42 protein-coding genes and 1 other RNA gene (2 of these 43 running past the window's edge) are annotated in these 57,671 nt (G+C 61.8%); 17 read left to right on the top strand and 26 right to left on the bottom strand.

The window, feature by feature from the left end:
• The 9 genes from ACSAMM_RS02340 to ACSAMM_RS02300 form a co-directional block, all read right to left on the bottom strand.
• On the bottom strand, nt 1–1,728 hold the 5' portion of the coding sequence (locus tag ACSAMM_RS02340; protein ID WP_457789492.1) for an extracellular solute-binding protein. It extends 1,233 nt beyond the left edge of the window; the window shows 1,728 of its 2,961 coding nt (coding positions 1–1,728); the start codon lies at nt 1,726–1,728; the stop codon falls past the left edge of the window.
• 179 nt (nt 1,729–1,907) lie between these two features.
• Entirely contained in the window at nt 1,908–3,320 is a 1,413-nt protein-coding gene (locus ACSAMM_RS02335; protein WP_457789490.1) for an ABC transporter substrate-binding protein, read from the bottom strand.
• 82 nt (nt 3,321–3,402) lie between these two features.
• On the bottom strand, nt 3,403–4,305 hold the full coding sequence (locus ACSAMM_RS02330; protein ID WP_178722665.1) for a helix-turn-helix domain-containing protein: 903 nt from the start codon (nt 4,303–4,305) through the stop codon (nt 3,403–3,405).
• A 730-nt stretch (nt 4,306–5,035) separates the two neighbouring features.
• Nucleotides 5,036–6,073 (bottom strand): substrate-binding domain-containing protein, encoded by a 1,038-nt coding sequence (locus ACSAMM_RS02325; RefSeq protein WP_178722663.1) that lies wholly within the window; start codon nt 6,071–6,073, stop codon nt 5,036–5,038.
• A gap of 138 nt (nt 6,074–6,211) precedes the next feature.
• Nucleotides 6,212–7,219 (bottom strand): hypothetical protein, encoded by a 1,008-nt coding sequence (locus ACSAMM_RS02320; RefSeq protein WP_457789489.1) that lies wholly within the window; start codon nt 7,217–7,219, stop codon nt 6,212–6,214.
• A 47-nt stretch (nt 7,220–7,266) separates the two neighbouring features.
• A complete protein-coding gene (locus tag ACSAMM_RS02315) occupies nt 7,267–8,559 on the bottom strand; it encodes a hypothetical protein (protein ID WP_457789487.1) in 1,293 nt (430 codons plus the stop codon).
• Nucleotides 8,560–8,604: 45 nt separating this feature from the next.
• Nucleotides 8,605–9,864, bottom strand: a complete 1,260-nt coding sequence (locus ACSAMM_RS02310; RefSeq protein ID WP_457789486.1) for a hypothetical protein — start codon at nt 9,862–9,864, stop codon at nt 8,605–8,607.
• The gene (locus ACSAMM_RS02305; protein WP_457789484.1) at nt 9,861–11,663 is read right to left on the bottom strand and encodes a family 20 glycosylhydrolase; all 1,803 of its coding nucleotides are present in this window, start codon (nt 11,661–11,663) and stop codon (nt 9,861–9,863) included. Before ACSAMM_RS02305 ends, ACSAMM_RS02310 begins: the two co-directional genes overlap by 4 nt.
• Nucleotides 11,664–11,856: 193 nt before the next feature.
• The gene (locus ACSAMM_RS02300; protein ID WP_178725844.1) at nt 11,857–12,186 is read right to left on the bottom strand and encodes a helix-turn-helix domain-containing protein; all 330 of its coding nucleotides are present in this window, start codon (nt 12,184–12,186) and stop codon (nt 11,857–11,859) included.
• A 256-nt stretch (nt 12,187–12,442) separates the two neighbouring features.
• Between ACSAMM_RS02300 and ACSAMM_RS02295 the strand changes: the two genes are divergently transcribed.
• The gene (locus tag ACSAMM_RS02295; RefSeq protein ID WP_457789482.1) at nt 12,443–12,844 is read left to right on the top strand and encodes a hypothetical protein; all 402 of its coding nucleotides are present in this window, start codon (nt 12,443–12,445) and stop codon (nt 12,842–12,844) included.
• Nucleotides 12,845–12,896: 52 nt separating this feature from the next.
• On the opposite strand, the gene ACSAMM_RS02290 is transcribed toward ACSAMM_RS02295, so the two are convergent.
• Entirely contained in the window at nt 12,897–14,450 is a 1,554-nt protein-coding gene (locus tag ACSAMM_RS02290) for a phosphodiester glycosidase family protein (RefSeq protein ID WP_457789480.1), read from the bottom strand.
• A 164-nt stretch (nt 14,451–14,614) separates the two neighbouring features.
• On the opposite strand from ACSAMM_RS02290, the gene ACSAMM_RS02285 reads away from it, so the two are divergent.
• Nucleotides 14,615–15,409 carry an alpha/beta hydrolase gene (locus tag ACSAMM_RS02285; RefSeq protein WP_457789478.1) on the top strand — a complete coding sequence of 265 codons (795 nt, stop codon included), beginning with the start codon at nt 14,615–14,617 and terminating at the stop codon, nt 15,407–15,409.
• 115 nt (nt 15,410–15,524) lie between these two features.
• Here the strand turns inward: ACSAMM_RS02285 and ACSAMM_RS02280 are convergent, their stop codons facing one another.
• Nucleotides 15,525–16,286 (bottom strand): DeoR family transcriptional regulator, encoded by a 762-nt coding sequence (locus tag ACSAMM_RS02280; RefSeq protein WP_178723742.1) that lies wholly within the window; start codon nt 16,284–16,286, stop codon nt 15,525–15,527.
• 145 nt (nt 16,287–16,431) lie between these two features.
• Between ACSAMM_RS02280 and ACSAMM_RS02275 the strand changes: the two genes are divergently transcribed.
• The 3 genes from ACSAMM_RS02275 (at nt 16,432) to ACSAMM_RS02265 (ending at nt 19,582) form a co-directional block, all read left to right on the top strand.
• On the top strand, nt 16,432–17,667 hold the full coding sequence (locus tag ACSAMM_RS02275; protein WP_178723739.1) for an MFS transporter: 1,236 nt from the start codon (nt 16,432–16,434) through the stop codon (nt 17,665–17,667).
• Between the two features lie 189 nt (nt 17,668–17,856).
• Nucleotides 17,857–18,747, top strand: a complete 891-nt coding sequence (locus tag ACSAMM_RS02270; protein WP_457789476.1) for a tocopherol cyclase family protein — start codon at nt 17,857–17,859, stop codon at nt 18,745–18,747.
• Between the two features lie 13 nt (nt 18,748–18,760).
• Entirely contained in the window at nt 18,761–19,582 is an 822-nt protein-coding gene (locus tag ACSAMM_RS02265; RefSeq protein ID WP_457789474.1) for an MYG1 family protein, read from the top strand.
• 53 nt (nt 19,583–19,635) lie between these two features.
• Here ACSAMM_RS02265 and ACSAMM_RS02260 read toward each other — a convergent pair whose 3' ends face one another.
• The 5 genes from ACSAMM_RS02260 to ACSAMM_RS02240 form a co-directional block, all read right to left on the bottom strand.
• Nucleotides 19,636–20,829, bottom strand: a complete 1,194-nt coding sequence (locus ACSAMM_RS02260) for an anaerobic nitric oxide reductase flavorubredoxin (RefSeq protein WP_178723730.1) — start codon at nt 20,827–20,829, stop codon at nt 19,636–19,638.
• Nucleotides 20,830–21,055: 226 nt separating this feature from the next.
• Complete coding sequence (locus ACSAMM_RS02255) at nt 21,056–21,868, bottom strand: hypothetical protein (RefSeq protein WP_457789473.1); 813 nt, start codon at nt 21,866–21,868, stop codon at nt 21,056–21,058.
• A gap of 140 nt (nt 21,869–22,008) precedes the next feature.
• Nucleotides 22,009–24,486 carry an ATP-dependent helicase gene (locus tag ACSAMM_RS02250; RefSeq protein ID WP_457789471.1) on the bottom strand — a complete coding sequence of 826 codons (2,478 nt, stop codon included), beginning with the start codon at nt 24,484–24,486 and terminating at the stop codon, nt 22,009–22,011.
• Nucleotides 24,487–24,575: 89 nt separating this feature from the next.
• Entirely contained in the window at nt 24,576–25,796 is a 1,221-nt protein-coding gene (locus tag ACSAMM_RS02245; protein ID WP_178723751.1) for a sodium ion-translocating decarboxylase subunit beta, read from the bottom strand.
• Between the two features lie 168 nt (nt 25,797–25,964).
• On the bottom strand, nt 25,965–26,363 hold the full coding sequence (locus ACSAMM_RS02240; RefSeq protein WP_178723726.1) for an OadG family transporter subunit: 399 nt from the start codon (nt 26,361–26,363) through the stop codon (nt 25,965–25,967).
• A 314-nt stretch (nt 26,364–26,677) separates the two neighbouring features.
• Here ACSAMM_RS02240 and ACSAMM_RS02235 point away from each other — a divergent pair, with 314 nt between their 5' ends.
• Nucleotides 26,678–27,889 carry a cofactor-independent phosphoglycerate mutase gene (locus ACSAMM_RS02235; protein WP_457789469.1) on the top strand — a complete coding sequence of 404 codons (1,212 nt, stop codon included), beginning with the start codon at nt 26,678–26,680 and terminating at the stop codon, nt 27,887–27,889.
• A gap of 208 nt (nt 27,890–28,097) precedes the next feature.
• Here ACSAMM_RS02235 and ACSAMM_RS02230 read toward each other — a convergent pair whose 3' ends face one another.
• The 3 genes from ACSAMM_RS02230 to ACSAMM_RS02220 form a co-directional block, all read right to left on the bottom strand.
• Nucleotides 28,098–28,742 carry a signal peptidase I gene (locus tag ACSAMM_RS02230; protein WP_457789467.1) on the bottom strand — a complete coding sequence of 215 codons (645 nt, stop codon included), beginning with the start codon at nt 28,740–28,742 and terminating at the stop codon, nt 28,098–28,100.
• Nucleotides 28,743–28,875: 133 nt separating this feature from the next.
• Nucleotides 28,876–30,111, bottom strand: coding sequence for a sensor histidine kinase (locus tag ACSAMM_RS02225; RefSeq protein ID WP_457789465.1), 1,236 nt, complete (start codon nt 30,109–30,111; stop codon nt 28,876–28,878).
• 12 nt (nt 30,112–30,123) lie between these two features.
• Nucleotides 30,124–30,792, bottom strand: a complete 669-nt coding sequence (locus tag ACSAMM_RS02220; protein ID WP_178725455.1) for a response regulator — start codon at nt 30,790–30,792, stop codon at nt 30,124–30,126.
• A 458-nt stretch (nt 30,793–31,250) separates the two neighbouring features.
• Here ACSAMM_RS02220 and ACSAMM_RS02215 point away from each other — a divergent pair, with 458 nt between their 5' ends.
• From ACSAMM_RS02215 to ACSAMM_RS02205, 3 genes are read left to right on the top strand one after another with little or no spacing between them, the layout of a single operon-like run.
• Nucleotides 31,251–32,000, top strand: a complete 750-nt coding sequence (locus tag ACSAMM_RS02215; RefSeq protein WP_457789463.1) for a VTC domain-containing protein — start codon at nt 31,251–31,253, stop codon at nt 31,998–32,000.
• On the top strand, nt 31,993–32,673 hold the full coding sequence (locus ACSAMM_RS02210) for a DUF4956 domain-containing protein (RefSeq protein WP_178725745.1): 681 nt from the start codon (nt 31,993–31,995) through the stop codon (nt 32,671–32,673). Before ACSAMM_RS02215 ends, ACSAMM_RS02210 begins: the two co-directional genes overlap by 8 nt.
• Nucleotides 32,674–32,688: 15 nt before the next feature.
• The gene (locus ACSAMM_RS02205; protein ID WP_457789461.1) at nt 32,689–34,659 is read left to right on the top strand and encodes a carbohydrate-binding domain-containing protein; all 1,971 of its coding nucleotides are present in this window, start codon (nt 32,689–32,691) and stop codon (nt 34,657–34,659) included.
• Between the two features lie 50 nt (nt 34,660–34,709).
• Here ACSAMM_RS02205 and ACSAMM_RS02200 read toward each other — a convergent pair whose 3' ends face one another.
• The 7 genes from ACSAMM_RS02200 to ACSAMM_RS02170 all read right to left on the bottom strand — a co-directional run bounded on the left by ACSAMM_RS02200 (nt 34,710) and on the right by ACSAMM_RS02170 (nt 42,061).
• Nucleotides 34,710–35,867 (bottom strand): GGDEF domain-containing protein, encoded by a 1,158-nt coding sequence (locus ACSAMM_RS02200; protein ID WP_457789459.1) that lies wholly within the window; start codon nt 35,865–35,867, stop codon nt 34,710–34,712.
• A gap of 304 nt (nt 35,868–36,171) precedes the next feature.
• Nucleotides 36,172–37,041, bottom strand: coding sequence for a hypothetical protein (locus ACSAMM_RS02195; protein ID WP_457789457.1), 870 nt, complete (start codon nt 37,039–37,041; stop codon nt 36,172–36,174).
• 151 nt (nt 37,042–37,192) lie between these two features.
• On the bottom strand, nt 37,193–38,158 hold the full coding sequence (locus ACSAMM_RS02190; protein WP_457789456.1) for a Gfo/Idh/MocA family protein: 966 nt from the start codon (nt 38,156–38,158) through the stop codon (nt 37,193–37,195).
• 63 nt (nt 38,159–38,221) lie between these two features.
• Nucleotides 38,222–38,559, bottom strand: an RNA gene (gene rnpB, locus ACSAMM_RS02185) — RNase P RNA component class A.
• A gap of 97 nt (nt 38,560–38,656) precedes the next feature.
• Nucleotides 38,657–39,091, bottom strand: coding sequence for a GNAT family N-acetyltransferase (locus ACSAMM_RS02180; RefSeq protein ID WP_178725754.1), 435 nt, complete (start codon nt 39,089–39,091; stop codon nt 38,657–38,659).
• 134 nt (nt 39,092–39,225) lie between these two features.
• Complete coding sequence (locus ACSAMM_RS02175; RefSeq protein WP_178725756.1) at nt 39,226–40,245, bottom strand: substrate-binding domain-containing protein; 1,020 nt, start codon at nt 40,243–40,245, stop codon at nt 39,226–39,228.
• 172 nt (nt 40,246–40,417) lie between these two features.
• The gene (locus ACSAMM_RS02170; protein WP_457789454.1) at nt 40,418–42,061 is read right to left on the bottom strand and encodes an ABC transporter substrate-binding protein; all 1,644 of its coding nucleotides are present in this window, start codon (nt 42,059–42,061) and stop codon (nt 40,418–40,420) included.
• Nucleotides 42,062–42,535: 474 nt separating this feature from the next.
• Here ACSAMM_RS02170 and ACSAMM_RS02165 point away from each other — a divergent pair, with 474 nt between their 5' ends.
• The 8 genes from ACSAMM_RS02165 to ACSAMM_RS02130 form a co-directional block, all read left to right on the top strand.
• Nucleotides 42,536–45,544, top strand: a complete 3,009-nt coding sequence (locus tag ACSAMM_RS02165; protein ID WP_457789452.1) for a hypothetical protein — start codon at nt 42,536–42,538, stop codon at nt 45,542–45,544.
• A gap of 79 nt (nt 45,545–45,623) precedes the next feature.
• Nucleotides 45,624–47,015: an alpha-amylase family glycosyl hydrolase gene (locus ACSAMM_RS02160; protein ID WP_178725762.1), complete on the top strand. Its 1,392-nt coding sequence runs from the start codon at nt 45,624–45,626 to the stop codon at nt 47,013–47,015.
• Between the two features lie 60 nt (nt 47,016–47,075).
• Entirely contained in the window at nt 47,076–48,830 is a 1,755-nt protein-coding gene (locus ACSAMM_RS02155; RefSeq protein WP_457789450.1) for a hypothetical protein, read from the top strand.
• Between the two features lie 35 nt (nt 48,831–48,865).
• Nucleotides 48,866–51,757 (top strand): extracellular solute-binding protein, encoded by a 2,892-nt coding sequence (locus ACSAMM_RS02150; RefSeq protein WP_457789448.1) that lies wholly within the window; start codon nt 48,866–48,868, stop codon nt 51,755–51,757.
• 49 nt (nt 51,758–51,806) lie between these two features.
• Nucleotides 51,807–52,718 carry an ABC transporter permease subunit gene (locus ACSAMM_RS02145; RefSeq protein ID WP_178725768.1) on the top strand — a complete coding sequence of 304 codons (912 nt, stop codon included), beginning with the start codon at nt 51,807–51,809 and terminating at the stop codon, nt 52,716–52,718.
• Nucleotides 52,719–52,775: 57 nt separating this feature from the next.
• A complete protein-coding gene (locus ACSAMM_RS02140; RefSeq protein WP_178725770.1) occupies nt 52,776–53,648 on the top strand; it encodes an ABC transporter permease subunit in 873 nt (290 codons plus the stop codon).
• A 44-nt stretch (nt 53,649–53,692) separates the two neighbouring features.
• Entirely contained in the window at nt 53,693–55,750 is a 2,058-nt protein-coding gene (locus tag ACSAMM_RS02135) for a YIP1 family protein (protein WP_178725772.1), read from the top strand.
• A 13-nt stretch (nt 55,751–55,763) separates the two neighbouring features.
• Nucleotides 55,764–57,671, top strand: partial view of a DUF5696 domain-containing protein gene (locus ACSAMM_RS02130; RefSeq protein WP_457789446.1) — the 5' portion only. Its footprint extends 666 nt past the window's final position; the window shows 1,908 of its 2,574 coding nt (coding positions 1–1,908); its start codon is at nt 55,764–55,766; the stop codon falls past the right edge of the window.

The following is a 57,671-nucleotide window of genomic DNA, read 5'->3' as shown; positions in this document are numbered from 1 at the left end:
CCGGCCGGTGGTGGACCACACCGTCAGCTGGGTGTCGGTGGCTCCGCCGGTGCCGGACAGGGAGTTGTAGTCCTCCACAAAGGACGCCGCGAACATCTGGAACATGTACCCCGCCATTTGAAAGAAGTTGGCATCCGCCTTGGGCAGGGGCTCGCTGGGGGCTGCGATGGTCACCGTGTCCACGTCCAGCGGCAGGCTCTTGGCATCCAGCATCCAGGTGTTGAGGGCGGCGATGTTGTCCTTGAAATACCGCAGCCGCTTGGAGATTTCCCGGGGATCCTTATGGAACTCCCGCAGCTGGGTCGCCATTTTCCGCAGGCTGGCCAGCTCGCTGCCGGAGAAGCCGGCGATTTCCTGGATGTCGCTGGCAATGGCCTCCAGCTTCTCCGCCTGCGTCAGCATCTGCTCGATGGTGTCGGGAATCTGCTTATCCAGGTTGTAATCGCGCATGGTGTCGGGGGTGGAGCCGATGATCATCAGCAGCTCCCGATAAATGTCGTTGAGCACCGAGACCGATTCCTGGGTGCGGCCCAAGGTGTCGCCGAAATCGCCCAAGGTCACGGTCATGGACATCGTGTAGGTCTTGCCCGCCTCAAAGTAGAACTTGCAGGCCTCGTCCCCCGCCGACACGGTGTAGATAATCCAGCCGTTGTGGTAGGTAAAGCGCAGGTCCTGGGCCTCCGCGAAGGGGATTTCCCCGTTGATTTTCAGGGTACGGGTGGCGTAAAAGCCCCGCTTGTAGTTCTGCCGGGTGCGCAGCCGGATTTCATACAGTCCCGTCTGGGTGGGGGTGAACTCCCAGGCGATTTCCTTGCCGGGGCTGGACCAGGTGTTGCCGCCGATGTTGTTCAGGCTGATTTTCGCCCCCTTGAAGGGGGTGGTGGCGGGCGATACCCGGTCGGAGGCCGCCACAATGGTGGCGTCGTTCTTCCACGCCGGCAGCTCTGCCTGTATCAGCGGCAGAGAAACGGTGGCGTCCTTCGCCCCCGCGTGCTGCGCCTTGTACTGGGCGTAGGTGGGCAGCTCGGTGGCCGGCTGCAAGGTAATGGAGCGGATATGTACGCTCTCGCGGGAAGCATACAGGGTCAGCGTGTTTTCTGCCTCGATGGGGAACAGCAGGGCCCGGGTGTGAAAGCCGGAGCTGTCCTCCGCCGTATAAGTCAGCCAATCCCGTTCCTCTTTGGTGATTTCCTCCTGGGAGGGCCGGATATCGTTGCCGTTGAGATCCGTCTCAATTTTTCCACCCTTGTCCCGCCAGCGGCGGGTGAGCACCAGGCTGCCCGCCTCCTGGAAGGGCAGCTTGCCGCCCAGGCGGACGCCCAGCTCCACATCCCGGGAGCGGCCCGCCACCGGGTCGTATTCAATGACCAGATTATACAGCCCCGGCTGTCCCTGGAAGGCTACCGTCAGGCTGCCCTCCTCGTCCAGCAGGACGCTGTCCGTCCCGGCCGTGAATTTGCCCTCTCCCGCCGCCAGCATGCCGCTGTCCAGGCGGATGGCCTGCCCGGCGGCCGGGGCGGCGTTTTCATCCGTGATGTTGTGGTCTTTGAGAAACGCCGTATAGGTGGGGGCCGCGGCGATTTCCTCGCCGGTCACCTCGGCGTTGTCGCCGGCCGGGGCGGTCTCCCCGCGCCCGGCGGTCTCTTGCGCCGCGGCGGAGAAAGCCGTTCCCGTCAAGGAGAGCAGCAGCGCGGCGCTGAGCAGCAGGGTCAACATTTTACGCGGCATATCGGAACCGTGCCTTTCCGCGGTTTTCCTTCCGACCATCCAACTCGTTTCTAGTAATCGCTTACTTTCAGAGGTCGCTGGCCGCAAGGAAAACCGCCAAAATTGTTTCCCGGAGCAAAACGCCGCCCTCCGCCGTTTGGAGGAGGGCGGCGTACCTGTCCGGACTATAAGCTGTCGGGCTATTTTTGCTCGTTGAGTACCGCTGTGTAGGAGCTGTCGTCAATCACGGCCTGATACCGGTTCTTGGCTTCGGAGAGAATCGACTGGGGGGTGCCGGCGTTGTCCATGAAGCTGCCGGCCAGTTCCATCATGGCCTCCCGCAGACCCACGCGGCACACGCCGTTGGATTTGATCTTGTTGTTGAACATCAGGTCGGTGTACACCTCCACCGACGCCTCGTCGGGGAACAGGGACTCGCCGGTGTTGCGCACCCGCTCCTCCTTGGTGTAGCCGTCGTCGGAGGGATCCATCAGGTCGCGGTAAACCAACAGCGCGGCCTGGGCCTTCTCATTGCTGATGGAGGCGGGGATGAAGTAGGAGTTACCGCCGTAGCTCTCGTCCACAAAGCCGGTGGAATCCGGGCCCTGGGGGAAGTAGGTCAGGCCGTAATCCTCGTTGGTGCCATTTTCGGTCATGACGTCGCGGATGTACTCGATAACCCATTCTTCTGCTCGGAACAGCCCCACCTTACCGTTGGCGAAAGCGTCCACGGTGACCTTCCAGTCGCCGCCGGCCGGCCGCAGATAGATGGTCTTGTCGGTGTTGAGCATCTTGTTAAAGACTTCCAGCCCCGCCAGAGATTTCGGGGAATCCATGGTGAACTTGGGCGGGTTGGAGCTGTAGTCGATGAGATCCGCGCCGTTGTTGACGGCGAAGGCGGTCATCAGCCAGTAGGAATCCATGGTGGACAGGCCCCACTGCACCGTGTTGCCCGACGCGTCCAGCTTGGTCAGCTTGCGGGCGTACTCTTCCAGCGTGGCGTAATCCCACTTGCCGCCGCCCTTAATCAGCTCGTTGGGATCTTTCAGCCCGGCCTCCTTGAGCAGCCGCTTGTTGTACAGCATGCCGGACTGGATGGTGTTGGCCTTCTTGGAGAAGCCGTAGATCGTATTGCCATAGGTGGTTTCGTCCACGATGAAGTCGTTCCAGGTGCCGTCCTTAAAGTCGATACCCACGGATTTGGCCACCGCGCCCGCGTCCTTGACGGCGCCTGCCTTAATCCAGTCGGTGATCATCCAGGGGAAGGAGTACATGATGTCGCCGTAGGGCTCGCCGCTCATGATGACGCTCGCCATGTTGTCCCAATAGGGGCCGGAATCGATCTTGACCCATTCGAAATCGACGTGGTATTTCTGCTTAACCTTATCGATTTTGGCAATGAGCGCGTCGGTAGCCGCGTCCTTGCCGGGGGTCAAATCCTTGCCCCATGTGTCGGCGAAGGTGATTTTCATGCCGCCGAAGTCGTAGCTCTGCTCCTCCTTCGAGGGGGTGCTGGATCCGCCCTTGTTGTTGTCGCCGCAGGACGCCGCCATGGCGGTGAGAAACAGCGCCGAGGCAGTGGCCGCGAGTATACGGGTGATAGCCAGTTTCATTTCGTTTTCCTCCAGTTCTGTATAGATAAGTCGAAGGGTTCCCTTTGTATGCGCCAGGCAGTTTGAAACCGCCGCATGGGACTTAATCGTCTGCGGGTTTATCGGCCTTATCCGGCCCGCCGCATTCCTTGCGGTAACGGGAGGGGGACATCCCCATGCCGTTGTTGAAAGCCTTAATGAAGTTGGAAATGCTGAAGAAGCCGCATTCCTCCGCGATGTCGATGATTTTCTTGTCCGTGTTCTGCAGCAGGTCGGCGGCGTTCTGCAGCCGGATGCGGGCGAGGTACTCCATGGGCGGAATCCCGTAAGTCTCGCGGAAGACCGAGCTGAAATTCGGTACGCTCATGTTGGCCTCCCGGGCCAAATCCGCCAAGGTGATTTTCTGATCGTAATGCTGGTAAGTGTAGTTGACCGCCGGAGCCAGCCGTTCCTTGTTCCGGGTCTCCCGGATAGAACCCAGGGTGTCGCCCCGCCGTTCGGTCTCCCGCTTGAGCTGGGCCGCCAGCTGCCACAGCATAGCCACCGCCATGATCGGCGAACTGGTCTCCCCTGCCTCGGCCGCCCGCCAGATGGTGTCCACCGTGGCCATGACCTCGCCGTAGCAGGCGTCCTTTTCGGTAATCAGCTCACACCCGCGGGCCAGGGCCTGCATGGGGGCCAGAGCCTCCCGCCCAAGGGTGTAGGCGTAGGAGCTGCTGAACAGCCGCCGGTCGAAGACGATGAGGTTGGCCAGAATATTTTCCGAGGCGGTGAATGTGTAGCTCTCTCCACTGCCCAGAAGCAGCAGGCTGCCGCTGTTCACCTCGGTGGAGATGCTGCCCAGCGCGATATGGCCGCTGCCCCGCTGGACGCGGCAGATGGCCAGGATATTTTCCGGTTTATTCTCCGCTGCGATGCGGGCGTAATCCGAGAAGGAGAGCGGCATGGAGCCGCCGCAGGCGATGGATATGCATTTTGTGAACACCACCATGCCGTTTACATCCACTTTCGATCACCTCCGGTTGCGCTTAAACGCTGGCCCCTTTTGTACAAACCACGGGTCTGGGGTCTCCATTATAATGTATAAAAGTTACGATATGTCCTGGCAAATCTATACAAAGAGAAGAAAATGGTTCCTGAAGCCTTCAGAAATCGTTTTCTGCCTTGCTATTAAAAATTTTTCCAGTCGCTTCTGACCTGTTCGGCACGTCTGTTTTGTCCCAATTTTTCTTACATATTGGTCCGTCTCGGCGTTTCGTTCGGCTTTTGGATGAAGGTTCCGGAAAATGATAGTAAACGTTTTCTGTTTCCCATGAAAAAGGTAGGAATACGGTGGAACGTACTCCTTTTTACCCTCCCTTTGAGGGGATCTGGTCATATTACACATTTATTATAGCGAATCCGTCCGGTTTTTGCTTAGCATATCTTATGAAAAACTTCTATTATTCAGTGACACCGCCTGATTTTGTCGAAATTTTTCAAACATTTCCGCACGGTTTTGGGCCGGAGGGGGGTGGCGTTCGCAGGAAACCGCGCCGGTTTCGCACATTTTCGCACCGAAAGAGCCGCCGGGCGGCCGCCCCTCCCCCGCCCGCGGCGATCCGGAAGCGGATGCCGGCCTTCCCCGCATGACGATGCGTGGCGCGGGGAAGGCGTTCGGAGGGCCGGCGGCGGATCGGGGCACGAGTGGTTCAAAGTCAGGGGCGGCGACGGCTCAGGATTCGGGCGGAGCGGAATCAGGGGCGGCGGGCGACCGATTCCCGTTCCACCAGCTTGGGCTTGAAGCGGACGGTCTCCAGGGGAGCCGCCGGATCGGCGAAGCTTTTGGTCAGCAGCTCGATGGCCTTCGCGCCGATCTCCCGGGTACACTGATCGACGGTGGTCAACGCGGGGGTGATCATCTCGGACAGGGCCAGGTTGTCAAACCCAAGCACCGACACGTCCTGGGGCACCCGGATGCCCCGGCGCTGGAGGGCGCGGATGGCCCCGAGAGCCATCATGTCATTGATGCAGAATATCGCTGTGGGAGGGGTATCCAGCTGCATCAGCTTTTCGGCCAGGCGGCTGCCGATGTTGAACTCGTAGACATTCTCGTCATCCCGCTCATAGTCGGAAATCCGCAGATGATCGGCGTCCAGCTCGATGCCGCTCTCCTTGAGGCCCGCGAGAAAGCCGTCCAGCCGCTGGCGGCGGCTGGCGTAGGTCAGGGGCGGGCTGATGAAGGCGATATCCCGGTGGCCCATGCCCACCAGATACCGGGCGGCCATATAACCGCCGCCGTAATAGTTGAAGCAGACCCGGTGGGTGGGGGTGTGCAGGGGCTGCTCGATGGCCACCACCGTCACATCGTCGGTATTGACCTCCTCAATCCAGGAGGTGTCGTCGCTGACGGTGGAGATGATGATGCCCTTGACCTGCTTCTGCAGCAGGGAGAGAAACTGCTTTTTCTCATATTCCGGGTTTCGGTAGGAATTGCAGAGCAGCACGTTATAGCCGCTGTGAATCAGGGAGTCGTTGATACCCGCGATGAGGCCGGGGTAATAGAAATTGGAGATGTTGGGGATGATCACCCCCACCTCGTCGGTCCGGTTGGATTTGAGATACCGGCCCAGCATATTGGGCTTATATTTCAGCTCCCTGACGGAGGCCTGCACCCTGGTGCGCAGCTCGGCGCTCACCGGATAATCCACATTGTTGACGATGCGGGACACCGTCGCCACCGACACGCCGCAGTGCTTGGCCACGTCATAGATGGTCACCTTTTTCTCCGCCATGCTCCTCTCCCTTTCTTTGGTTTCTAGTTTCTTCCAGTCAGTAACCCATCTATGCAGGAGAACAGCAACCGTTTACTGTTCCCGGGGAATCCAGCCCCGCTCTCGTGGGAGCGGGGCTGCCGTACGCGGGCGGGGCGATCAGTCCTTGAGGGAATACCAGACGGAGGCCTGATGCACGGCGAGACCGAAGTTCCCGTCGGGAATGGATTCCTTCAGGGACGCGTGCACCTTGGCCATTTCCTCCACCATGACGGCCTTGCCCTCTTCCATGAAGGAGACCTGATCCCCTTCGGAGGATTTGGTTTCCACGCCGAGGATCACCTTATGCCCGTACTGCTTGGCAAACGCGATTTCCTCCTTGGCCACGTCCAGGATTTTGGCCGCGGTGTCCCGGTAGGACATGATGGCGATGGTATCGCAGGTCTTGGCCATCAGCTCGGCCAGGACGACGTCCTTGCCCTCCCCGTCCTTGACCACGTCGGTCATCCAGAAGGGAATGTCCCATTCCAGCAGGGTGCCGGCGGCCTTGGCGGCGGGGGCGGCTTTTTTCAGGGTGAAATCGGCAAAGAGCTGCATGACCTTGGCCCGGCCCTCTTCCCCGGTCTTGAAATCGGGGTGCTGGTGCGGCTCCACGTCCAGATGCATGGAATAGAATTTCTCATCCTCCGCGGCGGCGGCCTGGTAGGCCTTGAACTTTTCCACATAGGCCTCGAAGCCGGTGCTGTCGGGATTGATCCAGGCATAGTCGCCGGTGAGGGCGGCCACCCGCATCCCCATCTGCCCCGCCTTCTTGACAAAGGCCCGCACGTCGGCAAAGGTGGCCTTGGCATTGGACGCCTCGGACATGCCGTCGATACACAGGTAGATCTCGCTGACCGCGTTCTCCTGCAGGAATTTCAGCTGGGCGTCGGCGGACTTGACGGTGGCCACCTGCCACCACCAGACGCCCAGGGTATCCGTATCCCCCTGCTTCCGGAAATCGACGGTGGTGTTCTTCGCCGGGGCGGCCGTGGTGGCCGGGGCGGAGGAAGGCGCCTGCGAGGCGGCGCCGGAGGAAGCCCCCTCCCCGGAGGCGCAGCCTCCCAACAGAGCGGCGCAGGCTATGGCGGCGCCGGCCAGGGCGGACGCCAGACGAATGCTTTTCATAAAAAACCCATTCCTTTCCATCTACCCCCGCGATAGGCGGCGGCTCCTTATTTCGTCATCAGCTCGTACCAGGAATAGACGTGATGGATGGCGCCGCCCAGCTTGTTGTAGCCGGTGCCGTCCAGCTTCTGGCGCAGGACGCCCTGCTCGGTTACCAGCTTATCCTTGCCGGAGTAGTAGTAGGTGATGTTGGTGGGGGTGATTTTGATGGTCTCGGTGCCGGCGATGAGGCGGCAGTTGTTCTTTTTCGCGTAAGCCAGCTCCACGTTGGTGGCCCGGTCGAACTGGCCGGCGCCGGTGTTGTAGTAGGACATGATGCCCAGGGCGTGGCATTTCTTGGTCATGAGGTCGAGGATGTTCACCGTGGCGCCCGACTCATCAGTCACCTTGTCCGCCTCGGTAAACCAGGACCAGACGTCGTATTCCAGCTGCACGCCGATGGCGTCGCACTGTTTGCGGGCTTCCACCACCATGTCGGCCATCCACTGGGTGTATTTGGCCCGGTTGTTATCCCACTTGCTGCCCATGGTATGGGGCTCCACGTCCAGGTGGATGGCGTAAAACTTTTCATCCTTGGCGGCCCGGCTCTGATACCCGGCGATCTTCTCGGCAAAGGCCTTGATTTGATAATTCTTCTTGTCCGGGTCGATCCAGCGCAGGACGCTGTCCCCCGAAGCGCCGGTGAGAGCGGCCACCCGGATGTTGTACTTGGCGCACTTCTTGACGAAGCCGCGCACGTACCGCTCGCTGACCAGGCCGGCGGCCTTGTCGTCGTCGGTCAGGCCGCCCTGGGCCTCTTCCTCATCCCAAGGCATCATGGCGCTGACATCCAGGTAGATTTCCGTCACCTTATTGGCGATGAGCATATCGAGGACCATGTCCACCGACACGCCGTCTATCGGCTCGACAATCCCTTTGAGGGTCCACCACCAGGCGCCCAGGGTAGTGGCGTCCCCATCCTTGCGGAAGTTGACCACCGGGCCCTTGTACAGGCTGCCGGGCTTGAAGTCCGCGCTGCCCACCTGGGCGGCGCCGGGATTTTTGGACGGGGTTTTGGCGGTGGTCGTGGTGGGAGTGGGCTTGGCGGTGGTTTTGGCGGCGGTGGTTTTTCCGCCGGCCGGTTGTGTGGTGGCTGTGGTGCTCATATGGCTATCCTCCGTGTTTTCAGTACTGGCAGCGCCGTCTCCGGACGCATCCGGTGCGGAGGACGAAGCGCTCTGGGACGAGCTGCTCTCCGGGATCGACGACGAAGGGGCGGGCTCCCGGCTGCAGCCCGCGGCGGCCAGCGCCAGCAGCAGAGCCAGAACGGCCGCCAACGCGCGGCGACAGGGCTTTCTCATCGATATTCACATTCCTTTCGCTAACGGTTTCATCTGGCGGACGGGTCAGTTCTTCAGACTGTACCAGCGGTCGATCTGATGAACCGCCAGGCCGAAATTCCGGTTGGGGAGATTGCTCAGCAGCTTGGCGTTGAGCTTGGTCAGCTCGGACACCATGACGGTTTTGCCTTCCTCCATATAGGAGACGGCGTCGCCTTCCTTGGAATAGGTTTCGGCCCCGAGGATGACCTTATGGCCGTATTTCTTGGCGTAGGCGATCTCCTCCTTAGAGACATCCCACATGGCGGCGGCGGTGTCCCGGTAGGACATGACAGCGATGGTGTCGCATTCCCGCGCCATCAGCTCGGCCAAGACGATGGAGGCCCCGCTGCCGTCCTTGACCACATCGGTCATCCAGAAGGGAATATCCCACTCCAGCAGGGTGCCGGCGGCCTTGGCGGCGGGCACCGCCTTTTGGAGGGTGAAATCCGCGAACAGCTGCATCACCTTGGCGCGCCCGTCGGCGCCGGTTTTGAAGTCCGGGTGCTGGTGCGGCTCCACGTCCAGATGCATGGCGTAGAACCGCTCCTCCTTGGAGGCGGCCTTCTGGTAGGCGCCAAACTTATCCACATAGGTCTGGAAGCCGGTGTTTCCGGGATTGATCCAGCGATAGTCCCCGGTGAGGGCGGCCACCCGGATGCCTTTGGCGGCGGCCTTTTTGACAAAAGCGCGCACGTCGGCGAAGGTGGCCTTGGCATTGGCGGCTTCCGACATTCCGTCGATGCACAGATAAATCTCGCTCACCCGGTTTTTCTGGCAGAAGTCGAGATAGGTGTCGGCCTTGGCGGTCTTCACCTGGCTGACGTTCCACCACCAGACGCCCAGGGTATTGGCGTCGCCCGGCTGACGGAAGGCCATGGTGGCGCCGTCGGGAGCCGTGGTGGCCCGGGAGGTGGTGGTCGTGGTCACGGGGGTGGAGGAAGAGGCCGCGCCCGAGGAGGAATTGTTCGGACGGGTGGACGCCGTCGAGGCCCCGCCCCCCGCGGTGGATCCGCCGGGCTTGGAGGAAGCGCCGCCGGTCGGGCGGGTGTCGTCCGTCTGCGCGGAGGAGGAAGCGGACGAAGCATCGGACGCGTCCTCGCCGGAGGCGTCGGGAACCGTGCTTTCCGGAGCGGAGGATTCCGCGGATCCGGAGGCTTCGCCGGAGGACAGGGGGGCGCTGGGCTCCTCCCGGCCGCCGCAGCCAGCGAGCAGCACCATGCCGCCGAGAACCAGGGCGGCCAACAGGCCGACAGCCCGGGATGCGTAGGGGGTATGCATGATCATGACTCATCCTTTCCGTCGAGAAAGGCCCGGAACAGGGCCTCGTCCGCGTCGAAGCGGGAGCGGACAAACACGTCCGCGTCGTCCTTGGTGTAATGGGTTTCCACAATCCGGCGCACCTGGGGCTTCAGCAGCTCCCGCAGGGCGGCGACCTCGGCCGCCCGGTTGCGCACGATGGTCTTTTCCGCGTCGGTGACGGGCATGCGCAGCTTATACAGTTCCCGGCCGATGGTCAGGGCTTTCAGCCGGTAGACGCTGGTAAGCTCCATGACGCGGAGGGCCTCGGCCTCATACCGATGGCGCTTGGCCAGGCGGCTGACCCGCTCGATGCGGGCGTAGCGGTCGGCGGCGGGGCCGTGGAAAAGGGCTTCTTCCGCCACCCCGAAAAAGGCGGCGGCGAAGCGGGTATCGAACCCGTCCCGGACGGCCTGCCGGTTCCACAGTTTTTCGGCGGCGAACAGGACGGGATACCACACGGTGTCGAAAAAAGGGTGAGGCGGAGCGATGGTGCCGCTGTAGTTCGACCAGACGGTCATGCAGAAGCCGTCCAGCCCTTCCTCGGCGCAGACGCGGCCCCACATGTCCACGTTGCCCAGGCGCAGCTCATACCAGGGCATATCCAGGTACTGGGGTTCTGGCCCCTCGCCGCACTTGGCGGCGGCGGCGCCCAGAACGGTGAACCCGGCCTGTTTGAACCGGCGGGCCAGCTTGACGGCCAGGGCGTAGTTGCTCTCGTAATACAGCCAAATCATGACCACCACCCGCTTGTCCAGCAGCTCGAGCTCCTCGTCGGAGAAGCTGCGGAGCATATCGTCCCAGACGATGGGGGTTTTCCCCGCGGCCAGGGCCCGGGCGGCCAGGCGGTTGATGTGGCCCAGATACAGGCGGTTCTTGCCGTTCTCCCCATACCGGGCCAGGCAGTCGGGGCAGCTGAGCAGGTTCCAGGCCTCGTCGCAGCCAAGGTGAACGTACCGGCTGGCGGGATGGGCGGCCATGACCTCGTCGAGCAGGGTCTCCACCACGGAACAGGCTTCGTCGCTGCTCGCGCAGATTTCATCGATATGGTTATAGTGCTTGAAGCCGGTGGGGCCGAAGCTGTAGGGCAGGGGCGTCTCGGGGAACTCCCGCATCTCCCGCAGATGGTGATACCGGGGGAGCTTGAGCATATATTCCAGATGGCCGATGGTCTGCTGCAGGGGGATTAACTCGATATGTAAGGCGGCGGCCCGCTCCTGAATCCGCCGCAAATCGGCGGGGGTGAAATGGGCGGGGTCGGCAATATCGGGATAGGCCTCGAAGGGGAAACGGTTCTCATATTCCAGCAGGAAGGTATTGAACCGGGCGGCGGACAGCTCCTCCAGAATGGCCAGCATCCGCGAAACGCTGGGAAAGCCGTACCGCATATCCATATGAAACGCCCGGAAGGCGGCGTCAGGGTAATCGATTACTGTGCCGCAGAAGGATCCATCGTCGGCCAGGGTTTGTTCATAGGCGTGCAGGCCGTAGAGAACGCCCCGGGGGTGGGCCGACAGCACGCAGACCAGACCTTCGTCCGCCGAGAGGAAAAAGCCCTCTTCCCGGCCGGGCCGGCGCAGGACAGCGGGCAGATCGGGCAGGGTGGCGTCCGCCTGCGCGGCGATCACGGCGTAATACAGGCCGTCCGCCTGCACGGACAGGGCGCCCAGGCTCCGGAGGGCCAGGCGTTCCTCGGCGAAGGGGCCGGCGTTGGTGGCGGTAAAGCCCCGGGCGGGTGAAACGCCGGGGACGGTATGCATTTCCTTGGGAGCGGGAAGCAAAGGCATGGGACCTCCATCCTTTCATGGGGTTACTCTATTCTTATCATAACAGGCGGAATGGGGCGGGTCTTTGCAAATTTTATGGAAACTTACCACTATTCAAGACGTCCCGCGCCATTTCCTGGAGAATAAAAGCCCGCCGCAGCGGAAGCTGCGGCGGGCTTACTGGCTGGCCGGCACAGCCGGCGAGCGAAGGGTTTCAATTATCTTTCAGGGAAGAGATGACGCTATCGAAAATATCCAGCGCCTGCTTTCTGCGCGGCGCGTCGAGAGCGTCCAGCCTCCTGAGAACGTCGTTGCTTTTGGATTCGTAGCCGACAAGCAGACTGTCCTGCAGGACATCATCGGCGGAGGCGGACAATGTGTTGAGAATTTGCACGAAGGTCTCGAGCTTGGGGACTTTATCGCCGCTTTCGATATCCGCCAGATACCTCGTGCTGATACCGATTCTTTCCGCACACTCTTTCAGGCTCCAGCCACAGGACGCTCTATAGGATCGCAGTTTCTTTCCCAGGCGTTTGCAGTTCACCGGAATCGCCACCTATCTCGGGGTATTTTCTACGGATAGCATACCAGTTATTCAAGTCCGGAGAAATGCTCTATTCGTAGAAAAATCCCCACATAGTGGGTTGACCGTCGTGAAAATATAGGGTACTATTTGAGCCAGAAAAGAAAAAAGCCACTACGGCCATGAGGCGGCGGTGGATTTCGGCATCCATTGGCTTTACATTTACTGGAAATTATGGTATGGTATAGTTGGATGATAATAAAAGAGGTGAACCTGTATGAAGAAATTCCTTTGTATAGTATGCTCCCTGCTTTTTCTCTGCTTCTGCCCTATCCGGGCGCTGCCTGTAGACGCCGCGCGCGCAGTCTATGCGCCGACCGACCTAAAAATCGACCAGACGACGAGCGGCGGTACGCTGACAGTGACCGGCTCGTGCACAGCGAGGCCGGACTTCACCGCCAGGCTTGAGCTGACTTTGCAGGTTTATCAGGAGGATGGCGGCTGGGCCAATGTCCACACCCGAGCCCAATGGGAACTCCACGACGGACGGCATACGGCGACCATCCGGTCGCTCTATCCCATAGACAGCCGGACGTACCGCATCATGCTGACGGCGACGACCATCGACGATCAGCACCGCGCATTAGGAGAAAGAACCGTGTACGCGGCGGTAAATTGAACAAACCCCCGGTACCTGAACTGCAGGAACCGGGGGTTTCTCTTTAAGGCCGTCAGCGGCGCTGGAACACGCCCTTCTTCCAAAGCACCAGACCGGCACCTCCGGCCGCGGCCAGGGCGGCCACCGTGATAAGCGGGCCTATCCACCAGCGGGTGGACACCGGGCCGCCCCCGGTATCCTGCCAGCTGGGCAGGGCGGTGGTGGTCGTGGGCGGCAGGGTCGTGGTCGTGGGCGGCTGCGTCGTGGTGGTGGTCGTGGTCGTCGTCGTGGTCGTCGTCGTGGTCGTCGTCGTAGTCGTCGTGGTTGTTGCGGTGGTGGTCGTGGTTGTGGTGGTCGCGGCGGTGGTTGTGGTGGTAGTCGTCGTGGTGGTGGGGACATAGCGGCTGTTGCGTACCAGGAGAAGGCCGTTGGCCACTTTGCGCAGGGAGCCGGCGGAGGGGACGTTGCGCACCTTGAGGCCGTCCTCCGGCAGCTTCACCACCATGGTGGAGGAGGCGCCGCCGTCCAGATTGATGGCGGCCACACAGCCGGCGTCCAGCATCAGCTGCCCGAGATTCTTGCCGTTGACCCCTTCGCTGACATCGTTCTGCCGGCCGTCCACCGTCATCCAGACGATGCTGTTATCGGCCCGGAAGCCCATGGCGGTGCGGGGGTTGCGATTGCGGTACAGGCTGTCGTCCGGCAGGGCGGCCAGCTGGCCGTCCTGGGCCAGGATGGCGCTTCCGCCGAAGGAAAAGGCCACGTTGGCCCAGCGCTCGTCCTGAAAGGCGAAGTCGAGGGAGACGGTGTCCCCCACCTTCAGCCCCGCCAAGGGGGCCTTGGCCTTGTCGGTGGCGGAGAGCACCACGGTGCCGGCCTTCAGGGGGGCATTGCCGGCCGTGGTCACCGCCGTGACCTTGCCGGTCATGGCGCCGCCGGGGCGGATGGTGTCGTCCTTCACCTCCAGGCTGACCTCCAGGCCGCCGTCGGTATGGGTGGAGGTATCATACAAATCCGTGTAGAGGACGAAATCGTCGGGGCTGCTGTTCGCGGCGGCGGGGGCCCGCAGGCGGTTGATATGCTGAATAACCGTAGCCTGTTCCCCGATGGTGCAGGTGGCCTGGAAGGTGGGGGTGGGGGCCACAAAGCAGGTATTGTCCTTATTGATCGCCATGACGACCTGTTCGCTGCCGTTCAGGGGGCTGCCGGGGACGGGCGGGCTGACGTACAGTTCCCCATCCTGCATGAGGAAGCTGAAGGGAATGCCGCCGTAAGAGGCACCCAGCTTGAAAAAGCTGCCGTTGATGGCGGCCAGAACGTCGCCATTGGCATCGGCTTGCTTGGCCATATCCAGCACGTTTTGATTGCCGCGGATCTTGCCGTTGGACAGCCCTAGGCGCATATCGACCGGCCCGCCCAGGGGAAAGGAGATGGTATGGACCTTCTGGGGCCCCTGGCCGGTCTTGACGTCCTGATACTGATAGGTGACGCCGGGAGCCAGGCTGGAGGCCTTTTGGGAGACCACGGAGGTAATAACCGCCGCGCTGACAGAGGCGGTGAGGGCGAGAGCGAGGAGAGCGGCGGCAGCCGAACGGGGGCCGGCGGCGCGGGTGGCAAAACGAGGCATGGCGATCCATCACATTCCTTTCGAGGGGCTGGAGACACAGGCAGAATGCCGGGCGGAACCGCGGCCTTCCTGCAAGCTACATATTTATAGGGACAGGGGGATTGCACTTTCCCCGGCGGCATGGTAAACTGGCTGCTGTACAATAACAACTGGGAGGGATATCGATGCAGCATCAAGTCCTAGACATCCGGGCGGGCGCCGCCGGGACGACCGCCAAGCTCTATACTTACATCCGGGATGAGTCGCCCGAAATGGAGGCGCACCGACGGCCTGCAGTGGTCATTTGTCCGGGCGGCGGGTATGGCATGACTTCCGACCGGGAGGCGGAGCCGGTGGCGCTGAAATTTCTGGAAAAGGGGTTTCAATGCTTTGTTCTGCGCTATTCGGTGGAGCCGGTGCGGTTCCCTGCGGCGCTTCTTCAGTTGGCGACGGCGGTGGCCATGGTGCGCAGCCGCGCCGACAAATGGCATGTGAACGCCGACAAAATCGCGGTCTGCGGCTTTTCGGCGGGGGGACATCTGGCGGCCAGCCTGGGCGTGTTCTGGAACCGGGAGTTCGTCAACGGGCCGCTGGGGCTGACGCCGGGAGACGCGAAGCCGAACGGGATGATTCTCGGCTATCCGGTCATCACCTCCGGCGAGTTCGCTCACCGGGGCTCCTTCATCAATCTGCTGGGAGACCGGTATGAGGAAGATCGCGCGCTGACATCCTTGGAAAACCAGGTTTCGGCAGACACGCCGCCCACCTTCCTCTGGCACACCTGGGACGACGCGTGTGTGCCGGTGGAGAATTCCCTGCTGCTGGCGACGGCGCTGCGGAAAAACGGGGTGCCGACCGAGCTGCACATCCTGCCCAGCGGGCCCCACGGGTTATCCTTGGCCACGGCGGAGACCGGCGTGGTGCAGGAGGCCTGCGCAGGCTGGCCGGACTGGGCCGCCCGATGGCTTTGGGATTTATAAGAGGCGGGCTTTCAACGTCCAGTATACCATGGCACCGGGCAAAACACCAGACGAAAAGGCGGCGGCAGAAAATCTGCCGCCGTCTAATTTTTATGCGCAAACTTGTATGGATAGACTAAATCCCGGCGATCAGGAATTCGCAGTCATCCCGGTGAGCGGCGGCCTCCAGGGCGGGCGGCGGAGCGGCGTCGGTGAGCACGTAGGACACCTCCCCAAAGCCGGCCAGCCGGTATTTGAAGGGACGGCCGAATTTCGAGGCGTCGCATAAAGCCAGGGTAGAGCCGGCGTTGCGGATCATAGCCTGCTTGACGTAGGCCTGCTGGAGGCTGGCCTCATACAGGCCGTCCCCGTCCATGCCGCAGCAGGAGAGCAGGCAGAGATCCAGCCGCAGCCGGCGCACAAAATCGACCGCCGGCTCCCCAACGAAGGAGCCGGTGTCATCCCGCCAATAGCCGCCGGTGAAGAACAAGCCGATATGGGGCATGCGGGTGACGGCCTGGGCGGTTTCCAGGCCATTGGTCACCACGGTCAGGTGCTGGAAGGGGCGGAGGAGGGGGCAAACCTGCCGCACGGTGGTGCTCGCGTCGAGGAACAGGGCCATGCCGTCGGAGACGAAGTCGGCGGCCAGGGCGGCGATGCGCCGCTTTTCCTCCACCCTCTCGCCGGCGCGCAGCAGGTGGTGCCGCTCCTTGCTGGAGGTGACGAGCAGTTCCACCCGGCCGCGGCCGCGCTGCACAAGGCCCATCTCCTCCAGCTCCAGCACGTCGCGGCGGATGGTGGATCGGCTGTAGTGCAGGGCGGCGCCCAGCTCGTCGAGGGAAGCGCTTTTATAGCGGGTGAGCCAGTCGAGGATTTGCTGCCGGCGATCGTTCGGCATGGGGACGCCTCCATTCGTTCAAAATATTTGAACAATTCACATTTAGTATAGCAAATATTTGAACGAATTTCAATAAATTGTTCACCTCTTGTTTTCCGGCGCGGCGCTGTCTATACTGAAAGCCGCAAGGGAGGGGACGGCGGATATGCGGCTGCGCGCGCTGCGGGAAACGCCCGCTTATATGCGGCTGTTTCTCATGGGATGGACCGTGTATTTTATCAATTATTTCGGCCGGTACAATTACGCGGCGGCCATGGTGGTCATCGGGCAAGCGGAGGGGCTTCGGACCGATCAGCTGGGGCTTATCGCCTCCACCTTGTTCGTCTCCTACGGGCTTGGACAGCTGTTCAGCGGGTGGCTGGGCGACCGGCTGAACCCCAAGGCGCTTATCGCGGCGGGCATGCTGGGGTCGGCGGGAAGCAACCTGCTGATGGGGCTGGCCGGCAGCGTGGGGCTGATGCAGGCGGCGTGGTGCCTCAACGGGCTGTTCTGCGCGCTGATTTGGGCGCCGATGATCCGGCTGATGACGCTGTGCATGCCGCCGGAACGGCTGCGCAAAGCGATACTGTCTTTCCATTACGCCACGTCGCTGGGAACCACGGGTACCTATCTGCTCATTCCCCTGCTGGTAACTCACTTCCCCTGGCGGGTATCTTTTCTGGTGCCGGCGGCGCTGACGCTGCTGACGGGGCTGGGATGGATCGCCGTGGGGGCGACCACACGGGGCTGTTACCAAACGCCGGAAAAGGTGGAAACGAAAAACACCGTCAAAGCAACCGAAAGCTTCCGGGCGTTGTATTTGGTCTCCGGTCTGCCTCTGCTGCTGGCTATCATCCTGTTCATGGGACTGCTCAAGGACGGCATCATGACCTGGGTGCCGCAGGAGATGACCGATACGTTCCAAATCGATGCGGCGCTGTCGATCTTTCTGACAGCCATCCTTCCGCTGGTGAATCTGGCGGGACTGTGGTTGATCCAAAAGCTGAGCAAGCGTCCGGGAAGCGACGACGTGCGCACCTCTTTCCTGCTGTTCGGCGCGGCGGGCACGGGCATGCTGCTGCTGGTGGCGGTCGGGAGGCTCCACCCGCTGCTGACCGTGCTGCTGTTCTCGGCGGTCAGCCTGTGCGTTTCCGGAATCAACACGGTGCTCATCAGCCTGGTGCCGCTGCAGTTCGCCAAGGCAGGACGTTCGTCCACGGTGGCGGGACTGACCAACGCGTTCACCTATCTGGGCAGCGCGCTGTCCGGCTGGGGGCTGGGACTGGCGGCCGGGCAGTGGGGCTGGAACGCGGTCAACTGGCTGCTGTTCGGGCTGTGCGCCGCCGGGATGGGGCTGTGCCTGGCGGTGCGGCCGCTGTGGCGGCGGTTTTTAGGACTGTAGAGAACCCCTCGGCGGAACCGCGGTTCCCGCCGAGGGGTTTCTTGTGTTTTTATTAAGAAGCGGACAAGGGGGTTGCGGCGGGAGGGGAAATCTGGTATTCTTACCCATACTATAGGGGATTTCTACGCGGCGGCCGCATAATGGGCGGGCGGACGCCGCACACTACCAGAAAAGACGGGGGGACGGATTATGAGCTTTTATCACGGACAGCATCGCGAGCGCTCCTATTTCGAGGGCTGGTATTTCAAGCAGCAGGCAAACGGGCGGACGCTGGCCGTCATCCCGGGGATCAGCATGGCGGCGGACGGGAGCAAAACGGCGTTCATTCAGGTGATCACGGAGTCCGCCTCCCATTTCGTCGCGTATCCCTTCTCCGCCTTCGAGGCGAGGCGGTCGCCGCTCGGGGTGCGTATCGGCCAATCGGTCTTCACCGCCGAGGGGCTGTTCCTGGACATTCGGGAGCCGGATCTGACACTGCGGGGCAAGCTGCATTACGGGGAGCTGACGCCGCTGGAATCGGACATCATGGGGCCGTTCCGCAGCATGCCACTGATGGAATGCCGCCACCGGGTGATCAGCATGCGCCACACGGTGCAGGGGCGGCTGAACTATCAGGGGGAAACCCTCGTCTTCGACGGGGGCGTCGGCTACATGGAGATGGACTGGGGCACCTCCTTCCCCCGCTCGTATCTCTGGACCCAGTGCAGCGCGCCGGAGGAGGACTGCTCGGTGATGGTATCCATCGCGGACGTGCCCTTCCTGGGACGGAGCTTCCGGGGCTGCATCGCGGCGGTGCGATACCAGGGGCGGGAAATCCGGCTGGCCACCTATCACGGGGTGAAAATCCGGCGATACAGTGGCAACGGGCTCATTCTCCAGCAGGGCAAGCACTGCCTCAAGGTGGAAGCGGATCCGGATAAGGCGCAGGATCTCAAGGCGCCGAGCGGCGGGCACATGTCCCGGGTGATCCGGGAAAGCGCGGCCTGCCCGGCCCGCTACCGCCTATATGAAGATTACCGGCTGCTCTTTGATCTGCGGGCACAGGACGCCAGCTTTGAAGCAGTCGATTACGACGAATAAGGGGACGAAACCGATGAGGGATATACCAGCCGCCGCCATGACCCATGGCGGCAAATTCCATGCCGACGACGTGTTTTCCGCCGCGCTGCTGCGCCTGCTGCGGCCGGATATCCGGATTCATCGGGGATTCCAGGTGCCGGAGGCGTTCGAGGGGCTGGTGTTCGACATCGGGCTCGGCCCCTTCGACCATCATCAGCAGGACGCGCCGGTGCGGGAAAACGGCGTGCCCTACGCGGCCTTCGGGCTGCTGTGGCGGGAGTTTGGCGCCCGCCTTCTGCCGGCGGAGGAGGCGGCGCGGTTCGACGCCTCCTTTATCCAGCCGCTGGATGAGGACGACAACACCGGCTGCGGCAACACGCTGGCGGGGGTGATCGGCGCGTTCAACCCCACCTGGGATTCCCCAGCCGCTCCTGACGACTGTTTTGAGGAGGCGGAAAGGGTGGCCCGGCTCCTCTTGCAGAAAAAGCTGGAGAGCATCCGGGGGATCGGGCGGGCCAGGGCACTGGTGGAAGAGGCGCTGACCCATATGGAGGACGGGGTGGTGATTCTGCCCCGGTTCGCCCCCTGGAAAAGCGTGCTCATCCCCTCCCCGGCCCGCTTCGTGGTCTATCCCTCCCAGCGGGGCGGCTACAGCGCCCAGGTGGTGCCGGCCGACGAGGAAACGGGGGCGGCCAAGCAGCCGTTTCCCGCCGCCTGGGCGGGACAGACGCCGGAGGCGCTGGCGGACATGACCGGCATCGCCGGGCTGCGTTTTTGCCACAACGGGCGGTTTCTCATTGCGGCGGACACCCTGGAGGAAGCGGTGCGGGCCTGCCGGCTGGCGGATGGAAAATAGCCAAAGGGGATGGCGCCTGGCGCCATCCCCTTTTTGTTTAAACCAGCGGCGGTTCAGCGGAATTTCTCCGCCAGCTCGCGGCCGTAGGCCTTATAGTCCTCCAGCATGGCCTCATCGGGCTCCCAGGAGGCGCGTTTGCCCTCGCTGACCACCTCGAAGCCGGAGGCCGCCAGCTCCTCGCTTATCAGCTTCACGGCCTCGCCGCTCCAGCCGTAGCTGCCGAAGGCGGCCGCCTTTTTCTTCTTGAACTTGGCGCCCTTCATCAACTCCAGAATGCCGGCGATGGCGTACAGATAGCCGTTGTTGACTGTGGGGGATCCCACCACCACCGCCTTGGACTGGAAGACCTCGGCGATGATGTCTGTCTTGTCCGACTTGGAGGCGTTGAACAGCTTGACCGTCACGCCCGGGTCGGCCTCCCGCAGGCCAGCGGCGATGGCCTGCGCCATGTGGCGGGTGGCCTCCCACATGGTGTCGTACACAATCGACACCTGGTTATCCTGGTAATCGGCCGCCCATTCCAGATATTTCTCCACAATCTGGGCGGGATCGTTGCGCCAGATGACGCCGTGGCTGGTGCAGATCATATCCAGCGGCAGGTTCATGGCCTGAATCTCCCGGATTTTGCGCGCGACCATCATGCTGAAAGGGCAGAGGATATTGGCGTAGTATTTGCGGGCCTCCGCCATCAGCTCGCTCGGATCCACCATATCGTTGTACAGGGATTCGGTGGCGTAGTGCTGGCCGAAGCCGTCGTTGCTGAACAGGATGTTTTCCCCGCTCATGTAGGTGAACATGGTATCCGGCCAGTGCAGCATGGGGGCCTCGATAAAGGTCAGGGTGACCGTGCCCAGATCCAGGGTATCCCCCGTTTTCACCGGGATGAAGTTCCAGTTCTCGTGATACTGCCCGGTCAGGGACTTGACGCCGTTGGCGGTGCAGTAAATCGGGGTATCGGGGATCTCCTTCATCAGCAGGGGCAGGGCGCCGCTGTGATCCACTTCCCCGTGGTTGACGATGATCGCGTCGATTTGGCTGAGCTCCACCTCCTGCTTGAGGTTTTGGACAAATTCCTTGTCGTAGGGCTTCCAGACGGTATCCACCAGCACCGTCTTCTCGGTATCCCGAATCAGGTAGGAATTATAGGACGAACCATGATGGGTGGAATACTCGTCCCCATGGAACTTTTTCAGCTCCCAGTCCACCTTACCGACCCAGGTCACTTTCTCCGTCAATGTCTTTCCCATAGCGTATCTCTCCGTTTCGGCTGTAGTATGTCCTTGTTTGTGAATAGTATAACACATTTCTCAGGAAAAATCATCCCCTGAAGCTTAAATTATACCAATTCAGTATACTTTACAAGAGAGCCGCGTATCTTCGACATAAATTTTGTGATTTACCCGGTCGGCATAGACACCCGTAAGGAATAAAGAAAGGCCCGGCTTTTGCCGGGCCTTTCCTGGATAGACGGGACTATTTCTTTTCGCAGCAGCCGCCGCGGCCGTCCTCTGTGGGCGGGAAGAACTCGTTGACCGGGAAGCACATTTTCTTGAAGAGGTCGCAGGGATTGTCGGTGGTGGGGCAGCATTCCTTGCAGGGCATGCAGTAGTCGTACACCGGCACCAGCATCTGGACGTTGCGCACAAGCTGCACGATGGTGAAGATGCCCAGGGTCACGAGGACGATTTTGTTGTCCTCATCGTCGCAGAACCCGCCGCCGTACCGGTTGCAGATGCATTCCGGGATGTTGCAGCAGCAGCCGCAGCAGCAGCAATCGCACTTGCAGCGGTCGCAGGGCTCGATGAGGCGGGCGCTCAGGATGACGGGATCCGCCACCTGGACGGTGCAGCGAGGCGCGTTGCGTCCGGGCATATCCTGCGGGTCGCAGGAATTGTCGCGGAACTCGCTGCTGAATACCCGCACATTGCCCTCGCTGCCGTAGAGGATGACCTTTTTCTGGAACATGCCGACGCCGCAGACGGTGGAGCAGGGCATGCCGTGGCCGGCATACACCTCGACCTCCACCTCGAAGAAGAAGGTCAGGTCGCAGGAATAGTACCCGCGGTTGAAGGGCAGGGCCTCCACGTCTATGTAGGTGGTGATGACCTCCGCCCGACGGGCGCGGATGCTCGCCGCATGGTCGACGACCATCTGATCCCGCTCGGTGAAATAGACGCGCATATCTTCGATGCAGTCTTTATCCGAGCAGGAATCGTACACGCGGCCGGCGTCCACGCAGACGGCTTCTTTACAGCCGTTGTCATGGATGAACTTGTTGTCTGCCATGAAAAAATCCCCCTGTACTGTTATTAAAGAGATTCCGGCCTGGGCAGGGGCGCCGCTGTATGTATGTCCCCGCGCAGCGCAGAGCCGGTCAACACTTCAATACCATAGTATGTCAGAGGGATTTTTTGGTTACGGTTAAATCATTCGGCCAGGGGCTTCAAACGGGCGAAATTGGCCATAATTTTTTTAGTTCCCGCCTGTTCGAAGGCGATGGCCAGCAGGCAGTCGTTGCCCATGGGCGTCACAGAAAGAATCCGGCCCTTGCCAAAGGTGTTATGCAGCACCGCGTCCCCCGCCTTCCAGCGGGTTTTCATGTCGTCCGGGCCGGCGGGCGCGGCCTTGGCCGTGCCGGCGGCGGAGAAGCCGCCCCCCGACCAGGCGGCGGAACGGCCCGGCGCCGGGGAGGACGCGCCGCGGCCCGCCCCCTGCCAGGAGGACGCCGCCCCGCCCCACGCGCCCTGAGCGGCCGGCTTGGCCCCCCACTGCACGCTCTCATAAGCGGCCCGGCGCTGCCGGTCGCTGCCCGTGGTCAGTTCGGGCGGGATATCGCTCAGGAATTTGGAGGGCCGGTTGCGGCTGGTGGATCCGTACAGCATCCGGGAACGGGCGTTGGTGATGAACAGCTCTTCTTTGGCGCGGGTGATGGCCACGTAGCATAGGCGGCGATCCTCCTCGAGCTCCTCCGGATCGAACAAGGTCTGATAGCCGGGGAACACGCCGTCCTCAAAGCCGGGCAGAAACACCACCGGGAACTCCAGGCCCTTGGCGGCGTGCATGGTCATCATCACCACCGCGTCGGAGGACGCGTCGTAGTTGTCCACGTCGGTCATCAGAGCCATTTCCTCCAGAAAGCCGGCCAGCTCGGGAACCTCCTCCCCGCTTTCCTTCTCATAATTCAGGATGGAGGACGCCAATTCGTTGAGGTTGTCCACCCGGCCGGCCTCGGCCTCGCCCTGCTGCTCCCACATGGCAAGATAGCCGGTGGTTTCCAGCATGGTGCGGTAGAGCAGATGGATGGAGGTTTCGGGATCCTCGTTCAGTTCTCTGAGGTGATCCATCATGGAAACGAAGCCCTTTAGCTTGTTCGCCGCCCGGCCGATATCGGGATAATCCTCGGCGTGGGACAGCACCTCGTACAGGGAAAGCCCCAAATTTTCCGCGATGGCCGCCGCCTTGTCCACGGTGGCGTCCCCGATGCCGCGCTTGGGCTCGTTGATGATCCGCCGGAGGCTGACGCCGTCCTCCGGGTTGTTGATCACCCGCAGGTAAGCGGTGGCGTCCCGCACCTCCTTGGTGTCATTGAAGCGGTGACCGCCGATGATCCGGTAGGGCACGCCGCTTTTGACCAGGGCCTGCTCGATGGCGTTGGACTGGGCGTTGGCCCGGTAGAGCACGGCGAAATCGCCGTATCGCCGGCCGTCCCGGATGCCCTCCAGGATGGTGTCCGCGATGAAGCGGCTCTCCTCCTCCGCGTTTTCCAGGGTGACCAGCTGGATTTTGTCCCCCTCGCCGTTGGCCGTCCACAGGGTTTTGCCCTTCCGGTTCTGGTTGCGAGCGATCACCGCGTTGGCGGCGCTCAGTATGTTCTGGGTGGAGCGGTAATTCTGTTCCAGCCGGATGACGGTGCAGGCGGGGAATTCGTCCTCGAAATGCAGGATATTCTCAATGGTGGCGCCCCGGAACTTATAAATGCTCTGATCGTCGTCCCCCACCACGCACAGGTTGCCCGAATGGGCGGCCAGAAGGCTGATTAAGCGGTATTGGGCGTGGTTGGTGTCCTGATACTCGTCCACCATGATGTACCGATACCGCTTCTGGTACCGCTCCAGCACGTCGGGGCAGGCGGTGAACAGTTCCACCGTCTTACACAGCAGATCGTCAAAATCCATGGCGTCGGCCTCTTTGAGCCGGCGCTGGTACACGGCGTAGCACTGGGCCACCTTTTTCAGCCGGAAGTCGCTGCTGACCGTGGGCTGCGCCGCGTATTCCTCCGGGGCGAGCAGGCTGTCCTTGGCCCGGCCGATTTCCGAGAGGATGACCTTGTGGCCCAGGGTCTTTTCATCGATGTTCAGGGCCTTCATGCAGTCCTTCATCAGGCGGCGGCTGTCGTCGGTGTCGTAGATGGTGAAATGAGAGGAGTAGCCGAGATTCTCCCCCTCCCGGCGCAGAATCCGGGCGCAGAAGGAGTGGAAGGTGCTGGCCATGACTTCGCTGCCCTCGTCACCCAGCATCCGGTTCAGCCGCTCCTTGAGTTCGCCGGCGGCCTTATTGGTGAAGGTGATGGCCAGGATCCGCCACGAGGGGCAGGGATCCACCTCCAACAGGCGGCTGAGCCCCGCGTCCAGCCGCCTGTTGCCCGCCGCGCAGGCGCGCAGCTCGTCCATATCCTCATCCCGCAGGGCGACCGGGACCTCACCGCTGCCGTAGGCCTTGCCGAACCGCACCAGATTGGCGATGCGGTTGACCAGCACGGTGGTCTTGCCGCTGCCCGCGCCCGCGAGGATGAGCAGCGGGCCGTCGGCGTGAAACACTGCCTGCCGCTGCCGGTCGTTCATGCGGGAAAACTCCCGGTTGAGAATCTGCCGGCGCAGATTGAGAAATTCCGTCGTATCTATCATAATATACCCTTTCACGTCTTGATGAAAACAACGCCGGCATGCCGCCTTGAGCGGTAGTGCCGGCGTTGTCGCGTATAGGACTGGAAGCGTTAGCCGAAGAGGGACAGCAGGATGCCGGCCGCCACGGCAGAGCCGATGACGCCCGCCACGTTGGGGCCCATGGCGTGCATCAGCAGGAAGTTGCTGGGGTTCTCCTGCTGCCCCACCTTCTGCGCCACGCGGGCGGCCATGGGAACAGCGGACACGCCGGCCGAACCGATCAGCGGGTTGACCTTGCCCTTGGTGAGCACGTACATCAGCTTGCCGAACAGGACGCCGCCGGCGGTGCCGAAGCAGAAGGCCAGCAGGCCGAGCACGATAATCAGCAGGGTCTTGGGCTGCAGGAAGGTGGCGGCGTTGGCCGTCGCGCCCACCGTGACGCCCAGCAGGATGGTGATGATGTTCATCAGCTCGTTCTGAGCGGTTTTGCTGATCCGCTCCACCACGCCGCTCTCGCGGAAGAGGTTACCGAGCATCAGCATGCCGATGAGGGGCGCCGCACTGGGCAGCAGCAGCACGCAGATGACCGTGACGAAAATCGGGAACAGGATTTTTTCCAGCTTGGAAACGGGGCGCAGCTGGGTCATGACGACCGAGCGCTCCTTCTTAGTGGTCAGAGCCCGCATAATCGGCGGCTGGATGATGGGCACCAGCGCCATATACGAATAGGCGGCCACCGCGATGGCGCCGAGCAGATGGGGCGCCAGCTTAGAGGTCAGATAGATGGCGGTGGGGCCGTCGGCGCCGCCGATGATGGCGATGGAGGCCGCTTCCTGGTTCGTAAAGGCCAGTTCGGGGAAATTCAGCAGGCCGAGCGCCCGCGCGCCAATAAAGGTGGCGAAGATGCCGAGCTGCGCCGCCGCGCCCAGAAGGAAGCTGCGGGGATTGGCAATCAGGGGGCCGAAGTCCGTCATGGCGCCGATCCCCAGGAAAATCAGGGGCGGATAGATGCCGAATTTCACGCCCTGGTACAGGTACCACATCAGGCCGCCCTGGTCAAAGTGCTGCCAGGAAGCGGAGGTAACGGTCATGACGCCGTTGATTTCCTCTTGTGTGTGGATCATGACCTGATACATCTGATCGTATATGCCCTGATTGAAATGCTTGAGCTCCTCCGCCGTGAGCGGAACCAAGGAATTCTGCTGCGGATCCATGACACCCGACAGGGGCAGGTTCACCAACAGCATGCCGAAGGCGATCGGCAGCAGCAGCAGCGGTTCGAACTGCTTTTTGATCGCCAGATAAATCAGCACGCAGGCGATGCCGATCATGATCAGGTTTTTCCAGCCGCCGTTCTCAAAGTTGAACAGGCGGGCAAACCCGGATTCCTCCCATAGCTTTTGGATTGCCGTCCAAAGTTCTCCCATGTATTTCCGTCCCTTCTCCATCGCGGCTGAACGCCGCGGCCTCATTCGCTGTGCAATCCACGGAGGCGCCCGTCAGAACGGGCGGGTGCTCTCCGCCAGGCCGGCCGCCGCCCAGACCGGGCGGCCCTCCCGGACGCGGGAAACCTTGCGTACGGCGTACCGTTTCCCCTCGGGCGCCATGGAAGCCACCGCCGCCGCGATGACCGCCACCACCTCTTCCGGAATACCGTCCTGCACGGCGGGCGTGGGGGCAATCTTCGGTGCAGCCGCCGGTTTCGGCTTGGGCGCGGGAACGGCCGGGGCCTCCTTCTTCGGCCGGTGCATCACCTTGCCGAACAAAATGAAAATCAGAGTCAGCACCACCAGGGTGGCAAACACAACGACGACGCCGATGAGCGCAGTCATCAGGGAATCCCCCATGACTTTACCCGCCGATTCGGCCGCCGTCAGACTATAAAGCGCAGCCTGCATATTCCGTTCCTCCATCTTCCCGGCGGAAACGCGACGCGTCCCGCGCATTCTTGGCGAAAAGGAAGAAAACCCCATTCCCGCCCATTATAAAACTATGGGATATTATACCGCAAAGTCCGGCGATTTGCAATCGCCGGCGGACATTTTCCCCCACAGAATATTTGTGAATTCTTTCACACGTTTTGTCCAAAACGCAGAACCTGCGGTTTTTCACCGCCGGGGGACGGCAAGCCTTTTGTTTTTGTCGATTTTCTGCTATACTGAGCGGGGAGAAAACCCGGCGGGAGACGCCGGTTCATAAAGGAGACAGCTGTATGAAATCAGTAGTTTTGCTGTGCGACGGCATGGCGGACACCCCCTGCCCGGAGCTGGGGGGACGCACGCCTATGGAGGCGGCGCGCAAGCCGGCCATGGACGCGCTGGCCGCGGTCAGCGAGATAGGGCTGGTCCGCACCGTTCCCGATGGAATGGCGCCGGGCAGCGACGTGGCGAACCTGACGATGATGGGATACGACACCCGGGCCTGCTATACCGGGCGTTCTCCGCTGGAAGCCGCCAACATCGGCATCGATTTGGCCGACGACGACGTGGCCTTCCGCTGCAATCTGGTGACCCTGTCGGATGATCCGGTCTTTGCGGACAAGACCATCCTGGACTACTGCGCGGGCGATATTCACACGCGGGAAGCCGACGAACTGGTGCGGGCGGTGCAGGAGGCATTCGGCGGCGGGGATTTTGATTTCTACACCGGCACCGCTTACCGCCACTGCATGGTCTGGCACGGGGGCCAAACGGAGTTGGGGGCCGTCACCCCGCCCCACGATATCACCGGCCGGGTCATCGGCGGCTATCTGCCTCGGCATCCCGACGCCGCCCCGCTGCTGGACATGATGGAGCGCAGCTACGCCCTGCTGAGCGATCATCCCATCAACCGGGCGCGGGTGGCCAAGGGGCTTCCGGCGGCCAACGCCATCTGGCTGTGGGGGCAGGGCAAGCGCCCCCGGCTGGAGCGGTTCTCGGATCGGTTCGGGGTGACGGGGGCGGTGATTTCCGCCGTGGATCTTCTCAAGGGGATTGGCCGGCTGGCCGGCATGGAGGTCTGCGAGGTGGAAGGCGCCACCGGCTACATCGACACCAATTACGAGGGCAAACGGCAAGCCGCGCTGCGTGCACTGCAAAACGGCGCCGATTTCGCGTACATTCATGTGGAGGCCCCGGACGAATGCGGGCACCGGGGAGAAGCCGCCAACAAGGTAGGGGCTATTGAGGATATCGACAGCCGGATTCTGGCCCCGCTGCTGGAGGAACTGCCCAAGCTGGGCGCGTTCTCCTTGCTGGTGGCCCCTGACCATCCCACTCCGCTGGCCATCCGCACCCACGCGTCGGATCCGGTGCCTTATCTGCTGTATCGCTCCGAGGCGCCGGCGGCGGGCGGGCCGGCTCGGTTCACCGAAGCCGCGGCCCGGGAGACGGGACGTTTCATCGAGCCCGGATACGCGCTGCTGTCCCGGTTGCTGGGGCGCTGAACTGACGAAACAAGGAGGGGCGAAGCACCGCATGGTGCTTCGCCCCTCAGCTTGTCAAAGAAGTATCGGAGGGAAGGGGAGGTGTGGGGCACGACGTGCGCGTCGTGCTGGGAACCGTCTGGGAGCTTTAGCTCCCCGGTCCCCACTCCGCGTCGAGCGAAGCGGAGCACCCGCCCGCCAGTATTGGCGGGCGGGCTTTTTGTTGTCTCTACTCTATGGATGCGGGGGGCGTTTCTTCGCCTTGGGGCCGGGGGCCTTGCCGCTCCTTATATTGTTTGAACAGGCGAAAAAAACGAATTCCCTGGGACAGCATGAGGAGGAAAAAGGGGAGGAAAAGCAACACAAAGTAGCCGGCCGGGGATTTGAGATAGTCGAACAAAGCCCCGGCCTTGGGCAGCCGAAAGCGGTACTGGCCGATCACCTTCTCCTTGAGCGCCGGATAGCTGTCCGCCGATTCGTTGGCGGTGCCGTAGGTCACATAGGCGTCCTTTCCCTCGTAGCTCGTCAGCTCCTGCACCTTATGCGTCACCACCTCGCCGTAATTAGCGGGGTCGATGGAGCGGAAGGTGATGATGTCGCCCGGCTTCACCTCCATCCGGCTGTCGGCCTTGGTGACCACCACGTCGCCCGCGGCAAATTCGCTTTTCATGGAATCGGACCGCACGATGGAAAACTTATAGCCGAACAGCCCCTTCCCCTCGACCTTGTCGAAGGTGGCGACGGAAACGATCGTAAACAGCGTCGCCAGGATGGCGATCAACGCGATCAACACCGTGAGAACCCGGCCGGCGATGGCCAGGGCTCTGCGCGCGGGAAGCAGCGCTGCGGCCTGTGTTCTTTGGTTGTCGTCCATGTTGCGTACCAAACCTTTCCGGGTGATACGGCGTCAACGATGCTGTCCACGCCCGCTACCCTATCGCACGGGATGAGCCTTTGGTTCATTATAGAAAGGTTTTCGCCGTTTGTCAACGAAGGCGGGACGGGCTTTATTTCAGCGGGAGCCACACGGTGAAGGTGGTTCCCGTTTTTTCCTGGCTGTCCACCGTAATCCGGCCCCGGTGACGGCCCGTGATGCTGTGGGCGATGGCCAGCCCCAGGCCGTAACCGCCCTGATCCCGCGAACGGGAGGGATCGGCCCGGTAAAAGCGTTCAAACAGGCGGGGCAGATGCTCCGGCGGGATGGGCGCGCCGGTGTTATTGACCATAAGCCGGGCCTTGTCCCCTTCCCGCTCCAGGGTCAGGGTGACGACACCCTTCTCCCCCGCGTATTTGCAGGCGTTGTCCAGCAGAATCCGGACCAGCTGCTTGAGCTGCCCTTCATCGCCGGTGACCTGGATATCCGGCGCCACGTCGCTGCACAGGGTGATCCCCTGCTCATACGCCACCGACTCAAAGGGCAGCAGACAGCTCCAGACCGCGTCGCTGAGGCTCAGCGGCAGGGCGGGAAGCGGTTCCCGGGCCGCGTCCGCCTTGGCCAGGAACAGCATGTCGTCCACCAGGCCCTTCATCCGGCGGGCCTCGTCCCCGATGTAGGCCACCCATTTTTCCTGCCGGGCGATGGACTCCTCCTTATGGGCCAGGAGGATGTCGGTATTGGCCAGGATCACGGTCAGGGGTGTTTTCAATTCATGGGACGCGTCGGCCACAAACTGCCGCTGCTGCTCCCAGGCCCGTTTGACCGGCCGCAGCGCCCAGCTTGACAGAAACAGGCTGATGAAGAAAAACGCCGTCAGCCCGCCCAGGCCCACCAGCAGGGAGGTGATCACCAGGCTGAGCATCGACCGGATTTCCCCGCTGCGATCCGCAAAGGCGATTTTGGTCCCCGCGGCGGTTTCCCGCAGCAGATAGCGGAGGTTGAGGGCGTTCAGCACCCCCTCGTCCCTGTCCCCCTCCAGCGCCAAGGACACCGCCTGGGCGAGGGTTTCCTCCGACATATCCACCGCGGTGTCCTCGGTCACCGTGCGCACGGCGCCGTCCGCGCCGACCAACACGCAGAACACCGGTGTCAGAGCGCCGGGGGGCGAAAAGGGCTTACCGCCGATCTCGGATTTTGGCGGGGTCTTCCCCCCCTCCCGGTCCAGGGCGCGGCGCATGGCGTCGTGACTCTCGTTATACAATCGCTGGTAGGTGAACACACACAACGCGGTGAAGGCGATCAGCAGCACCGCCGAAACCAGCAGCATATTGATCAGGACAAATTTCCGGCGCAGCTTCTGCAGCATGGTCCTGCCTCCTTACCCTTCCAGCCGGTATCCCACCTTGCGCACCGTGCCGATGCCGACGCGGGATCCGAGATAAAAAAACTTCTTGCGCAGGAACGAAATATAGACCTCCACATTGTTGTCCTCCGCGTCGGATTCCATCCCCCAGACCTTGGTCAGCAGCTCCTCCTTGGGCACCACCGTATGGGGGCTGACCATCAAAATGCGGAGCACCTCGTACTCCTTAAAGCCCAGGTGAATGGATTTGGCGCCGCACTGGAGTGTATAGGTGGACAGATGCAGCGTGAGATCCCCATAGCGCATCTCCTCCAGCACCACCTCACCCTGCCGCCGGGAGAGAGCCCGCACCCTGGCCAGCAGCTCGTCCGGCACAAAGGGCTTGGTCATATAGTCATCCGCCCCGCAGTCCAGGCCGGTCACCTTATCGGCGGTTTCGTCCCGGGCGGTGAGCATGAGCACCGGGGTGCTCAGCTTATGGGCCCGCAGCTCCCGCACGATGTCGAAGCCGCTGCGCCCGGGCAGCATCACGTCCAGCACAATCACGTCGTACAGGCCGGACAGGGCGTAATCCAGGCCGTCCGTTCCGGTATACACTACGTCCACGGCGTATTTCTGCTCACTCATAATCTGGCCCAGCGCCTCGGCCAGACGCACCTCGTCCTCTACAATCAGCACACGCATCGTTCCGCCTCCCTTACATGACACCAGTTTCATTATACCACAAAGCGGCACGTGCAGCGTGCTGCCTACCTTAGTCCGGAACGGCTCCGACCGTTCCGGAGTGGTTCAATGTTCTCTCAGGCGTCCAAAGGCTTGCGCTGCAAGGCTTTGGAGAACGCCGTGAGGTTATTCTACCACAAAAGCAAGCAAACGACGTTTGCGGGGGCACGACAGTGCCCCGCCCTGCCGCAGCAGGGCCTTTTGATGGTTCAATGTTCTCCGTACCGGAAAGCTACGCTTTCCGGTAACCGCGCAGCCGCGCGGTTCGGCGCGTACCACCGCGCCGGTCACGGAGGTTATTATACCACACCCCTATGATACGAACACAGCCTTAAATTAGTCTGAAACGGTTTTTTCAGACTAATTTAAGGCGGGAGTGCTACCATGGGGGCAGCGAAACCAGAAAGGAGCGCGTCACGATGAACCAGCCGATTGTCCAAACCTTCAAGCGGTATGAAAAAAAATACCGGCTGACCACTGCCCAGCGAGCCGAATTCATCCGGCGGGTCCAGCCGTTTATGCGGCCCGACGACTACGGGACCTACACCATCGGCAGCCTGTATCTGGATACGCCGGATTTCCGGCTCATCCGCGCCTCGCTGGAAAAACCGGTCTATAAGGAAAAGCTGCGGCTACGCAGCTACGGCGTGCCTCAGGCGGAGGACACGGTGTTCTTGGAGCTGAAGAAAAAGTTCAAGGGCGTGGTGTACAAGCGCCGGACGGAGATGCCGCTGGCACAGGCCGCCGCCTATCTGCGGGACGGGACGCCCCCGGCAAAAACGGATCAGATTTTCCGGGAAATCGACTTTACCATGCGGCGGCTGGAGCCGGCGCCCCGGGTGTATCTGGCCTACGACCGCACAGCCTACGCCGGGCGGCGGGACGACCGGCTGCGCATCACGTTCGACACCTGTATTCGCTGGCGGACGGATCCGCTCGACCTGTCCGCGGGGGACGGGGGGCGGCTGCTGCTCGGCCCGGACGACGTTTTAATGGAAATCAAAATTCCCGACGCCATGCCGTTGTGGCTGGTCCGCGCGCTGACGGACATGGGGCTGTTCCCTGCGTCGTTCTCCAAATACGGCACCTGCTACGCCCGGTATCTCAGCGTCGGACAGAAAGCCGGCCTTCCCGCCGGGGAACAACAAGGAGGAATTCTCAGTGCTTGACAGTATTTTATCGTCCGTTTCCACCACCGTGTCCCTGTCCCTGCCGCAGCTGCTGCTGTGCACCGCCGCCTCCCTCGCCATGGGGCTGGGGATTGCGCTGGTCTACATGTACAAAAACACCTATAGCAAAAACTTCGTCGTCACGCTGGCGCTGCTGCCCGCCATGGTGCAGATCGTCATCCTGCTGGTCAACGGGAATCTGGGCACCGGCGTGGCCGTGGTGGGCGCGTTCAGCCTGGTGCGGTTCCGCTCGGTGCCGGGCAGCGCCCGGGAAATCAGCGCCATCTTCTTCGCCATGGCCATCGGCCTGGCCACCGGCATGGGCTATGTGGGCGTGGCCCTCTTGTTTCTGATCCTCGTCGGGCTGATGACCCTGCTGCTCACCCGGCTGCGGTTCGGCGAAAGCCGGGCCCAGGAAAAGGAGCTGCGCATCACCATCCCCGAATCGCTGGATTACAGCGGCATTTTCGACGATTTGTTCGCCAAGTACACCAAACGAGCCGAGCTGGTGCGGGTCAAGACCAGCGGCATGGGAAGCCTATACGAGCTTCACTACCGCGTCGCGCTGCGGGAGCCGGTGATTGAAAAGGCGTTCCTGGACGACCTGCGCTGCCGCAACGGCAATCTGACCATTTCCTGCGGGCCGGTGTCCACCGTGCGCGACGAGCTCTGAGAAAGGAGTGTGTTTATGAACACCCGAACCATTCGTTTTCTCAGCGGACTGGGGGCCGCGCTTATCTTCAGCGTATCTCTGGCCGGCTGCCGTCTGCTTGGGAACGCCGAGGGTTCGTCCGCCATGACAGGCGGCACGAGCGCCGGAGACACAAACGGCGGAGAAAGCGCCGCCGGCTCCGGCGACGGGAGCGGCACAACCGCGTCCGCCGCGCCGGTGGAGGTCACCTATGGGACCGAGGACACCTCCGCCGCCTACGACGCTGCGTCCGCCACGGCCATCGTGTTCAGCGGCAGCACCATGTCCATCCAGGGCGCCGGCGCTTCCGCCAAAGGGAGCGTCCTGACCATTTCGGCGGCCGGCACCTATATACTCAGCGGCACCCTGACCGCCGGCCAGGTGGTGGTAGACGCCGGGAAGGAGGACACGGTGCGGCTGATACTGAACGGCGTGTCCATCACCTGCGCGAACAGCGCCCCGCTTTACGCGAAAAAGGCGGCCAAAACCATCCTGACCCTGGCCGACGGCACCCAAAACACGCTGACGGACGGCGCGTCCTATACCTTCCCCGACGCCGAAACCGACGAACCCAGCGCGGCGGTCTTCTCGAAAAACGACCTGACCATCAACGGCGGCGGCACACTGACCGTTACCGGCCAGTACAACAACGGCATCGCGTCCAAGGACGTGCTGACCATCACCGGCGGCACCATCCGGGTAACGGCCGCGGGCGACGGCCTGCGGGGCAAGGACGGGGTCGCCATCCAGAACGGCACGTTCACCATCGACGCCGGGACCGACGGCATCAAATCCACCAACGACACCGACGCCGACAAGGGATGGATCTCTCTGGACGGCGGCACTTATTCCATCACGGCGGCCAACGACGGCGTACAGGCGGAAACCGTCCTGCAGATAGCGGCTGGCACCTATACCCTGAAGACCGGCGGGGGCAGCGCCAACAGCAGCACCGACAGCAAGGGGGAAGCCCGGCCTGGCTGGGGCCAGTGGAGCGCCGGCGGCAGCGAAACGACGGCCGACGCCCCCAGCGCCAAGGGCCTGAAGGCGGGCGCAGGCATCCTGCTGACCGGCGGGGTCTTCACCGTCGATTCCTCCGACGATGCCATTCACTCCAACGGCAGCGTCGCCATATCCGGCGGGGAATATACCCTGACCTCCGGCGACGATGGAATTCACGCGGACGCGGCCCTGACCATCAGTAAGGGCACCATCCGCATCACCAAGTCCTACGAAGGGCTGGAGGGGGGCACCATCGACATCAGCGGCGGCGACATCCAGCTCAAGGCCAGTGATGACGGGCTGAACGCGGCGGGCGGCAGCGACTCCTCCGCCATGAACGGCCGTCCGGGGCAGAATGGGTTCAGCATGGGAAGCAACAGTTCCTATTATGTCCGCATATCCGGCGGCAATTTGCTGGTGGACGCGGACGGCGACGGTCTCGACTCCAACGGCAATCTGTATATCGACGGCGGCACCATCCTGGTCTGCGGCCCCACCGGCAATGGAAACGGCGCGCTGGATTACGACGGCAGCTGTGAAATCACCGGCGGCATTCTGGTGGCGGCGGGCAGCTCAGGTATGGCGGAGGCCCCCGGCAGCTCCTCCAGCCAATGCTCGCTGATGGTCACCTATTCCTCGACCCAGCCGGCGGGGACGCCGCTGGCCCTGACGGCCGCTGACGGCGCCCTGGTCGCCGCCTTCGCCCCCTCCAAGGCTTATCAAAACGTGGTTATCAGCGCCCCCGCGCTCAAACAGGGCAGCGCTTACGCCCTGTATACCGGCGGTACCGGCACTGGGGACGCGGCCGGGCTGTACACCGCCTACTCCGGCGGCGCAAAGCTGTGCACGGTCACGCTGTCGGCCATCACCACCAGCGTGTCGGACAGCGGCCAGGCCGTGTCCGGTGGCATGGGCGGCGGCATGGGCGGCGGAGGCGGCCCCGGCGGTATGGGCGGCCGGCGATAGTCTTATAAAAACCGCAAAGGCCAGCGTGGGTTTGCCACGCTGGCCTTTCCTTATGCCCGTCCGTGGGCTGGTATCGATTCCTCGTATGCCATCACGCGGTTGCGCCCGTTGCTTTTGGCGGCATACAAGGCCACGTCCGCTCGGCGAATGAGCAATTCCATATCGGTCTGCCAATTTTCCAGCACGGACACGCCGATGCTCACCGTGACGCAGCCGAGAGGCACGTCGTCCCGGCGGAAGCCGCTGTCCTGGATGCTCTGCCGCAGTTTCTCGGCCTCGGCCCATGCCTCCCGCGCCTCGCATTGGAACAGGCAGATGAAGAACTCCTCCCCGCCGTACCGGACGGCGCAGGCGTTTTTATCCCGGATAAACACTTGAATATCGTCGGCGATGCTTTTCAAGCAGCTGTCCCCGGCCACATGACCATAGGTATCGTTATACTGCTTGAAAAAGTCGATATCAACCATCAGGCCCGCCGCAAGCGTCTGTCCTCTCCAGGCGGTTTCCTCGGGCAGACGCTCCAGATAGCGGCGGTTGTACATCTGTGTCAGCTGATCGGTCACGGCCATCCAGTTGAGCTGCTCGTTATACAGGCGGATTTCCGCCACCTGCTTTTCAATAATCTGCTTATCGCGGAAGCTGAACACCTTGCTGCGATACACAATGACGGAGATGACAAACGCCATCACGGCAATAAAAAGACTGTTGATTAGATTGCTGTAGACATTGTGGGTGCCCCCTTGCGTGATGGGAAGCAGTAGATTCAGAAAAACGAAATCGCCGCCGAAAATCAGCACGCCCTGCCAGGGCTTCAGCAGAGAAAAGGCCGCCGCCGACAGGGTGACGTAGCTGTAAACGTTCAAGCCGCCGTCACCCCGCTGATCCAGCAGGGTGATGCAGCAGGCCCACAGGCAAATCAAGCCGATATATGTGGTTTCCACACACAGGTAGGCCGCGCTTTTCGGCGGTTTTCCCTTGTGCAGACGCCGGGCCATCAGCAACAGCACCAGGGTGACGGTAAACAGCAGGATATACAAAACCCAGTACAGGGTGCGCCTTTGTGAGTAAAACGGCCCCCCTGACCGGAAGGTGGTCAGCAGAAACATGAGGGCCTGAAAGGCCAGAATCAATATGCCGATGGTCATGGTCGTCCGGTGCGTCGACTGCACCAAAGCCTGTTCAATGGAAGCCCGGCATGACTCCTCCAAAGGGAACCCCAGCCACCTGCGTATTTGCTCGCGCTTCATGTACCTACCCACTCCCCAGCCACGATTCGACCGGTTTTCCTCCGGTTCGACGACCTTTATACTCAGTATATGCTGATTAGTATACCATTTCCACACAGAAATGTCGACATAAAATACGTCAATCTGCACGGTTTTTGATGGATCGATATTGATGAATCAAAAAGAGGGGAAACGAACTCATCGTTCGTTTCCCCTCCCCCCTTCAAAATTCCCCCCCGAAATTTGAAGGCTGGTTCATGAGCGCTCCATGACTGTCCCGCCCGAATCAGCGGTGCTGGAGCAGGGTATACACATCGGTATTCTTCCACTTCCGCAACGCCGACACGGTCTCCACCTCAAACAGGCGGCAGGTGGATTCGTTGGCATCGTCCACCCTGTCGAGCGGCAGTTCCAGAACCGGAAGCACGCCGATTTTGGAAAAGCTCTGATATTCCTGCACATTGACGGCACTGAGCAGCGTGTTGAACAGCACGTCGTGCATACGGGCCGTATGCTGATAGGGCGGCACCTCGTCCAATGACCGATCGTAATTGGCGGGACTCCAGTATTGGGGCAGATAGCCGCCGGCCTGCAGCTCCTTCAGCTCCAGGTTGCGCGAGGCCGTCAGGCGGAACACCCGCACCACCGGCACGATATGGCCCGGAAAATATTTCTGCTTGCGCACCACATGGACGAAGACCAGCTGACCCGCATACGCTTCCGCCGCGCCGGACAGCCGGTAGGAAAGCACGTCGCCCGGCTCCCAGTCGTTGACAAAGAGCTGATAGGTCGCCACCTTCTTCTGCTCGGGCTGAGGCGTTTGCAGTTTGCTTTCCAGGCGGCTGAGATACTCCATCTGCAGCAGATACTGCCGATCGGAACCCCGGCGCTCCATCGTCACCTGGCGGCAGCTGTCGATCGCCCGCAGCGCGTTGATTTTCACCTGCTCGGTCAGCCGGCCGTAATTCCACATGATATCGGCCAGGGCCATCCAAAACTCCCTGCCGAACTGGGTGTCTTTCTGATCGCCCGTCATGCTCTGCAGCTCTTCTACCGCCTCCTCACCGGTTTTTCCCTGGCGAAGCAGTTCCACAAATCGATTCCGGACAACAGCCGCCTGTTCCGAACGTCCCAAGGACGTCTCCAGCTTTTTCATGCCGCCTCTCACTCCTCGTAACGAAATGCCCATTTGGCTTCTATATATACAATTCCCGCCAAGGCAAAATCTTACAGGAGATTTTATAAAAACAGCATTGTTACCAGAAAAGTGCGTGAAACCGCCAAAAAAATGCGGAAAGCCGGCATTTTTAGCCGCAGCTTCCCCGCAATTGCGTCAGGGCTTCCTCGATCATCCCCAAAGCGGCGCAGGTATCCTCCGGCGGCGCTTCGACGACCGCGTCCGTTCCACCAGCGAGCAGGCGGCCAAACGCTTCAACCTCATAGATAAAGCCATCCCGATGGGGAAATTCCTCTGTACGGACAAGGCCGCCCTCCGTGAACAGGCGCACCTCTCTGGCGTCATACATCCGGGGCAGCTCAATCCAGCCGGCCGTGCCGTATAGGCGGGCCGCCTGATCCCCCATCTGATCGCCGCCGCAGGTCATCATGGCCAGCACATCCCCCGGGAAGCGCAGGGTCAGCGCCGCGAAGCTGTCCACCCCGCCGGGGGCCAGCCGGCCTTCCGCCCGCAGAGAGCGATATTCCCGCCCCAGCATATGGATAAGCGCGTGACAGCCGTAAATACCCACGTCCCACAGGGCGCCGCCCCCCAATTCGGGAGCGTACAGCCGGGACGCCGGATCATACGGGCTGTTGAAACAGAAGTCCGCCTGCATACTCCGCAGTTCACCGATGGCCCCCTCCCGCACCAGCTCCCGCGCGCGGCGCCATGCCGGCAGATACCGCGTCCACATCGCTTCCAGCAGCGGGACGCCGCACGCCTCCGCCAGGTCAAACAGACGGCGCGCCTCCCTGGCCGACATGGTCAGCGGCTTTTCACACAGCACGGCCTTGCCCGCCCGCAGGCACAGCTCGACAGCCGCCGCGTGGGCGGGGTGGATGGTCGCCACATAGACGGCGTCCACCTCCTTGTCCGCCGCCAGCTCCTCGTACGACCCATAGGCTTTGTCCGCGCCGAACCGGGCGGCGAAGGCCGCCGCCCGCTCCTTGTCCCGGGCCGCCGCCGCCACCAGACGGGCGTCCCTCGCCTCTGGAATCACCGCGGCCATCCGCCGGGCGATGCCGCCGCAGCCGAGAATTCCCCACCGTACCATCTTCCCATCTCCTTTTCTGCTTATAACAAAACCCCGCCGGAGCCGGCGGGGCGTTTCGGTAAAAGAATGAGCGGGCCTGTAAGCCGAGTTCTGTCGTGAACAGCCATCTATCTCGACCATATGTTGCCACATGGCTCTAGCCGCCTGTTGAAGCACATCGGGCCAATGTATCGCTTCGGTCGGCGTTGCTCCGGATAGGGTTTGCAGGGCCGCACAGTCTCCTGTGCGCCGGTGAGCTCTTACCTCGCCTTTCCACCCTTACTGCGGGGAAGCCCCGCAGCGGTATCTCTCTGTTGCACTTTCCCTAGGGTCACCCCCGGCGGCCGTTAGCCGTTATCCTGCCCTGTGGAGCTCGGACTTTCCTCATGCGGTTGCCCGCACGCAGCTGCTCAGCCCGCTCACCCGATTAGTGTAAAGCAAAGCGGCTGAAAAGTCAAGAAAAAGCGGGAGGCGCCCCGCCTTTTTCCCGCGGGAGGTCTCGGCCGCAAACGGCGTCGGTTACAATTTCCGCCGCATCAGCCGGTGGGGCACATGGCCGTCTAGGTGTTCGCCGCCGCAGACGGCAAACCCTTGCTTTTCATAAAAGGGGATCACCCGGCACTGGGCGTCCAGTTCCGCCGTTTCCGCCCCCAATTCTTTGGCCCGGCGGCACATCTCCCACACCAGCCGTGCCCCTAGTCCCCGGCCGCGGTAAGCGGGCAGGGCGGCGATCCGCCCCAGGCCGTAAACCGCCGGTGCCTTTTCGTAAAGCCGTCCGGTGGCAACCGGCTCATCCCCGTCGTAGGCGATAAGATGCTGGGAAGCGGCATCCTGCTCATCCAGCTCCATATCGGGCCGGTACCCCTGCTCGTCACAAAACACACGCAGCCTCACGCGGTACGCGTCGGACAAATCCCCGTCCCCCGGCCGCCATACAAAGCGAATCGTCTCCAAGCTATCGGCTCCCTTCCGTACAATAAGAACCAGTATCAATAGCCTGAAACAGCCAGGCCATTGATACTGGTTCTTATTGTAATGGGCCAAAAAACGCTTGTCAACCGGGTGCCCGCCCTTAAGAATTCCCGCCTTTATTCCTTTTTCAGGGCGGTGGATTCCCGGACAATCAAATCCGGTTTAAGCTGAATCTGCCGGCAGGGCGTGCCCGGCGTCTGAATTTTTTCTATCAGCAGTTCGGCGGCGATGCTTCCCACCCGCTGCCCATGGGTATCGATGGTGGACAGGGAGATGGGCAGGAACTGGGAAACCGGAATGTTATCGTAGCCCATGACGGCCACATCCTCCGGGATCCGCAGCCCCGCGCTCATCACAGCGCGCATGACGGCGATGCTCATATAATCGTACAGGCAGAAAATCGCGTCCACCCGCTGCTCCCGCAGGAGAGCAGCGGCGGCCCGGTGGATATCCTCCGTGTCCTGGGTGCAGAACCGGATGAGATCGTCGTCCCGCTCGATCCCATGAAACATCAGGGCGTCGCGGTAGCCGTTGATGCGGCTTTCGGCCTGCCGATGGTCGGCAACGGCGCACAGGCAGCCGATACGCCGGCGGCCGGACGTCACCAGGTGATCCGTGGCCATATACGCGCCCATACGATTGTCGCATTTGACATAGCTGACGGGATATTCCTGCACGCCGGTGCTGCCGCAGAGAACCAGCGGGATGCTTTCGTCGCTTTTTCCGCAGATAAACCGTTCAAAAATCTCATCCACAAAGGTGGGAAACACCAGTAGGCCGTCCACTCGCCGTTCCTGCAGCATCTGCATATAAAACATCTCTTTATCCAGCGACAGATCGGAAATGCCTAAAATGATGCCATAGCCCTTGCTGTTGGCGTATTCCTCCACCCCCTTGATCATATGGGCGAACAAAGGGTTTTCCATATTGGGCACAATCAGGCCAAGCAAGTTGGTGAACTTGCTGCTCAGGCTTCTGGCTGCAAAATTCGGCAGATAGCCCAGCTTTTCCACCGCGTCCAAAACGCGCTGCTGCGTGGAAGCCTTGATTTTATCGCTGTTTTGCAGCACCAGGGATACCGTCGCTGTCGAACAGCCGGCCTCCTTCGCCACATCATAGATAGTCACCTTCGACATATGGGCTCCTCCTTCTCCGCAGCAGGACGTCCTTCTGCAAATTAAAACGGTTACAAGATGATTTTACCAAATACGGGGCGATTGTGCAAGTCTTATGTAGAAACGGCGAAGACACGGCGGAAAAAGGCCCCCGGCCGCAGTTTTCCGCCGCGGCCGGGGGCCTGTTCCCTCATCATTTATTGAAGATGGCATTAATGGCCGCGTCATAGGTGCCGTTCATAGCGGTCAGCGCCCCCTTAACGGACGTGGTATGCGCATAGATACTCTCCGCCAGCGCCACGTTGAAGGCGTTCCCCAATTCGTTTACCGCCGTGCCGGGATCGTAGGTGGCCTTTTCCAGGCACAATTTGTACATGTCCAGGCTCTTTTTGTCGTTGGTCTGGAAATAGTCGGCCTGTATGTCGTCCCAGTAATCCAGGCCCTTTTCATCGCCCAACGGCCGGGCCAGCGCATTGAAAATCACGGCGCTCTTTTCGTAATCCTTGTTGGTGCGGATCAGCGTAAAGAGGCGATTGTTGCGGGAATCGCTGGTATAATCCTTGGCGTCCGGGCCGATGGGATAGGGCACCATGCCGTATTCCATGTTGGTGTCCTGCGCGCCGGCCTTGATCTGCTGGTTCAGCACCCAGGACTCATGCAGCAGGAACGCGGTCTTCCCCTTCAGGAACTCTTTGACCGGATCGTACCCGCGGTAGACGGCGTCCCAGGTCTGCGCCGTGCCCAGCTGCGCCCCGTTGGTGAAGACCACCTTGTCGGTGTTCACCAGGTTATACAGATACGTCATGGCGTTGATCGCCGCGTTGGACGAGCCGGTGAACGAGGCCTTGCCGGAGCTGCGGGTGACCAGGTTGGCGCCGTTGGCGGTCATAAAGCCGTTGGCCATGTAATCCGGATAGCCGACAATGCCGTAGGTCTTTTTGCCGCTGTCGGTGCAGGCCGCGGCCAGGGTTTTCAGCTTCTCAAAGGTCCAGGTCTTGTTCTTCACCGCGTCGTAAATGGTGTCGGGATTGATTTTGTTGGCTTTCAGGAGGGTCTTGTTCATCACGATGCAGTACCGGACCTCCGGCGGCCGGTAGAACTGCAGGCCGTACTGCTTGCCGTCGTAGCTGCCCAGCTTGGTGCCGTATTCCACCCAACGGGCGTCTTTCGGATCGATCAAGGAGCATTTGCTCCAGGGCGTGATATAGCCCAGCTGTGCGGCGCCGACCATCTGACCGGGAGACAGCTCGACGATATCGGCAAACTTGGAATTGGCCAACACATAGGTCTTGATGGTATTGAGATCGGGATATGGGCTGTTCAGAATTTTGATTTTGCAGTTGTACTGGGTCTGCACTTCCTTAATACGCTCAAAGAGCTGCTCCTCAAACAGCGTGGAGTTGCTGGCTAGCTTTTGCGGCAGGAAGGAGGACATGATCGAGAAGGTGTAGCCGCCCATGTTGACGACGGTGTCCTTGGCCAGCTTGCCGGCCGTGGAGGAGCCTCCCCCCGAGGTTGTGCTGGAGGTCTGCCCCTGCTGCCCGCCCTTGCTGCTGGTGTCCGGCTTCTGCGGCTCCTTGGAAGAGCCGCCGGACGTATCCGAACCGCCCGATCCCTCGCTGACCTCCGAACCATCCGGCTGGGAGGCGACATCGGAGGGAACGTCGGAGCCGTCGGAATAGGACGCGTCGGACACGGCGCTGCCCTCCGGGCCGGACGGCGCGGCGGAGCTGCTCGGATCCTTGTTGCTGCCGCAGGCGGAAGACATGGCCATGGTGACAGAAGCCGCCAGCAGTACGGCAAACAGCCGGGATGCCCGTGAAAGATTGCCTTTCATGTATGTACCACCCTTTCTGAGTCGCCTTGCGAAACGGTTTAACGACCGATAGAAGCCGGCAGCTTCGGCCTTGTCGGAAAGCTCCATCGACGCCGTCCTTTTGCAAGGGCATTATGACCAACACAGTCTGTCACTTGGACACTTTTGTGTTCAAAGTTATTATATAGCGGCAATCTCGCTTTGTCAATAAATCGGTTTAATAAATTCTATGTTTGTTTATTTGCACAATTTTATATGTAATTATTTAATATATACGCGCAATAATTATGGTAAATTCATTAAATGGCAATTTTTTGTGTATTTTATAAGGATTTGTCTATATATTATCTCTATAGGATTTTATCAATAAATCTTATCACAATCGCAAGAATTTAGAAAAAACCATTGACAATCCACCTTTTTCGGCCTATAATATGGCTATTAAATCGTTTAAATTAATGCGGCGCAATGTTCCATGCGGAGAGGGATGACGACTTGCATAATAATGGGATCAACGGCCGGGCGGTATGCTTTTGGAGCTGGAACAGCGATATGGCCGAGGAGGAAATTCGGCTCCAGATGGAGGAGTTTGCGCAGGGCCGTTTCGGCGGCGTGATCATTCACGCACGCGCCGGGCTGCGCATCCCCTATATGGGGGACGCCTGGTTCGCCGCGTTCCGCACGGCGGTTGCGCAGGCCAAACGCCTCGGGCTGGAAATCTACATATATGATGAGGATGGCTGGCCGAGCGGTTTCGCCTCGGGCCGCATCCCCGAATTGGGGGACGCCTACTGCTTCAAGCGGCTGGAGCACGCGGCCAGCAACCGGTGGGGCGATCGCCTGCTGGCGGTTTACCGCGGGGACGCGAAGGAGGGCTACCGCCGTATCGACCCGGCGGACGCGAAGGAGGGCGATCTCTTTTTCGGCTACACCATCGATCGGCATTATGTGGATCTTCTGTACCCGGATACGGCGCAGAAATTTCTCGAATTCGTCTACGAGCGCTATGCGGCTGAGGTGGGCGACGCCTTCGGCGACCCCATCAAGGGCGTGTTCACCGATGAACCGCAGCTGAACTGCGCCGGCTATCCCTGGAGCGTCGGGCTGCCCGACGCGTTTGAAAAAGCCTATGGATACTCGCTGTGGGATAACCTGTGGCTGTTGGCCGCGGACTGCGGGGAGTACCGGCGGTTCCGCTACGAGTTCTGGCAGCTGGTGGGCGATATGTTCCGGCAGACCTTCACCCTGCCGGTGTCCCAGTGGTGCGAGCGCAACGGCCTGGTGATGACGGGACACTTCGCCTGCGAGGACGGCCTGTGCGATCAGATCTCCAGCTGCGGGGGCATCATGGGCCATTACGCCCTGATGCAGCTGCCCGGCATCGATTACCTGGGCAACCGGGTGACCAGTCCCGTGCTGATGAAGCAGGCAGCCAGCGTCTCCCGGCAGTTCAACGGCGGCGAGGTGCTCAGCGAAACCTTCGGCTGCTCCGGCTGGGGCGTCACCCTGGCCCGCCTGGCCTGGATTTGGGGCTGGCAGTCGGCACTGGGCGTGACCAAGCCCTGCTTCCATCTGGCGGCCTTCACCATGGAGGGCCGCCGCAAGCGGGACTACCCCGCCTTCTTTTCCTATCAGGAGCCTTGGTGGGACGTGTTTCCGGCCTTTATGACATGGGTGGATCGCCATAACGCGCTGATGCGGGAAGGCGAACGGCTCTGCCGCGTCCTGGTCATCCCTCCCATCCTCGGCATGATGTCCGAATACCGCGAGGCCTCCGGCAACCGAGAGCGAAATATGCGCCATTCCAGCCAGTTCCGCCTGCTGCTGGAAAACCTGCTGAACCTCCAGGTGGATTTTGAAATCGGCGACGAAAACCTAATGCGCCGCTTTGCCGCTGTGGAGAACGGTCGCATCCGGCTGGGGAACTGCGCCTACGACTGGGTGTTTGTGGCGGACAGCGATTACAACCGCTCCAGCACTATGAAACTGCTGCAGACCTTCGCCAAGCAGGGCGGCCGGCTGGCGTATGTCAACAGCATCCCGAACGGCGCCGAGGAAAACACGGCCGATTGGCCGGGCACCAAGCTGGTGCAGAACCGCCGGGACATGCTGGACAAATATCTGCGGTACGCCGGTTTTCCCCGAACGCTCACCCTTCTGAACCCCCGGACGCTGACGGTCGCCTCCGGCCTGGCGGTGCATGTCCGCCGTGTGGAAAACCGTCTGCGGATCCATGTCTGGAATATGAGCTACGATCAGTCCTGCCACGCGGTTCTCGAGGTGAAGGGCGACCTGGCGGTTTCCCGGCTGACCCCGGAGGGCGGCTGGGAGACGCTGCCCCGCACCCGCGGCGGCAGCCAAACGACCTATGTGCCGCTGCGCTTGGCCGGTGGGGAGAATCTGCTGCTGGAAACGGGCGAGGCCGCCGAACCGCCGTTGCTTCCTCCCGTTTGGTCCGTCGACGGCGTGGAAACGGCATCGGTTTCCCTGACGGATAAGAACTGCCTGACCCTGGACAGGGCGCGGTTCGCCGTGGGAAGCGACGCCCTGTCGGAGGAACTGCCCGTGGTGCACATAGCCGATCGGCTGTACAAGGCGGCGGAGTCGCAGCCGGAGGCCGACAGCGTGGTGCTCTGCTATCAGTTCCACTGCAGCGGCGATTTCGTTCCCAGCGAGGACAGCACGCTGGCTTTCGAAACCAGGGACAACATCGGGGCCACCCTCAACGGCGGGGATCTTCTCCCCCGGCGCACCGGCTGGTGGATGGATCGGTGCATCGGAGAATTCGACGCGCGGGGCCTGCTACGGCCGGGGCGCAACGAGATCCGCCTGACCTACCGGCTGCGGCACGCGGGCACCGCCGCCCATGTGGGCGAGGTATTCGAAACCGAGCGCAACCGCTTTTTCTATCCCCTGGAGCCGGATAACGTCTACCTGCGCGGGGATTTTGATATCGAAGCCGCCGGAATCCTGTCCTCCACCCCCGGCTTCCACTCCCTGCAACAGGCGCGCTTCACTGTGACCCCCCCGACGCCCAAGGTCTGGAAGGATTTGACGCCGCAGGGCCTGTGGTTCTATCGGGGCGACGCGACGCTCACCTTCACTGTGACGGCCATCCCCGGAACGCGCACGATTCTGTCCCTGAAGGATCTCCATGCGGCCTTGGCCGTATGGGAGGTGAACGGCCGGACCGGCCCCCTGTTTCAGGCGCCCTTCGAGGCGGATTTGACCGGCTGCCTCCAGCCCGGAAAGAACACGGTGCGCCTGCGACTGGTGGGAACCAACCGCAACCTGCTGGGGCCCCATCACCATATCAACGGAGAAAACATTTTCGTCGGCCCCAGTACCTTCCGGGGAGAGCGGGGCTTCGAGGATTTCGTGTCCCCTTGGATCCGCACAGACAACACCTGGACGGACGCCTATGCGTTCGTTCCGTTCGGCGTCGGCGGCATCGAGATCCGGCGCTGCGCCGCCCCCCTCGCTCTCGAGCAGGAAGCGCCATAACGTTCAGAGCAGTACGCACACGGCCCTATTATCCGGCCTGTACGCAGGACGGTGAACTTACCATACAGGAGGATCTTACATGGAAATCATCGATAACAGCGCACTTACCCCCCGCTATCTGCCCGACGATCAGGTGAACATGGAGGGCTGGCACCCCGATTGGGTGAAATCGTTGATTCTGGCCCAGCTGCGTGTGGAAAGCGCCACGGAGGAGGGCACCTTCCAGGCGGCCGTCCGGGTGCTCGATCACTATCAAAAAATGGGCGTCAACGCCGTCTGGCTGACCCCTATTCAGGACAAGGGGCAAACCGGAAACGGCTACAGCAACATGGGGCTGCACACGGTCAATCCCCGCCTGACCGGCAAGGACAGCTATGAGGAGAGCTGGCAGGTGGTCAAATGGTTCGTGGACGAGGCCCATCGCCGCAACATCCGCGTCTATATCGATCTCATCGTCTGGGGCACCGTCAAGGAAAGCCCGCTGGTCGCCGAGCATCCGGACTGGTACAAGGGATTCCTCAACGTCTGGGACGGCTACAAGTGGAACTGGTACAGCGAATCCCTGCGGGAATGGTTCTGCGATTGGGCGGTGAAAATCGTCATGGAGACGGGAATCGACGGCTACCGGGTGGATCTGGAGCCTTTCGTCACCGGCCACGCCATGTTCGCCGGGCTGCGCAAGCGCCTGTTGTCCATGGGCCGCAAGATTTCCATTTTTGCCGAATGCACCAGCGAGCGGGACGAAGCCTATGATTTCGACGAGCAGATCACCAACGAGGATCCCGAACGCTGGAACATGCACACGATGTTCACCGAACGGCTCAACATCGTGGACGCCGTGCGCAACGGCTGGGGCCACGGCACCATTTACGCCCAGGAAAGGGACATGGGCGGCCGGGCGCGCTTTTACTGTTTGTGCCTGTCCTGCCACGACAATCCCCGCCCCTGCATCCTGGGCAATCGGGTGACGGCCGGCTACGGGGCTGTCCTCGCCCCCTACATTCCCCTGTGGTTCATCGGCGACGACTGGATAAACCCCCTGGAGCCCGGCCGCGCCATGTTCAACAACGTCATCCGCTGGGATTTATTGGAACAGCCAGAAAATCGCGCCTTTCACGAGGATTTCAAGAAGCTCATCCGCATCCGGCGGCAATATCCCGCCATCTTCGACTGCTTCCCCGACAACCATCGGGACAGCAACATCGCCAAGGTGGAATCCAACTGCGGCCTGCAGGCCTACGCCCGCTACGCCGACGGCCGGGCCGTCCTGGTTCTGCCGAACTACGCCGATTCCCCTCTCGAGGCGCAGGCCGCTTTCGATCCCACTGCTCTCGGGATGAATCCCGCCGACGGATACGCTTTAAAGGAATTGTTCCTGGACGAGCAGCCGGTGAAGACCGGCGCGAGCTCCTTCACCACCGTCATTCCGCCCCAAAGCCTGGCGGTCATTCTGGTGGAACCGCTCTCCTAATAAGCGGCAAAATGAATCCAACCACTGGATTTCCTCATCACTCACCTAGGGGGCGTGACCGTGTACCCAACGATACATATCGCTTGCCCGGAACAGCCTCAAACCATCCGGCCGGCGCTGTTCGGCTGCAACCTGGAGGTCACCCGCCGCACCTTTTGGGCGGGGCTCAGCGCGCAGATGCTGAACAACCGGAAATTCTTCGCCGGCACCGAGGAACCCTGCGCCTGGAAGCTGGCCGGGGATGCCGTCTACAGCCGGGAGGAAACCGGTTGCCGCGTCCGCCTGGCCGGCGGCGGCAGCGTTCTCCAGGACGTTTCCGTCCGCCCGCTGTGCCGGGGCCGGGCTTACCAGATTCGAGTTCTGGCCGCGGCGCAAGGGGATATCACGCTGTCCGCCGAAGGCGGCGGCATCTCCGCAGCCTGGACGGGCATCGGCGGCGAACCGCAGACGCTGACAGCCACCATATCAGCCCCCGGCGATTGGGAGTGCTTTCCCTTTTGCCTGCGGGCAGAAGGAACCGGCGCCGTCACCCTGTACGCCGTCTCTCTCATGGAAGCGGATCATTTCCACGGCATGCGCCGGGATGTGCTGGAGCGCCTGAAGGAGCTGGCGCCGGCTGAACTGCGGTTTCCCGGCGGCTGCTTCGCGGAGGTTTACCGGTGGAAGGACAGCCTGCTCCCTCCCGACCAGCGGCCCCCGGTACAGCCAACGTTGTACGAAGGCGACTTCCTTCTCGGAGACACCTTTGGCCAGGACTGCATGGATCTCGGTATCGACGAATTCATGGCGCTGTGCGCCTATGTGGGCGCCGCGCCGGTTCTGACCGTACCTATGATAATTATTTCCAATCAAGACAGTATCGATCTGGTTGAATACTGCAATGGCGGCCCGCAAACCGCCTGGGGCCGGCAGCGCGCGGAGCGGGGCCATCCCGCTCCCTATGCCGTGAGGGACTGGTACGTGGGCAACGAGCTGTATTATTTCGGCCGGCGGCTCCGGGAGGATCCGTCTCTGGCGGCGGAGGAAACCCGCGCGCTGGTAGCGGCCATGAAAGCCGTTGACCCGTCCATCCGGATAATCGGCTGCTTCTGCCCCTCCCTTCCGGAATGGACAGCGGGTTACCTGCGGGGCGCGGCCGCCGTCCTGGACGCCCTGTCCCTGCATTTCTATCTGACCGATCCCTTTGCGCCGAACCGTCACACCATGTCGGACACGGTGCGCGCCCGCGTCCTCCCCGACGCCTTCGTTCCCCTGCTGAAGGAGGGAAAACAGCTGGCCGACAGCCTGCTGGAGCAGTCTCTCCCCTTCAGCCTGGACGAGTGGGGTTACAACTGGGGCGAACGGGGCACCCCCGTCTCCATGACGGTGGATGCCCTGCTGCTGACCTATCTGTGCGCCCATGCCGACGACTGGGGCATAGAAAAGGCGCTGTATTTCCACCCCATTAACGAAGGGCTGATCCTCGCGGATCCCAAAGAGGCGCGGCTGGATTATACGGGCCGGGTGTTCCGCTTGTTCGCGGGGCATCGCGGCGCGCAGAGACTAGAGGCGAAGGGCGCCGGCGACGGCCTGGCCGCCGCGGCCAGCCGGGGGCCGGAGGGCCTGCTGATCACCCTGGTCAACGCCGACCGGCAGAACACGCAGAGGTTCCGGCTGACCGGCGACAGGCTTTCCGAGGGGACCGAGGGCCACGGCGTCATACTGACGGCTGGGGAAAACGGCCCGGAGGACACGCTCGTTTCCTGGCGCGTGGGCGACGTCTGCACCCTGCCGCCCGGGGCGGTGGCCGCCATACACTTTTTGCAGGAAGCTTGACCAACGATTCACAAGGAAAGGCGAGGTATTTGGCTATGACGCAGCGTAGGAACCATCCCTTACGTCGATGGACCACCGGCCTGACGGCGCTGGCGCTTCTGCTGTCCGCCTATGGCGCCGGCGGATTTCGCCCGCAGGCGGAGGAAACCTCTTCCCTGTCCGCTCCGGAGGCCGAAAGCGCCGCGGCGGGGATCCCTTCCTATGCCGACTACCGGCAGCGTCAGGCCCCTGCGCCCTCCGGCTCTTTTGTTCTGGAGGCGGGCGCCGGCTATACCGCCGCCGGCGCGTCGCCGGAAAAACGGTCGGATTTTTCCGGCCAGCCGGGCGATGCCCTTCTGTTGCCCGACGAGGGCTCCGTAACCTGGAGCTTCACCGTGGAGCAGGAAGGATACTACACGCTGGAATTCCTCTACTATCCCGTCGAAGGCCAGGGAAACACCATCCTGCGGGACATCCTGCTGGACGGCGCCCTCCCCTTTGCCGAATCGGAGGAAGTGGCGTTCGAGCGCCGCTGGGTGAACGTGGACCGGGAGAGCTTCGACGGCAGCGGCAACCAAATCCGCCCCCGGCAAAAGGAAGAGCCCCAATGGCTGACCGCCGCCGCCCGCGCCTCGGCCGACACGGCGGCCGGCCCGCTGGAATATTATCTGTCCGCCGGCCAGCATACCTTGACGCTGGCCGCCAAGCGGGAGCCGATGCTGCTGCGGCGGATCGCCTTCCGTCCTGCCGACGCGGTGCCCTCTTACGAGCAGGTTCTCGCCGCGTATGAGGCGAAGGGCTACCGGCCGGCCTCGGCCTCCTCCGCCCGCGTAATCGAAGCGGAGGGCGAATCGATCAAATCCGATCAAAGCCTGTACCCGCTGACCGACCGCACCTCTCCCACCGTCACCCCGTACAGCGCCTCCAAGATCGTCTACAACGCCGTGGGAGGCGCGCAGTGGAAAACCGTGGGCCAATGGATCGAATGGCCGGTGGATATCCCCGAGGACGGCCTGTACGAAATCGCCCTGCATTTCAAGCAGAACTTGAAAACTGACGCCATGAGCGTGCGGGAGCTCACCATCGACGGGCAGCTTCCCTTTGCGCAGGCGGACAGCCTCACCTTCGCCTATGACAGCGGGTGGCAGACCGCCACCCTGTCCGACGACAAGGGAACCCCCTACCAGTTTTATTTCACCGCCGGCAGGCACACTATCCGTCTGCGGGCTGGCCTGGGCGCTTACCGGGATATTTTAACGCAGACCGATGCCTGTTCCGACGAGCTGAACCGTCTCTACCGCCAGATCGTCGTGGTCACCGGAGGCGAACCCGATATCTATCGAGACTATCAGTTCGACGTCCTGATTCCGGATACGCTCAAGGACATGGAGGCGGCCTCCGCGCGCCTGAAGGCGCTGGAAACAAGCATCCGCTCAGCCGGCTTCTCCGGCAACCAGGGGACGGACGCCATCCGGCGGCTGTACACCCAGATGGACAGCATGACGGCAGATCCCGCCGAGATCGCCCAGCGGCTGCGGATGTATCGGGACAACATCTCCTCCCTGGCCACCTGGCGCAACTCCATGACCGAACAGCCCCTGACCATCGACCGGCTGTTCATCGGCCCGGCCGGGATGGCCCTGCCCAAAGGGGAGGCCGGCTTCTTCGGCTCTCTCAAGCATTATTTTGAACAGTTCTTCGCCTCCTTCTTCAACGACTATTCCGCCATCGGCAGCCTGGGCACGGAAACCGACACCGTCCTGACGGTTTGGATGACCACGGGCCGGGATCAGGCCCAGATTCTCCGGCAGCTGATAAACGATCGGTTCACCCCGCAAACGGGGGTGGGCGTGTCGCTGCAGCTGGTGCCCGCCGACGCGCTTCTGCCCGCTCTGCTGGCCGACACCGGACCGGATATTTCCCTGGGCATGACCCAGGCCGATCCTCTCAACCTGGCTCTGCGCCACGCGCTGACCGATCTGTCCGCCTTCGGCGATTACACCGAGGTGGCCGGCCGATTCCTGCCCGAAGCCATCGTCCCCTTCCAGCTGGCCGGCGGCATTTACGCCCTGCCGGAAACCCAGAGCTTCCCCATGCTGTTTTACCGCAAGGATATCCTGGCCGAGCTGGGCGTGGCGACGGAGGACCTGAACACCTGGGACAGCCTGCTGCAAAAGGCGCTGCCGGTGCTGCAGAAAAACGCCCTCAACATCGGCGCCGTGCTGAACATCAACACCTATCTGACGCTGTTCTATCAGCGGGGCGGCACCCTGTACAACGACACGGAAACTGCCTCCGGTCTCGACACGCCCGAGGCCATCGAGAGCATGGAGCTGTACACCATGCTGTATAACCAATACGGCCTGCCCTATCAGTTCGATTTCGCCAACCGGTTCCGCAGCGGCGAAATGCCGGTGGTGATTACGGATTATCTGTCCTATAACCAGCTGACGGTTTTCGCCCCCGAAATCAAGGGCCTGTGGGGGATGCTTCCCGTCCCCGGCACCGTCCGGGAGGACGGCACCGTTTCCCATGCGGCGCCCAGCACGGTGACCGGCGCGGCGCTGATGGCTTCGGCGCCGGATCAGAAGGCGGGCTGGGAGTTCCTGAAGTGGTGGACCAGCGCGGAGATCCAGTCCAGCTACGGCCGGGATCTGGAAAGCGTCGTCGGCTCCGCCGCCCGGTACAACACCGCCAACCAGGAAGCGCTGAACAGCGTCCAATGGGACTACGGCATCAAACAGCAGATCAAGGCCCAGGCGGCCGAGGCGCTGGCCGTGCCCGAGGCGCCCGGCGGCTACTTCACCTCTCGGCAATTCGATTTTGCCTTCCGCAACATCGCCTTTTACGGGGACAACACCCGCACCGCGCTGGAGGAAGCCGCCCAGGCCATCAACAAGGAACTGAGCAAAAAACAGAAGGAATTCGGTCTGACCGTCGGCACCTGACCCGCCGGCTGTCCGCCCATTACGCCGCAGAGAAAGGAATGGTTTCCCCATGAAGCGTATCCAGGGAAGGACAAAGCGCCGCGGGCCTCTGCGGCGGTATGCGGAGGATTACCTGTTCATCCTGCCGTATTACCTGATTTTTGTTGTTTTTACCATCCTGCCGGTGGGAACGGCCATCGGGCTGAGCTTCACCTATTTCAACGTGCTGGAGGCCCCCTCCTTTGTGGGCGTCTCCAATTATGTACAGCTGGTGCTGGACGACAGCTTGTTTATGACGGCGCTGAAAAACACCCTGTTTTTGTCGCTGATCACCGGCCCGCTCGGCTATCTGCTGAGCATCGCGCTGGCCTGGCTGGTGAACGAATTCGGCGCCAAGCTGCGCTCCGTGCTGACCCTGCTGTTCTACGCGCCGGTCATCAGCGGCGGGGCCTATATGATTTGGCAGATTATTTTCAGCGGCGACGCTTACGGCTATCTCAACGGCCTGCTGATGGATTTGGGGATCATCTACTACCCCATCCAGTGGCTGACCGACGTGGATTACATGTGGACAGCCGCCGTCGTCGTCGTGCTGTGGATGAGCTTCGGCGCCGGCTTTCTGTCCTTCATCGCCGGCTTCAAAAACATCGACACCCGCCTGTATGAGGCGGCAGCGGTGGACGGCATCCGCAACCGGTACCAGGAGTTCTGGTACATCACGCTGCCGGAGCTCAAGCCCCAGCTGATGTTCGGCGCGGTGATGAGCATCACCGGATCCTTCGGCATGGGCGACGTGCTCACAGGTGTGTTCGGCTTTCCCAGCTCCAACTACGCCCTGCACACCCTGGTGCACCATCTGCAGGATTACGGCAACGTACGGTTCGAAATGGGCTACGCCTGCGCCATCGCGGTGCTGCTGTTCATTCTGATGGTCGGCGCCAATCAAATCGTCCAGCGCCTGCTGCGCAAGGTCGGCGATTAATCCACGGCAAAGCTGGGCTCTCCCCGTCGGAGAGCCGGAAAGGGTTGGTTTCGGAAGATGCGGATACATTTGAAAGCTCTCAACCGCAGCCGGCGGGTCAATCGTTCCCGCGCGGGAACGGCCGCCATGTTTCTGGTGCTGCTGGCTCTGGCGCTGTTCATGGCGTTTCCCATGGGTGTCATCATCGGCAACGCCTTCAAGCCGCTGGACGAACTGTGGGTGTTCCCACCGAAAATGTGGCCCTCCGTTCCCACGCTGCAGAACTTCCGGGACATGTTCAATGTCATGGCGGACTCCTGGGTGCCCTTTTTCCGGTATATCTACAACTCACTGTTCATCACAGCGGTGGGCACGGCGGGGCACATCATCCTTGCCTCCATGTGCGCCTTCCCCCTGGCCAAAAAGAAGTTCCCGGGCCGCGCGATCCTGTTCAATCTGATCGTCTTCTCCCTGATGTTCAACACCACGGTGACGGCCATTCCCAACTACATCACCATGGCCAAGCTGGGCTGGGTCGATACCCATCTGGCCATCATCGTGCCGGCCTTCGCCTCCTCCCTGGGCCTGTACCTGATGAAGCAGTTCATGGAACAGCTGCCCGACTCCCTGCTGGAGGCGGCCCGCATCGACGGGGCTTCCCAGTGGACGATTTTCTGGCGCATCGTGATGCCTAACGTCAAGTCGGCCTGGCTGACACTCATGCTGCTGTCCGTGCAGAACCTGTGGGCCGTCGGCGCCAACCGGTTCATCTATAAGGAGGAGCTGAAAACCCTGCCCTACGCTCTGGGCCAGATTCTCAGCGGCGGCATTGCCCGCGCCGGCGTCGGCGCGGCCGTGACGGTGCTGATGATGCTGGTACCCATCGCCATCTTCGTTTTCAGCCAAAGCAACATCATCGACACCATGGCCTCCTCCGGTATGAAGGACTGAGGGCCGCGTCTGATCGGCCCATTCGGCACAAAGGAGAGCAGCGTATGTGGAAAAAGATATGCAGCATGGCGGCTTGTGCCCTCCTGCTGACGCCCATGGCCATGGCGGCGGACTCGGCCGTCCATGAGTTGCCTTACGATTCCTATGTTTTCAGCGCGGACGGCACCCCTCTCGAGCTGCCCGCCCCCTTCGTCCCCCAACAGATCGTCACCGGCGCGGGCCTGGGTGTCGGCGGTTTTCAAGGCCTGAGCGATATCTTCTGCGGCAGCGACGGCCTCCTGGTGCTGGCCGACGCGGGCAACAACCGCCTAATCCTGACCGACACCGCCTGGAACGCCCCGGTGGTTCTCGCTTCGTTCGACAACGGCGGCCGGCAGGACGCTTTCAACAACCCCACCGGCGTCTATGTCCGGGGAAACGACCTCTATGTGGCCGACGCCGGAAACGCCCGGATCCTTCTCTTCGACCGCGCCACCCTCACCCTGCGCCGGGAGCTGAGCCGTCCCTCCATCCCCTCTCTGGGCGAGGATTACACCTATAAGCCGCTCAAGCTGACCGCCGACGCGGCGGGCCGCGTGTATGTGGTGGCCGAGGGGATCAACCAGGGCCTCATCGAGCTGAACGAAACCGGCGCTTTCTCCACCTTCCTGGGCGCGCCTTCGGTGACGCCGGACTTTTTCGAACTGATTTGGCGGAAATTCGCCACCAAGGAGCAGCTGGCCCAGCTGGAAAAATACGTGCCCACCGAATACGACGCGGTGACCATCGACAGCGACGGCTTTCTCTTCGCCGTATCCAAAAACGCGGAAAACACCCCTATCGCCAAGCTGAACAACCAGGGAAACAACGTTCTGCTTTTCCCACAAAAGCTGGGAGACGCGGAATTTTACGAAAATAAGCCCTATTTCACGGATTTGGCCCTGGACGAGCGGGGGATTGTCTTCCTGCTGGACTCCAAGCAGGGGAAAATCTACGCCTACACGCAGGAGGGTGATCTGCTGTTCGCCTTCGGCGCCAACGCCACCCAGCAGGGCTGCTTCTACTCCGCCAGCGCCATGGAGCTGGCGGGCGGCCTGCTCTACGTCTGCGACAGCAACAAGAACACCGTCACCATCCTGGAGCCGACGGCCTTCGGCGCCGCCGTGGTGGATGCCACTATTCTGGAGGAACAGGGCCGCTACGAGGACGCCTACGCCCATTGGCGGGAGGTGTCGCGCCGCTGCTCCCATTACGCGCCCGCCGAGGTGGGCATCGCCCAGGAAGAAATCCGCCAGGGCCGCTACGCAGACGCCATGTCCCGCCTGAAAGCTATCCGGGAGGAGGACGTATACGCCACCGCCTTTGAAAAGGGACGGAACGAATGGATACGCAATCACTTTCTTCCGCTGCTCGGCGGGGCGGCGGCCCTCATTCTTTTGTTGCTGCTGGTTCCGCGCCTGGTGAAAAAATGGGCCCCCGTGCAGCGGCTGCGCGCCGCGCCGCTGGTTCGGAAATTCCGCTACGCCACCTACAGCGCCTTCCATCCCTTCGACGGCTATTGGGATATCAAACGGGAGGGCCGGGGCGACATGAAGTCCGCCCTGCTCATTCTGGGAATTTTCATTGTCTTTTACGCCGTGCGCGCCCAGTTCAGCGGCTACTCCGTCACCGGTACGGTGAGCAGCGAGGTCAATGTGCTGTTCGAATGCCTCATGATCCTCCTGCCCCTGGCCTTCTATGTCGTGGCCAACTGGTGTTTTACCACCCTCATGGACGGCGAAGGAAGCCTCAAAGATATCTTCATCGCCTCCTGCACCGCCCTGAAACCCTACCTGCTGTTCAGCATCCCCCTGTTCCTCTGTTCGCACCTGCTTACCCAGAACGAGGCCGTGTTCTATCAGACGGCGGACGCCCTGTGCTGGATCTGGGTGGTGGCCCTGCTGTTCCTCGGCATGATGATGACCCACGACTATTCTTTGTCCAAGGCTCTTCTGGCCATGCTGCTCACCATCGTGGGCATCTGCTTGATTATCTTCATCGGCCTGCTGTTCATCAACGTGGTGCAGGACGTGGTGTCCTTCTTCCGGGATATCTACACCGAAGTGTCCTTCCGATTCTATTAAAGGAGGCGTCGTCATGACGGGCAAACAAACATGGACCCTGGCGCTGGCGGCGCTGCTGGTCTGCGTTCCTCTCTCCGCCTGCGGCGCCAAGGAATCCCCGCTTCCCGACGCCGCCACCTACGATACCGGCGACGACAGCGGGTGGGAAACGGTCGAAGGCGGCGAGGTACTCATGGAGAACGACCGGGTGTCCTTCCGGTTCGACGCCGCCACCACCCATTTCACCGTCACCGATAAGGCAAGCGGCCGGGTATACGCCTCCGCCCCGGAGGAGGGGGACACCGTGTCCGACGAGGCGCTGGCCCGCCTGCGCTCCGAAGTATCCCTGGTCTACTACAACAGCGACAGCAGCCGGCTGTATATGACCTCCGCCGCCGACAGCGTGGACAACGAGAACTTCGTCGTCCGCCGGCAGGGCAACGCCCTGCGGGTGACCTACACCATGGGCAGCGAAAACGCCCTGCTGCTGGCGCCCCAGGTCTTTACCAAGGCTTTCTTCGAAGACACCATCTGCGACTCCGGCGCTCTCAGCTCCAGCCAGGTACGGCGCATCGAGCGGTACTACGATTTGTACACGCCGGAGGATCCGACTGAGGAATACGCCGCCATGCGGGAAATCTACCCCGCACTGGATACCCAGGCGCTGTATATCCTCAAGGACACCGTCGACAAGCTCAAGCGCATCGAAATCGACGGATACATGCAGGCCTGCGGCTATACCCAAGAGGACTATCAGAAGACGCTGAGCTCTCTGGGCATCGAAGCGGCCCAAACCGACGAGGCCGGCTTCGTGGTACCGGTGGAATACGCCCTGACCGCCGACGGCTTCACCGCCCGCATCCTCATGGACAAGGTGACCGAGCAGAGCGACCGCTTCACCCTCCAGCAAATCGACCTGCTGGAATTCTTCGGCTCCGCCGGCCAGGAAGAAAGCGGCTACTTCCTCGTTCCCGACGGCGTGGGCTCCCTCATCCAGTTCAACGGCGAGGCCGGCAGCTATTCCCAGCGGATTTACGGCGAGGAGCCCTCCAAGAAGGCCGCCGCGAAAACCCAGCTGACCCAGCAGGCCCTGCTTCCCGTGTTCGGCATTTCCTATGGCCAGTCGGGTATCCTCGCCATGGTGGAAAACGCCGCCCAGGCGGCCTCCATCAACGCGAACACCCTGTCCGCCGCCAATCCCCTGAACAACGCGTTCTGCTCCTTCACCGTGCGGGAAATGGACGTGACCGATATCGGCACCGACCGCAATATCCCGGTGTTCAACCTGTACAGCAAAAATCTCCTGCGGGAAAGCCCCCAGGTGCGCTACGCGTTCCTGAACGGCGACGCCGCCGGCTACGCCGGTATGGCCGCCTACACCCGCAGCGCCATGCTCGAGGACGGCCGCCTGACCGGCCAAACCACCGACAGCGGCCTGTTCCTGGATTACGCCGGCCTGGCTGCCGAGGACGCCTCCTTCCTAGGCGTCCCGTATACCAAGAAGCTGACCCTCTCCACCCTGGAGGAGATTCGCCAAGACATGGAACGGCTGGCCAGCGAGGGAATCACCGGCGTGGATCTGCGCCTGCGCGGCTATTCCGGCGAGGGGATTACCCACGGCGTCAACAACGCCTTTTCCATTGATCGCCGGGTGGGCGACGCGGACGGGCTGCGGACACTGGCGAACGCCCTGTCCGGCGGCCGGCTGTACCTGGAGGCGGATTTCCAGCTGGTCTATACCGACACCTGGTTCGACGGATACTCCCTGAGGGCCGATACCGCCCAGAACCTGAGCCGCGGCCTCACCGCCCTGAAACAGTACGATCCGGTGGACCGCGCCTTCCTGAACGACCGGTTCACCCGGTATCTGGTGTCCCCTCTTCTATACGGCGGCCTGTCAGCCTCCTTCCGGCAGAGCCTGGACGCCGCCCTGCCCGACCCA

The sequence above is a fragment of the Anaeromassilibacillus sp. SJQ-5 genome, assembly GCF_054108045.1.
This window is presented reverse-complemented; position numbering and strand designations above follow the sequence as displayed.

What these genes read in the sequence shown, in the direction of transcription:
- ACSAMM_RS02270 (WP_457789476.1), top strand. Translation starts at nt 17,857, where the DNA reads ATGAGCTTTTATCACGGACAGCATCGCGAGCGCTCCTATTTCGAGGGC.
- ACSAMM_RS02260 (WP_178723730.1), bottom strand. Translation starts at nt 20,829, where the DNA reads ATGGGAAAGACATTGACGGAGAAAGTGACCTGGGTCGGTAAGGTGGAC.
- ACSAMM_RS02205 (WP_457789461.1), top strand. Translation starts at nt 32,689, where the DNA reads ATGAACACCCGAACCATTCGTTTTCTCAGCGGACTGGGGGCCGCGCTT.
- ACSAMM_RS02150 (WP_457789448.1), top strand. Translation starts at nt 48,866, where the DNA reads ATGACGCAGCGTAGGAACCATCCCTTACGTCGATGGACCACCGGCCTG.
- ACSAMM_RS02265 (WP_457789474.1), top strand. Translation starts at nt 18,761, where the DNA reads ATGAGGGATATACCAGCCGCCGCCATGACCCATGGCGGCAAATTCCAT.
- ACSAMM_RS02335 (WP_457789490.1), bottom strand. Translation starts at nt 3,320, where the DNA reads ATGAAACTGGCTATCACCCGTATACTCGCGGCCACTGCCTCGGCGCTG.
- ACSAMM_RS02170 (WP_457789454.1), bottom strand. Translation starts at nt 42,061, where the DNA reads ATGAAAGGCAATCTTTCACGGGCATCCCGGCTGTTTGCCGTACTGCTG.
- ACSAMM_RS02280 (WP_178723742.1), bottom strand. Translation starts at nt 16,286, where the DNA reads ATGCCGAACGATCGCCGGCAGCAAATCCTCGACTGGCTCACCCGCTAT.
- ACSAMM_RS02275 (WP_178723739.1), top strand. Translation starts at nt 16,432, where the DNA reads ATGCGGCTGCGCGCGCTGCGGGAAACGCCCGCTTATATGCGGCTGTTT.
- ACSAMM_RS02175 (WP_178725756.1), bottom strand. Translation starts at nt 40,245, where the DNA reads ATGTCGAAGGTGACTATCTATGATGTGGCGAAGGAGGCCGGCTGTTCG.
- ACSAMM_RS02290 (WP_457789480.1), bottom strand. Translation starts at nt 14,450, where the DNA reads ATGCCTCGTTTTGCCACCCGCGCCGCCGGCCCCCGTTCGGCTGCCGCC.
- ACSAMM_RS02190 (WP_457789456.1), bottom strand. Translation starts at nt 38,158, where the DNA reads ATGGTACGGTGGGGAATTCTCGGCTGCGGCGGCATCGCCCGGCGGATG.
- ACSAMM_RS02315 (WP_457789487.1), bottom strand. Translation starts at nt 8,559, where the DNA reads ATGAGAAAGCCCTGTCGCCGCGCGTTGGCGGCCGTTCTGGCTCTGCTG.
- ACSAMM_RS02320 (WP_457789489.1), bottom strand. Translation starts at nt 7,219, where the DNA reads ATGAAAAGCATTCGTCTGGCGTCCGCCCTGGCCGGCGCCGCCATAGCC.
- ACSAMM_RS02295 (WP_457789482.1), top strand. Translation starts at nt 12,443, where the DNA reads ATGAAGAAATTCCTTTGTATAGTATGCTCCCTGCTTTTTCTCTGCTTC.
- ACSAMM_RS02225 (WP_457789465.1), bottom strand. Translation starts at nt 30,111, where the DNA reads ATGCTGCAGAAGCTGCGCCGGAAATTTGTCCTGATCAATATGCTGCTG.
- ACSAMM_RS02215 (WP_457789463.1), top strand. Translation starts at nt 31,251, where the DNA reads ATGAACCAGCCGATTGTCCAAACCTTCAAGCGGTATGAAAAAAAATAC.
- ACSAMM_RS02220 (WP_178725455.1), bottom strand. Translation starts at nt 30,792, where the DNA reads ATGCGTGTGCTGATTGTAGAGGACGAGGTGCGTCTGGCCGAGGCGCTG.
- ACSAMM_RS02285 (WP_457789478.1), top strand. Translation starts at nt 14,615, where the DNA reads ATGCAGCATCAAGTCCTAGACATCCGGGCGGGCGCCGCCGGGACGACC.
- ACSAMM_RS02245 (WP_178723751.1), bottom strand. Translation starts at nt 25,796, where the DNA reads ATGATCGGCATCGCCTGCGTGCTGATTTATCTGGCGATCAAAAAGCAG.
- ACSAMM_RS02255 (WP_457789473.1), bottom strand. Translation starts at nt 21,868, where the DNA reads ATGGCAGACAACAAGTTCATCCATGACAACGGCTGTAAAGAAGCCGTC.
- ACSAMM_RS02140 (WP_178725770.1), top strand. Translation starts at nt 52,776, where the DNA reads ATGCGGATACATTTGAAAGCTCTCAACCGCAGCCGGCGGGTCAATCGT.
- ACSAMM_RS02145 (WP_178725768.1), top strand. Translation starts at nt 51,807, where the DNA reads ATGAAGCGTATCCAGGGAAGGACAAAGCGCCGCGGGCCTCTGCGGCGG.
- ACSAMM_RS02230 (WP_457789467.1), bottom strand. Translation starts at nt 28,742, where the DNA reads ATGGACGACAACCAAAGAACACAGGCCGCAGCGCTGCTTCCCGCGCGC.
- ACSAMM_RS02160 (WP_178725762.1), top strand. Translation starts at nt 45,624, where the DNA reads ATGGAAATCATCGATAACAGCGCACTTACCCCCCGCTATCTGCCCGAC.
- ACSAMM_RS02310 (WP_457789486.1), bottom strand. Translation starts at nt 9,864, where the DNA reads ATGATCATGCATACCCCCTACGCATCCCGGGCTGTCGGCCTGTTGGCC.
- ACSAMM_RS02305 (WP_457789484.1), bottom strand. Translation starts at nt 11,663, where the DNA reads ATGCCTTTGCTTCCCGCTCCCAAGGAAATGCATACCGTCCCCGGCGTT.
- ACSAMM_RS02195 (WP_457789457.1), bottom strand. Translation starts at nt 37,041, where the DNA reads ATGAAAAAGCTGGAGACGTCCTTGGGACGTTCGGAACAGGCGGCTGTT.
- ACSAMM_RS02325 (WP_178722663.1), bottom strand. Translation starts at nt 6,073, where the DNA reads ATGGCGGAGAAAAAGGTGACCATCTATGACGTGGCCAAGCACTGCGGC.
- ACSAMM_RS02235 (WP_457789469.1), top strand. Translation starts at nt 26,678, where the DNA reads ATGAAATCAGTAGTTTTGCTGTGCGACGGCATGGCGGACACCCCCTGC.
- ACSAMM_RS02135 (WP_178725772.1), top strand. Translation starts at nt 53,693, where the DNA reads ATGTGGAAAAAGATATGCAGCATGGCGGCTTGTGCCCTCCTGCTGACG.
- ACSAMM_RS02240 (WP_178723726.1), bottom strand. Translation starts at nt 26,363, where the DNA reads ATGCAGGCTGCGCTTTATAGTCTGACGGCGGCCGAATCGGCGGGTAAA.
- ACSAMM_RS02250 (WP_457789471.1), bottom strand. Translation starts at nt 24,486, where the DNA reads ATGATAGATACGACGGAATTTCTCAATCTGCGCCGGCAGATTCTCAAC.